Annotated in this window: 47 protein-coding genes and 1 pseudogene (1 of these 48 running past the window's edge); 22 read left to right on the forward strand and 26 right to left on the reverse strand. The window is 62.4% G+C overall.

Features of this window, described 5'->3' with window-relative positions; translation table 11 throughout:
• Positions 1-1,272 precede the first annotated feature (1,272 nt).
• Positions 1,273-2,856 (forward strand): hypothetical protein, encoded by a 1,584-nt coding sequence (locus ACK4HL_RS01730; RefSeq protein ID WP_409756128.1) that lies wholly within the window; start codon positions 1,273-1,275, stop codon positions 2,854-2,856.
• A gap of 603 nt (positions 2,857-3,459) precedes the next feature.
• On the opposite strand, the gene ACK4HL_RS01735 is transcribed toward ACK4HL_RS01730, so the two are convergent.
• The 4 genes from ACK4HL_RS01735 to ACK4HL_RS01750 all read right to left on the reverse strand — a co-directional run bounded on the left by ACK4HL_RS01735 (position 3,460) and on the right by ACK4HL_RS01750 (position 11,810).
• On the reverse strand, positions 3,460-5,406 hold the full coding sequence (locus ACK4HL_RS01735; RefSeq protein WP_409756130.1) for an ATP-binding protein: 1,947 nt from the start codon (positions 5,404-5,406) through the stop codon (positions 3,460-3,462).
• 215 nt (positions 5,407-5,621) lie between these two features.
• Complete coding sequence (locus tag ACK4HL_RS01740) at positions 5,622-6,776, reverse strand: FIST signal transduction protein (RefSeq protein WP_409756132.1); 1,155 nt, start codon at positions 6,774-6,776, stop codon at positions 5,622-5,624.
• A gap of 100 nt (positions 6,777-6,876) precedes the next feature.
• Entirely contained in the window at positions 6,877-11,325 is a 4,449-nt protein-coding gene (locus tag ACK4HL_RS01745; RefSeq protein WP_409756134.1) for an ATP-binding protein, read from the reverse strand.
• A gap of 122 nt (positions 11,326-11,447) precedes the next feature.
• A complete protein-coding gene (locus ACK4HL_RS01750; RefSeq protein WP_409756136.1) occupies positions 11,448-11,810 on the reverse strand; it encodes a response regulator in 363 nt (120 codons plus the stop codon).
• Positions 11,811-12,416: 606 nt separating this feature from the next.
• Between ACK4HL_RS01750 and ACK4HL_RS01755 the strand changes: the two genes are divergently transcribed.
• Positions 12,417-13,100, forward strand: coding sequence for an outer membrane protein (locus ACK4HL_RS01755; RefSeq protein WP_409756138.1), 684 nt, complete (start codon positions 12,417-12,419; stop codon positions 13,098-13,100).
• A gap of 314 nt (positions 13,101-13,414) precedes the next feature.
• Here the strand turns inward: ACK4HL_RS01755 and ACK4HL_RS01760 are convergent.
• The 13 genes and pseudogenes from ACK4HL_RS01760 to ACK4HL_RS01820 all read right to left on the reverse strand — a co-directional run.
• A pseudogene (locus ACK4HL_RS01760) lies at positions 13,415-13,704 on the reverse strand (integrase core domain-containing protein); the annotation flags it as partial.
• Positions 13,705-13,830: 126 nt separating this feature from the next.
• Positions 13,831-16,368 carry an EAL domain-containing protein gene (locus ACK4HL_RS01765; protein ID WP_409756140.1) on the reverse strand — a complete coding sequence of 846 codons (2,538 nt, stop codon included), beginning with the start codon at positions 16,366-16,368 and terminating at the stop codon, positions 13,831-13,833.
• 692 nt (positions 16,369-17,060) lie between these two features.
• Positions 17,061-18,209, reverse strand: coding sequence for a hypothetical protein (locus tag ACK4HL_RS01770; RefSeq protein WP_409756142.1), 1,149 nt, complete (start codon positions 18,207-18,209; stop codon positions 17,061-17,063).
• Between the two features lie 193 nt (positions 18,210-18,402).
• Positions 18,403-20,907 carry a DUF927 domain-containing protein gene (locus tag ACK4HL_RS01775; RefSeq protein ID WP_409756143.1) on the reverse strand — a complete coding sequence of 835 codons (2,505 nt, stop codon included), beginning with the start codon at positions 20,905-20,907 and terminating at the stop codon, positions 18,403-18,405.
• The gene (locus ACK4HL_RS01780) at positions 20,907-21,203 is read right to left on the reverse strand and encodes a hypothetical protein (RefSeq protein WP_409756145.1); all 297 of its coding nucleotides are present in this window, start codon (positions 21,201-21,203) and stop codon (positions 20,907-20,909) included. The genes ACK4HL_RS01775 and ACK4HL_RS01780 overlap by 1 nt, the downstream gene beginning before the upstream one ends.
• The gene (locus ACK4HL_RS01785) at positions 21,200-21,463 is read right to left on the reverse strand and encodes a hypothetical protein (RefSeq protein ID WP_409756147.1); all 264 of its coding nucleotides are present in this window, start codon (positions 21,461-21,463) and stop codon (positions 21,200-21,202) included. Before ACK4HL_RS01785 ends, ACK4HL_RS01780 begins: the two co-directional genes overlap by 4 nt.
• Positions 21,464-21,944: 481 nt before the next feature.
• Positions 21,945-23,183 (reverse strand): tyrosine-type recombinase/integrase, encoded by a 1,239-nt coding sequence (locus tag ACK4HL_RS01790; protein ID WP_409756149.1) that lies wholly within the window; start codon positions 23,181-23,183, stop codon positions 21,945-21,947.
• A gap of 429 nt (positions 23,184-23,612) precedes the next feature.
• Positions 23,613-23,936 (reverse strand): DUF2160 domain-containing protein, encoded by a 324-nt coding sequence (locus ACK4HL_RS01795; RefSeq protein WP_409756151.1) that lies wholly within the window; start codon positions 23,934-23,936, stop codon positions 23,613-23,615.
• Positions 23,937-23,949: 13 nt separating this feature from the next.
• Positions 23,950-24,747 (reverse strand): carbohydrate ABC transporter permease, encoded by a 798-nt coding sequence (locus tag ACK4HL_RS01800; protein ID WP_409756153.1) that lies wholly within the window; start codon positions 24,745-24,747, stop codon positions 23,950-23,952.
• A complete protein-coding gene (locus ACK4HL_RS01805; protein ID WP_409756155.1) occupies positions 24,747-25,610 on the reverse strand; it encodes a carbohydrate ABC transporter permease in 864 nt (287 codons plus the stop codon). The genes ACK4HL_RS01800 and ACK4HL_RS01805 overlap by 1 nt, the downstream gene beginning before the upstream one ends.
• The gene (locus tag ACK4HL_RS01810; RefSeq protein WP_409756157.1) at positions 25,607-26,680 is read right to left on the reverse strand and encodes an ABC transporter ATP-binding protein; all 1,074 of its coding nucleotides are present in this window, start codon (positions 26,678-26,680) and stop codon (positions 25,607-25,609) included. The genes ACK4HL_RS01805 and ACK4HL_RS01810 overlap by 4 nt, the downstream gene beginning before the upstream one ends.
• Positions 26,680-27,741, reverse strand: coding sequence for an ABC transporter ATP-binding protein (locus ACK4HL_RS01815; RefSeq protein WP_409756159.1), 1,062 nt, complete (start codon positions 27,739-27,741; stop codon positions 26,680-26,682). Before ACK4HL_RS01815 ends, ACK4HL_RS01810 begins: the two co-directional genes overlap by 1 nt.
• A 95-nt stretch (positions 27,742-27,836) precedes the next feature.
• Complete coding sequence (locus ACK4HL_RS01820; protein WP_409756161.1) at positions 27,837-29,573, reverse strand: ABC transporter substrate-binding protein; 1,737 nt, start codon at positions 29,571-29,573, stop codon at positions 27,837-27,839.
• Positions 29,574-29,778: 205 nt separating this feature from the next.
• Here ACK4HL_RS01820 and ACK4HL_RS01825 point away from each other — a divergent pair, with 205 nt between their 5' ends.
• The 3 genes from ACK4HL_RS01825 to glpK are packed head-to-tail and all read left to right on the forward strand — an operon-like array spanning position 29,779 to position 33,581.
• Entirely contained in the window at positions 29,779-30,582 is an 804-nt protein-coding gene (locus ACK4HL_RS01825; RefSeq protein WP_409756163.1) for a DeoR/GlpR family DNA-binding transcription regulator, read from the forward strand.
• Positions 30,579-32,093, forward strand: a complete 1,515-nt coding sequence (gene glpD, locus ACK4HL_RS01830) for a glycerol-3-phosphate dehydrogenase (RefSeq protein ID WP_409756165.1) — start codon at positions 30,579-30,581, stop codon at positions 32,091-32,093. The genes ACK4HL_RS01825 and glpD overlap by 4 nt, the downstream gene beginning before the upstream one ends.
• Positions 32,094-32,096: 3 nt before the next feature.
• Positions 32,097-33,581 (forward strand): glycerol kinase GlpK, encoded by a 1,485-nt coding sequence (gene glpK / locus ACK4HL_RS01835; protein ID WP_409756167.1) that lies wholly within the window; start codon positions 32,097-32,099, stop codon positions 33,579-33,581.
• Between the two features lie 3 nt (positions 33,582-33,584).
• Here the strand turns inward: glpK and ACK4HL_RS01840 are convergent, their stop codons facing one another.
• From ACK4HL_RS01840 to ACK4HL_RS01850, 3 genes are read right to left on the reverse strand one after another with little or no spacing between them, the layout of a single operon-like run.
• A complete protein-coding gene (locus ACK4HL_RS01840) occupies positions 33,585-34,340 on the reverse strand; it encodes an SDR family NAD(P)-dependent oxidoreductase (RefSeq protein ID WP_409756169.1) in 756 nt (251 codons plus the stop codon).
• A 2-nt stretch (positions 34,341-34,342) separates the two neighbouring features.
• Complete coding sequence (locus ACK4HL_RS01845) at positions 34,343-34,993, reverse strand: ChrR family anti-sigma-E factor (RefSeq protein WP_409756171.1); 651 nt, start codon at positions 34,991-34,993, stop codon at positions 34,343-34,345.
• Entirely contained in the window at positions 34,990-35,589 is a 600-nt protein-coding gene (locus ACK4HL_RS01850) for a sigma-70 family RNA polymerase sigma factor (RefSeq protein WP_409756173.1), read from the reverse strand. The genes ACK4HL_RS01845 and ACK4HL_RS01850 overlap by 4 nt, the downstream gene beginning before the upstream one ends.
• Before the next feature lie 106 nt (positions 35,590-35,695).
• Between ACK4HL_RS01850 and ACK4HL_RS01855 the strand changes: the two genes are divergently transcribed.
• Genes ACK4HL_RS01855 through ACK4HL_RS01870 form a run of 4 tightly spaced genes read left to right on the forward strand, consistent with a single transcriptional unit; the run spans position 35,696 to position 39,511 of the window.
• The gene (locus ACK4HL_RS01855) at positions 35,696-37,039 is read left to right on the forward strand and encodes an NAD(P)/FAD-dependent oxidoreductase (protein WP_409756175.1); all 1,344 of its coding nucleotides are present in this window, start codon (positions 35,696-35,698) and stop codon (positions 37,037-37,039) included.
• Positions 37,040-37,813, forward strand: a complete 774-nt coding sequence (locus ACK4HL_RS01860; RefSeq protein WP_409756177.1) for a DUF1365 domain-containing protein — start codon at positions 37,040-37,042, stop codon at positions 37,811-37,813.
• Complete coding sequence (locus ACK4HL_RS01865; protein WP_409756179.1) at positions 37,810-39,006, forward strand: class I SAM-dependent methyltransferase; 1,197 nt, start codon at positions 37,810-37,812, stop codon at positions 39,004-39,006. Before ACK4HL_RS01860 ends, ACK4HL_RS01865 begins: the two co-directional genes overlap by 4 nt.
• A 31-nt stretch (positions 39,007-39,037) precedes the next feature.
• A complete protein-coding gene (locus tag ACK4HL_RS01870; RefSeq protein ID WP_409756182.1) occupies positions 39,038-39,511 on the forward strand; it encodes a DUF3833 family protein in 474 nt (157 codons plus the stop codon).
• Here ACK4HL_RS01870 and ACK4HL_RS01875 read toward each other — a convergent pair.
• Both ACK4HL_RS01875 and ACK4HL_RS01880 read right to left on the reverse strand, forming a co-directional pair.
• On the reverse strand, positions 39,496-41,499 hold the full coding sequence (locus tag ACK4HL_RS01875) for an SGNH/GDSL hydrolase family protein (protein WP_409756184.1): 2,004 nt from the start codon (positions 41,497-41,499) through the stop codon (positions 39,496-39,498). The genes ACK4HL_RS01870 and ACK4HL_RS01875 overlap by 16 nt on opposite strands.
• Before the next feature lie 44 nt (positions 41,500-41,543).
• Entirely contained in the window at positions 41,544-42,329 is a 786-nt protein-coding gene (locus ACK4HL_RS01880; protein WP_409756186.1) for a DeoR/GlpR family DNA-binding transcription regulator, read from the reverse strand.
• 157 nt (positions 42,330-42,486) lie between these two features.
• Here ACK4HL_RS01880 and ACK4HL_RS01885 point away from each other — a divergent pair, with 157 nt between their 5' ends.
• The 6 genes from ACK4HL_RS01885 to rhaI all read left to right on the forward strand — a co-directional run bounded on the left by ACK4HL_RS01885 (position 42,487) and on the right by rhaI (position 50,553).
• Complete coding sequence (locus ACK4HL_RS01885) at positions 42,487-44,034, forward strand: sugar ABC transporter ATP-binding protein (RefSeq protein ID WP_409756188.1); 1,548 nt, start codon at positions 42,487-42,489, stop codon at positions 44,032-44,034.
• Positions 44,031-45,005, forward strand: a complete 975-nt coding sequence (locus ACK4HL_RS01890; RefSeq protein ID WP_409756190.1) for an ABC transporter permease — start codon at positions 44,031-44,033, stop codon at positions 45,003-45,005. Before ACK4HL_RS01885 ends, ACK4HL_RS01890 begins: the two co-directional genes overlap by 4 nt.
• Positions 45,002-45,946, forward strand: a complete 945-nt coding sequence (locus tag ACK4HL_RS01895) for an ABC transporter permease (protein WP_409756192.1) — start codon at positions 45,002-45,004, stop codon at positions 45,944-45,946. Before ACK4HL_RS01890 ends, ACK4HL_RS01895 begins: the two co-directional genes overlap by 4 nt.
• A gap of 68 nt (positions 45,947-46,014) precedes the next feature.
• A complete protein-coding gene (locus tag ACK4HL_RS01900) occupies positions 46,015-47,121 on the forward strand; it encodes a substrate-binding domain-containing protein (protein ID WP_409756194.1) in 1,107 nt (368 codons plus the stop codon).
• Between the two features lie 65 nt (positions 47,122-47,186).
• Positions 47,187-49,256 (forward strand): bifunctional rhamnulose-1-phosphate aldolase/short-chain dehydrogenase, encoded by a 2,070-nt coding sequence (locus ACK4HL_RS01905; RefSeq protein ID WP_409756196.1) that lies wholly within the window; start codon positions 47,187-47,189, stop codon positions 49,254-49,256.
• 1 nt (position 49,257) lies between these two features.
• Positions 49,258-50,553: an L-rhamnose catabolism isomerase gene (gene rhaI / locus ACK4HL_RS01910; RefSeq protein WP_409756198.1), complete on the forward strand. Its 1,296-nt coding sequence runs from the start codon at positions 49,258-49,260 to the stop codon at positions 50,551-50,553.
• Between the two features lie 9 nt (positions 50,554-50,562).
• On the opposite strand, the gene ACK4HL_RS01915 is transcribed toward rhaI, so the two are convergent.
• Positions 50,563-50,979, reverse strand: coding sequence for a MerR family transcriptional regulator (locus ACK4HL_RS01915; RefSeq protein WP_409756200.1), 417 nt, complete (start codon positions 50,977-50,979; stop codon positions 50,563-50,565).
• A gap of 340 nt (positions 50,980-51,319) precedes the next feature.
• Here ACK4HL_RS01915 and ACK4HL_RS01920 point away from each other — a divergent pair, with 340 nt between their 5' ends.
• Positions 51,320-52,006, forward strand: coding sequence for a response regulator transcription factor (locus ACK4HL_RS01920; protein ID WP_409756202.1), 687 nt, complete (start codon positions 51,320-51,322; stop codon positions 52,004-52,006).
• On the opposite strand, the gene fliI is transcribed toward ACK4HL_RS01920, so the two are convergent.
• The 3 genes from fliI to ACK4HL_RS01935 are packed head-to-tail and all read right to left on the reverse strand — an operon-like array spanning position 51,992 to position 54,847.
• Positions 51,992-53,302, reverse strand: coding sequence for a flagellar protein export ATPase FliI (gene fliI / locus ACK4HL_RS01925; protein WP_409756552.1), 1,311 nt, complete (start codon positions 53,300-53,302; stop codon positions 51,992-51,994). The genes ACK4HL_RS01920 and fliI overlap by 15 nt on opposite strands.
• A gap of 34 nt (positions 53,303-53,336) precedes the next feature.
• Entirely contained in the window at positions 53,337-54,065 is a 729-nt protein-coding gene (flgF, locus tag ACK4HL_RS01930; protein ID WP_409756204.1) for a flagellar basal-body rod protein FlgF, read from the reverse strand.
• The gene (locus ACK4HL_RS01935; RefSeq protein ID WP_409756206.1) at positions 54,065-54,847 is read right to left on the reverse strand and encodes a DUF1217 domain-containing protein; all 783 of its coding nucleotides are present in this window, start codon (positions 54,845-54,847) and stop codon (positions 54,065-54,067) included. Before ACK4HL_RS01935 ends, flgF begins: the two co-directional genes overlap by 1 nt.
• 139 nt (positions 54,848-54,986) lie before the next feature.
• Here ACK4HL_RS01935 and ACK4HL_RS01940 point away from each other — a divergent pair, with 139 nt between their 5' ends.
• From ACK4HL_RS01940 to ACK4HL_RS01965, 6 genes are all read left to right on the forward strand, one after another.
• Complete coding sequence (locus ACK4HL_RS01940) at positions 54,987-55,313, forward strand: motility-associated protein (protein WP_409756208.1); 327 nt, start codon at positions 54,987-54,989, stop codon at positions 55,311-55,313.
• Complete coding sequence (locus ACK4HL_RS01945; RefSeq protein WP_409756210.1) at positions 55,310-56,071, forward strand: flagellar biosynthetic protein FliR; 762 nt, start codon at positions 55,310-55,312, stop codon at positions 56,069-56,071. The genes ACK4HL_RS01940 and ACK4HL_RS01945 overlap by 4 nt, the downstream gene beginning before the upstream one ends.
• 125 nt (positions 56,072-56,196) lie before the next feature.
• On the forward strand, positions 56,197-56,466 hold the full coding sequence (locus ACK4HL_RS01950) for a hypothetical protein (RefSeq protein ID WP_409756212.1): 270 nt from the start codon (positions 56,197-56,199) through the stop codon (positions 56,464-56,466).
• A 36-nt stretch (positions 56,467-56,502) separates the two neighbouring features.
• Positions 56,503-56,988 carry a rod-binding protein gene (locus tag ACK4HL_RS01955; protein WP_409756214.1) on the forward strand — a complete coding sequence of 162 codons (486 nt, stop codon included), beginning with the start codon at positions 56,503-56,505 and terminating at the stop codon, positions 56,986-56,988.
• A 16-nt stretch (positions 56,989-57,004) separates the two neighbouring features.
• Positions 57,005-57,385 (forward strand): hypothetical protein, encoded by a 381-nt coding sequence (locus tag ACK4HL_RS01960; protein WP_409756216.1) that lies wholly within the window; start codon positions 57,005-57,007, stop codon positions 57,383-57,385.
• Positions 57,386-57,391: 6 nt separating this feature from the next.
• A protein-coding gene (locus tag ACK4HL_RS01965; RefSeq protein WP_409756218.1) for a hypothetical protein crosses the window boundary here: on the forward strand, positions 57,392-57,671 show its 5' portion. The gene runs 203 nt beyond the window's last position; the window shows 280 of its 483 coding nt (coding positions 1-280); it begins with the start codon at positions 57,392-57,394; its stop codon lies beyond the right edge, outside the window.

Here is a 57,671-nt window from a genome sequence, read left to right on the forward strand (position 1 = left end):
CTCCCGTAGGATCGCGATGATCTGCTCTTCGGTAAACCGGCTCTTCTTCATCGTCCAACTCCCCTTTTTGAGGCCGTCGGACTCTACTCATTTTTGGCTCAGTTTGCGGGGCTCACACCACTGACTATTTCTTATCGCAGGAGCCAATCGACTGCGGAAGCCAAGACCTGTCCTTCGGCGCCAATGAATTAGTTTTGCCCACTTCAATTCAAAACATATCAGTTTCGTACTTATCAAGAGTGGCAACATGCTCTCTGGTCTTGATCGGCCTGGGCCTGTTCCACATTTGAATTAGAATGGACAGATTAATTCGTTTTACGAGAGATGTTCTACCGCAGATCCGGACTTTGCCGGTGTAGAAAAGACCTCTATTCCAAACGTCAATGTCGCCTCGCCTGACGTGGGTTCTTCGAGGACTCTCCGGTCTCCAGCGGCACACTGACCGTGCATTTCAAGGCATGCGGCTCCCGCGGGATATCGCATCAAGCTTCAACGCCAGTTCGCTGTCGGCCGTTCGCGGCTCCTCTTTGATGGATTGGAGTTCTCCCCTACTAGTTTCCAGCTCCTCCGGGGTCGAACGGTGTTCTTCATTGATCAGTTGCAGCTCCTCGTTGATCTCCCTTGAGTTTCTCAATTGCCGCGTCGAACTCCTCGCGCATCGTCATGAGGCGCCACTGTGCGAGCTCCAACTCCTGCGTGAGTCGTTGTTCAGATTCGCCCGTGCCTTTTCGCGTCCTTTGCAGACATCACCTGGACCACTTCTTGGTGCGGAGACCTCTTGAAACGTAGCGGCACGGGAAGGCTCACCGCCCAAGCAACGCACTGCCATGCCCATTGCGTGGTGGCGCAGGCGTGTTCGTACTGGTCACGGCTTATTTAGAACACCGGACGGGGGGGCCATCATCTACCTCTCAAAAGAGGAAATCGAATATCCCGGTGTCGAATATGCCGGTGTCAAAGATTGGCCGGTCGGGACCGTTCTTCTCGGGTTCGATTCCGGGGCCAACAAGACGCAATTCGGGTTCTCCGGGTCATGGTCCGACTTCTGGTGGGTCGCAAATTCGAAAATACGGTGCTATACAATCGACCTTTTTTCGGGCTCAGCACGAACGCTGCTGTCTTGCTGTAGGCGATCTGGGTAGCATCGCGCAGCGCAAGCGTCGCTGAACACGCGTACCGGTTAAGTGATGAGTTTCAGGGGTATCTGAGTTCCACAACTTTTTCTGGCGCGATCAGCGCCTCGTCTGCCTACACTAGGAGAGTGGAGGGGTTATGACTGGAAACCATGAACCTAGGCGGTTTCGCTCCGTCTGGTTTGCACTGGGGCTTCTAGCGTGGTTACTGTCGTTTGGTTTGATTTCTCCCGGCAGCGCCCGCGCTCAGTCCGGAGACGAATACCGCCGCTGGGTGGACTGGTGTATTAGCATAGGCGGCACACCAAATGGCGATGCAAGCAACCCGGTGTGCACGCCGGGCGTCGGAGGGGGTGGCCAAGCTTGCTGCGATCCGCCTGCCGATCCATATGCGTATCTGCGGCCCTACTACACCCGCTTCAATCAGGTCCTCCAGGAACTGCAGCCCTATTCCAGCGTCGCCCGTAGTTTCACCGCCGCGGTCGAGGGTGATGAGGCGACGTTCTCGGGGCTGCTCAAGTCTCTCTACGATCCCCTCTTCGCCGAGTATCGGCAGATAGAGGATGCGGCCTATCTCTTCCGCCAGCAGGTCACCTATTTCAATGAACACATGGAAGCGTTGCGTCTCGAGGTGAACGCTCTTGAAACGACGACAGAGGAGAGGCGGCAAGCGATAAGCAAACTTGCCGCGCTGACTGAGAACCTCAAGGCAACCCTTGCCGCGGAACAGGCTATCTCGCATCAGCTGCGGGATCGGGGCCTTGCCCTCTACAATGATCAGCGCAGCAGCCAGCAGCTTGCCAGCCTGATCTTGATCTATGCGCCCTCGCCGCCGCTAACGCCAGCGGCCCTGGACGAGCGGCCGGCGGCGACAGCAATCAATGGGTGGAGTGACGACAGCCGGTCTGCCATGATCACTGCCCCATATGCTTCAGATGTTATTGCGCGTCCATGGCCACAGCGCGTCGTCGGCGGTCAAACCAGTTATGTTCTGGATCTTTCTGCCCCGCTCGATTCTAATATCGCCAACCTCGAGTTGTTGAAGGGGCAGCTGATCCAGGCAGTGCTGGACTATAATCACTATGCCCCGGAGGCAGACCGGCTGCGCGCCAGCTTCGAGCCCCTGTGGAACCGGAAGACGGAACTCCTCTATCAGCAGTCATCGGAGCAGTTCGCAGTCGTCGACACGGAAAACAATGTCTTAGCTCTCAACAACAACATCAGCGCCACCGCTGCTAACAAGGACGTCGCTGCGAAATTCCTTGCAGGCGAGATGATCGTCGCGCTGGCCAAGGATGTCGCCGTCGATAAGATGAAGGGCGCTGTCTCGGATCTGCTGGACGCAAACGGCCTGCCAAACGACCTTCCTACCATGTCTTCCGACGATCTCGTCGCCGCGGCCAAATCCGGGATCAGGATCGCCATTCCTAAATACAGCTTTCAGGAGCAATGGAACGCCTTTGTCGACATCCAGAAGCAGTCACTCGACCTTTTGAACCGCAATCAGGGGTATTTCGTTGAGGCCGCGAGGCTGTGCGCCGAGGCGTCGCCGGAGCAGATCGAGCGATTATCCGAGCGGGTCTTCTCCGATCTGAACTGGCAGGCCGCAGATCTCGTCAGACAGGTCGGATTCACAAACCTGCCAGAAGAGAAGTCCCTGTTCGAGGGGTTCATCGACAAATTCGTCGAGACATACAAGCCTCAGGACGACGAAGGAGATTAGGGTGCGTGTGGCCCGGGCTGCGAGTTACTGATATTCCGCCAAATAGCCAGCACTCTGCTTCCTGCTTTAGCGAAGGAATGATTACACCGTCTATAGAGCCTCCGGGCACGTGATCGCTGAGTAGCCGGCCGACAGGCCACGGGATACATGTGGCCCCATCAGTTATACACAGGTGCGGCGGGCCACAACTGCGACGGCCTATTAAAAGGCGCCATTCGGCCTAACAAACACGCTGAGTGGTACCTCGCCGTTTCGCACCAGGTGAGACCGAGGGATCAGGATGCGCCGTTAGCCGGAGAAGCATGTCGGTGCCGACGTGCAGCACGAGCGCCTTGCAGGAAACCAGCTGGCGGCGGACCTCGGCGCACGGGTCGACCGCGAGCAGCCGGACTGCTTCGTGCGACGGGTTCTCCACAGGGCAGACGGCGATTCGGATTCAAACGGCAGGATGGCTGGCGGCGAGATGAAGGTCAGTGGCAGGCCATGGTTCAGTGACGCATCACGCGCCGTGTCTACACAGAAAACAACCGCAAGCGGATCACCGCCTCCATGATGCCGCACCAGGGCTCGCGACATCAGTGAGAACCGCGGATGAAATGAGGCTCATAGACTGACCGAATGCGAATCAAGAACGGCGCGAACCTTTGCGGCGAGTGCATCAAAGGTAAACGGCTTGGGCAACAGATGGACACCCGGGTCCAATCGACCGTTGTGAATGATAGCATTTCGCGAGTAGCCCGTCGTGAACAACACCTTCAGCTCCGGTCTGAGGCGCAGCGCTTCCTCAGCTAAGCGCCGCCCATCCATGCCCTCGGGGAGCACGACGTCGGTGAAAAGCAAGTCGACGAGAACACCACGACCAAGGAGATCCAACGCCTCGGGTCCGTTAGAGGCCTCAAGAACGTGATAGCCGAGTTCCTTCAATACCCCGACGGAATAGCTCCTCAGATCTTCATGATCCTCGACAACCAGAACTGTCTCATCGCCTCCGACGCCCGCCACTATATCAGGCACGTACCGGTCCGGTGGGACCGGTGTTGCCAATCTTGGCAGATAAAGCTTCACCGACGAACCTTGCCCTAGTTCGGAATAGATCCGCACATGTCCATTGCTCTGGCGGATGAACCCGTAGACCTGACTTAAACCGAGGCCTGTGCCCAGGCCGACAGGTTTAGTCGTGAAAAACGGCTCAAAAGCGTGCTGGAGCGTGCCAGGATCCATGCCGACACCCGTATCCGTTATAGCGATCATGACATACTGGCCGGGGGCAACCGGTTCTGCGATGGCAGAAACATAATCCTCGTCAAGATAGGTATTGCCGGTCTCGATTGTGAGCCGGCCGCCCTCCGGCATTGCATCCCGGGCGTTGACAGCCAGGTTCAAAATTGCGTTCTCGAGTTCGTTCACATCCGCTTGGGCCGTCCATAGACCCGGCGCTGTGATGACCTCTAGGCGAACCTGCTCTCCGATCGTCCGTCCCAGCATATCCGACAAACCGGAAATGAGCCGATTGGCATCGATCGGCTTAGGATCCAGCGGTTGGCGTCGCGAAAAGGCGAGGAGACGCGCTGTGAGTTTGGCCGAGCGCTGGCTCGCGCGCTGTGCCATTTCGCATGAGCGCCGCAGTCGCGCCCTGAGGTTTTCATCGGGGATTGACGTAATCCCGCGCTCAACCTGACCCAATCCACCGATGATGACGGTGAGCATGTTATTAAAGTCGTGAGCGATGCCTCCAGCGAGCTGGCCGACGGCTTCCATCTTTTGTGACTGCCGCAATGTCTCTTGGGCCTCAGCGAGCCGCTTGTCAGCCTCTATGCGGTTGGTCACGTCATAGGCAAACTGGTACGCTCCGATGCGGCGTCCGCTCTTGTCGCGCAAGACACTGAACTTCATCTCGTAGTAGCGCTGATCGCAGCCTGGGTTGCCAAGCGGCATGGTGGTCCCGAATGCCTCGCCACTGAGCGCGCGATTCCAAAGAGCCGTGACGGCGCTCTCGTGCTCCGGTCGACCGGCAAGAACATCGAGCATGCTCATTCCCACCTGGGGTCTCCGACCGAAAACCCGCTCAAATTCGCTTGCCGCTGCCCGGTTCACAGCAAGACAGCGGAATTCGAGGTCTAACACCATGACCCATGTGTCAGTATTCTCCACAATCTCGGCGAGGAACCGACGCTCGTCCAGGGTCGATTCGACGCGCTGCTCCAGATCGCGGGTCAGCGCGGTCAGTTCGCTATTGAGCCGAGCCGCTTCACTGAGTGCATTATGCAATTGCTTCGCTTGCTCGGACAGGCGCCGACGTGCTTCATCCAGGCTGGCGGCAAGCGTGCTCGTCTGCTTGGCTGCCAATGCAGCTGCGGAAGCCGCGCCTTCAGCGGCAGTTACTTGATATTCGGACTGCAGGAGCCGCGCGATTGGGAGCAGCAGTTCTGACAATTCGCGGGCGCCGATATGCGGGCTTCCGCCAATAAGTGCGGTCACCGTGCCATCCGACGCTGATACGTAGGCGCGCGCGGTGTTTCGAGTCTGCCGGTCAGGAAAGTCAACCTCCATCGCGACCTCGCCGGGACAAGCACATGTTTCTAGGAAAGCACGCCAAGAAGGCCCTCCGGGTAAGGTGCGCGGAAAACCTGGGGCAGGTAGAAGTGCGCCCAAATCAGCGTCACGGATCAGGATAAGGAGAGCGTCCGCCCCCAAGCTTCGTGCTAGGGCATGAGCGGCACTCTGGCGCCCCTCCCTTTCGGCGAGCGCGTTTAAGAGGCGCTGATCTATGCCGGTAGCAAACAAACGACTGCCGTGCAGTTGTGAAATCCCTGGAACTGTCCCTCCGCCCGCGCTATTTGGCCGTGCGTGTTACAGCCCGTCAAATCCACGCTACCCAGCCGATCCCGTACTGCCGCCAATTCACGAGTGAACGCTTGGCCCAGGCGAAGTCGTGTGGCCACGCAGTCGAAGAAAAGTGCAGCTTGAGGTCTGTGGCCTCCAAGAGCCTGCAGCGCGGCGTCAGCCGCAGCCTCAGCTGCTTGCACGGTCGATTGTTGGTTGATACGCATGATTCTGACAATCGAGTCCTGCGGCACTTCAGCGGCGCACAGGAGCGCACCATCGTCCAGAATGGCGAGCGGCACACGAAGTTTGTGGCCATTTGCAGTATCGATACCGACGATGTTATGGAGGAAAAAAGCGATCGGTGCAGCAGGATCAAGAGTCTGGCAGGTCTCAGTGGCATAAGCTTGGAACACCTCTGCAGCAGGTAAGCCATTGAGGCTCACCAGCTTCATACCGTTCGCTTCGGTCACCCGAAATGCCTTTGACGCTGGCTTCCAGCCGTGGCTCACACCCACACCGATCGGCTTCTCCGAAATTATTTCGAGCGCTGCAACGGCGTCGCTTAGCACCTCCGTTCCGCAGAACACTACCGTCTTCCGGAAGTTGGCATTGTCGCCCGCGCCACCTCCAAAAAACTGGTACTGACCGGAAGTCAGCAACGTCAGTTCGTCCACCAATTGATCAGCATGACCAGCCAGCGCATCGGTCATGACAAGAGCGTTTCGGTAGCCTGGACGCATGTCTCGCACGCCAGTGAAACCGGCAACTAGCTCCTGAGCGGCTCCGGCCGGATCAATGCTAATGCGCCGTCCGCATCTAGCGCTCACGTGAATATCATCCCCGCCGAGCGCTAGCGCCGTAGCCCAGCCGTCCCCTTGTTCGTTATTTGCAAATTCACCAGCAGACGACGCTCCCACGATCACAGCGCCGGTCTGATCGTGCAGGCGCTTCAGCAAGCGTACGTGATCATAGCTCGGGGCGGCAAACAGGACAATTGCAGCCGGGGCAGCAATCTTCGATGTGAGCTCTTTCGCAAGATGATCTGCGGCTTGAATGGAATTGGTCTCACGGCTAATCGCGACAGCAGTCTGCATAATGTCTCCAGTGTGGCAGAACGGCACCCGTGCCGCCCTCTGTATGGACCTCGATATTCTACAATCGTGCATTTCTCCAAGGAAACATTCCAAACCTCCCTCACCGGAGCGGCTGGTCGAGTATATCCCTTACCCGTGAGGCGAGTTGCTCAAACGTAAAGGGTTTCGAAATCAGTTGGACACCTGGATCAAGCCGCCCCTGATGGACGATTGCATTCCGCGAATAGCCTGTCGTAAACAAGATTTTCAGATCCGGTCTCAACTCCTGGGCGGCATCAGCGAGAACGCGCCCACTCTTTCCCGGCAGTACCACATCCGTGAACAGGAGATCTATGCGTCGCCCAGAGCGTAGGATCTTCAGCGCTGCATCGGCTTCCGAGGCCTCAATGACGACATACCCGAGTTCTGATAGGATCATGGTGCTGTAAGCGCGGACGTCGTCATTGTCTTCGACCACGAGGATGACTTCGCCTTCCCTGCTTGTCAGGATGACGGGCTCTGCCGAAGCTGTAGCAGCCCCGACATCGCCCATATAGCGGGGAAAATACAGCTTGACGGTCGTCCCTTCGTTTTCCTCGCTGTAGATCGTGACGTGCCCGCCGGACTGCTTCACGAAGCCATACACCATACTCAGACCGAGCCCCGTCCCCCGCCCGCTTTCCTTAGTGGTGAAAAATGGCTCCAACACCCGCGCAAGAACCTCCATCGACATTCCCGTTCCGGTGTCACTGATGCTGATCATAACGTACTGGCCTGGGATGACCTCGGCGTCGATCGCGGCATAGCTTTCATCCAGTGCAGTATTGGCTGTTTCAATGGTTAGCTTTCCACCCTCAGGCATAGCATCTCGCGCATTTACTGCGAGATTTAATATCGCGCTCTCGAGTTGGTTCTGGTCCACTTCCACTGTCCACAACCGTGGAGACAGCACCCCTTCGAGCTCGATTTGCTCCCCCAGCGTTCTGTGCAAGAGCTCAGTCATCTCGCGGACAAGAACATTCAGCTCGAGAGGCTTAGGCTCGAGCGGCTGGCGCCTTGAGAACGCTAGTAGTCGACCGGTGAGACTTGCCGCCCTTTGAGCGCCTTGCAACGCCATCTCAGTCGCGCGGGCAATACGACTGTGGTCTCCAGGCGTGCTGCGTTTGATTGTATCAAGACCCCCTATGATAACCGTGAGGAGATTGTTGAAGTCGTGGGCAATGCCCCCGGTCAGTTGCCCGACGGCCTCCATTTTCTGAGCTTGACGGAGCGCGTCTTCGGCTGCAGTCCGACGTGCCACTTCCTGCAAAACGCGCTCCTCCAAAGTGGTGTTAAGCGCCTGTAGTTCAGCCTCAGCTCTGCGTCGCTGTTGAAGCTCGCGATCGGCGGCCTCGAAAAGACGCGCATTATCTAGCGCGACGGCGGCCTGGCTCGCCAGAGCGACAGCGCGGTCCTCATCTGTACTGTCGAAGATATCCCTCTTGGAGTGACCGAAAAACAGCCCCCCCAGAACCTCCTCGGTGCGGGAGCGCACTGGAACGGCAAGATAGCTACATACTGGAAGATGGCCCTTGGGCATTCCGTAATGGGGCGCGCTGAGCCCATACCGCGGATCCTTCGTTATGTCGCCGGAGCGAACGACCTCAGTGCCCATGAACGTCGGAGCGAATATTCGCGTATTGCGGGGCATCGGGAATCGGTCGAATGCCTCTCGGGGGGCACCTGACAAAGTGTAGAGCGTGTAACGTTCCCCCTTCTCGTCGACGACGTTGTAAAAGAATGCACCAAACTCAGCTCCAGTGACTTCGACTGCCGCATCGGTAATTGTTTGCACGAGCCTCGTTTGGTCCAAGTCCCCAGAGATCATAGTCGCGGCACGATTGAGGACTTCGAGCGCTCTGGCCTGCTCCTTCAAGGCTGCCATAGCGGCCTTCTCCCGCGTGACGTCGATCACCACGCCTACCATCCTTTTGCGACCTTCGGGGTCGGCTTCGACGTGCCCGCGCGCAACGACGATGCGTTCCTCTCCCGAGCCATTAACCCGATACTCCGCTTCGTAGGGCTCCCCCTTCTCGACGGACTCGCTGAGAACTGCCATGACCCGGTCAATGTCGCGCTTGTCGATGGCATGCAGAAAAGATTGGATCGGCAAACCTGCTTCGGCGTCCGCTTTAGCGACGCCAAATACTTCCGCCAATGGTCCCTGGATAGCGAGCCGATCCGTGTCTATGGTCCATTCAAATACGGCCACACGTCCGGTCGACAGAGCAAGCGACAAGCGATCCTGCGTCATCAGGTAGCGCTGCTCGCTCTGGAAAACGGCACGGTTTGCCTCCCGCCGAACTTCAGCCATCTGAATGTGCGACTGAACGCGGGCAATGAGTTCCCGTGCGGTAAACGGCTTAATCAGATAATCGTCTGCTCCAGCCTGCAATCCTTCAACTTTGGCCTCTTCGCCAGCGCGTGCGGATAGCATAAGCACCGGGATATCTGCTAGCGTGGGATCGTCCCGGACCCGCTTGAGTAAGCCGAAGCCGTCGAGCCGCGGCATCATGACGTCTGACAAGATGAGATCCGGCTTTCTCACCTGCGCGAGCGAGAGCGCGGCCATGCCGTCGGCTGCGGCATCGACGATATACCCATGGCCTTCCAGAAGGCGACGAACATAGGTGCGCATGTCCGCGTTGTCGTCTGCTAGCAGAATGCGCCTTTTGTCTGGTTGCATATCAACTCCCTGACTCTCAATAGCTCCCAGTCCGGGCGTGGTATGCTCACCTGCCGTTAGAAGTCCGGACGCAGCGTCAGGGAGCCAGCGCAATGCCTCCTCAACATACTCGTGCGCTCTCGTGATGCCTGTTTGCTCGGCAGCTTCGCTTCGCACACGCTCATACGGTAAATGCTGGTAACCGAAGAGGAGCGATACCGCGAAAGTGGTACCCGCACCTAGCGCGCTTTTCGCGCTGATCCGGCCTCCGTGCAACTTCACAAGTTCCTGAACGAGAGCCAAGCCAATACCACTTCCCTCGTAGCTCCGCCCTTGCACTCCTTCGATACGCTGAAAACGCTCGAAGAGCTTGGGCATTTCTTCGTCGGGAATACCGATGCCGGAGTCACGCACCTCGACTACTGCAGAACATCCATCAGGGGAGCTTGCGACCGACACCGTGATGCCGCCCTTCAACGTGAATTTGAAGGCGTTGGAGAGAAGATTGAGAAGAATTTTCTCGTACATGTCTCGATCGACGAAAACGGGTCGTGGCAAAGCCTGGCAATCCAGCGTCAGCACCAGCCCCGCTTTTTCGATAGCGGAGCGGAAGCTCGACGCGATGTCCGCGCTGAAGCTCGCAAGATCGGTGGGCTGGTATATCGCAAGGGTCCTCCCGGCTTCGATCCGGGAAAAGTCCAGAAGGCTGTTCACCAGCCTTAGAAGTCTTGTACCGTTCCGGTGAGCGAGTTCGGCCTGCCTGCGCAGCTCATCGGGCGCGGACTTGTCAGCCAGGAGCTCCTCGAGGGGGCCGAGCATCAGCGTGAGCGGCGTGCGAAACTCGTGGCTGACGTTTGAGAAGAATACAGTTTTAGCTCGGTTGAGCTCTGCCAGCGCCTCAGCTCGACGACGTTCGTCCTCATAGGCGTCGGCATTGGCAATAGCCGCCGCAATCTGGCCAGCCACCAGGCCCAGAAAACCCCTATAATTCTCGTCAACCAGCCGAAACGGGTTGAGTCCCACAATGAGAACACCGGGTCGCGCGGACTCGCGGGACGCAGGAATAGCGAGCATCGCCGCCTTCCTAGTGGCTACCTCCCATGCTCCCGCCGGAGGCGTTTCTCCAATAAGGCGCTCGATATCGTCGATCACAATCGGTTCGTGAACACAGAGCGCATCGCCCAGAGGCCAAGGGGAAGTGCTCCCCAGAGCCAGGGCCGCCGGTGCAACAGGATGACCGTCCCCAATACCAAAGGACGCGGCAAGAATCGCCTCCTCGCTGCTCGGTGGAATCATATAGAGCAATGCGAAGGTCAGATCGTGCGGGTCGGTTGCAAGCGCCGCTATCCCCCGCTGACAAGCCTCGCTCCAGGATCTCGCATCAGCCGTCTGTGCAGCTAGCTCGCGAAGTAGCCTTATTTGGCGCTCGCCAATGACCCGCTTAGTGTCGTCTGTATTCGCACAAATGATCCCACCCGGCCTACCTTCGTCATCCGGAATCGGACTGTACGAGAAGGTGTAGTAAGTTTCCTCCGGGTAGCCGTGACGCTCCATGATCAGGAGCTGCTCTTCAACGTATGTGCCTTCGACCCCCTCCAACGCCGTGCGAAGCATCGGTTCGATCTCCGGCCAAATTTCCTTCCAAACCTCCGCAGTGGGCCTGCCCAACGCCCAGGGATGCTTTCCACCAATGATCGACTTGTAGGGATCGTTATAGAGATAGATCAGGTCAGCTCCCCAGCCGATCCATATCGGCTGGCGCGATGTCAGCATGATCCGCACAGCAGTCTTCAAGCTTTGCGGCCAGCTCGCAGGAGTACCGAGGGAACTGCTGAGCCAATCGTAATCACGGATGAGAGCGCCCATTTCGCCCCCACCCGCAAGGAAGTTGGGGGCGCCGGCTAATGGCGTGTCAGTGTCGTTCGATCTTGGTCGCTGCATGGTGGCTCTTCGGCGCGATACGTCCACTCTGATAAATCCGAGCTTCTTTATCGACGCGCCAACGCGGCCATGAGCGCCGCCGAAAGTTCGTGAATTTGAAACGGCTTTGATGCGACCGGTCGATTTCGAAATACTTCTGGCAAATCTGCGCGTCCAAATCCGCTGGCAAACGCGAACGGAATGTTTTGCTCCGAGAGGAGTTCAGCGACGGGGAACACTTGCTTCCCTTGCAAACTGACATCGAGGATCGCGATTGCGAAGCCTCCCTCGCGCGCCCTAGCCAAAGCTTCTGGCAAGTTTCTCGCTCGCGCCGCGACGATACAGCCTAGATCAGCCAACATATCTTCCAGAGCCAACGCCACCAGACAGTCATCTTCGACCAGGAGAACACGTGATCCTCGCAGCCCCATGAGATTCCCCCTCTCACGTCCATTCGTGCACAGACGTACATTCTCGCCGGCAGCCTGAGCGAAGCAAACGGAGAAATTCGCAAGTTGTTCCCCGACGCTCAAATGCCAATATGACTTGCCCCGTTAGGTTTGCACGGCGTCATTGGCGGTCGCCATACGGCGGTTGAGAAGCTGGACGTCGGAGAGGAATAATAGCAAAGACCCTCTCTTCCGCCGCCAAGGGCATTGGAAGAGAGGGGGAGAGAGTGCCATTGCAGGTGCAGTTTTCTCCGCACTCAGATTAGCCTGAAACTGTTACTGCCCACAATCCCAAACATTCGCCAGCAAGGACGTTCAAGAGGGGACGAAGCCTCGCCACCCGGAACGTGGGCGAGAACACTCCGTCCCTCGAGATCAACTGAGTTCGGATATCCTGGGGTTGATCTACCAAAAGATGCATGGCTACTGAAACTCTCGCAAGAGTGGCGCCGGCATCGCAAGGCGGCTAAAATACTGTGTCGTTCTTGTGACACCGGAATAAAGATTCAGGCAAGAATGTGTTTTGTCGTTGCTGCGGCGAACCTTGTGACCATAGTAGCTGCACAGGGGTTTGCAGAGGAGATTCGCATGAAAAGGCTTTTGTTAGCGAGCACAGTTCTGGCCGTGCTGGCGACTGCACCGACCGCCAAGGCGGCTGATGTGGAATATGCTCCGGAATCGGACTGGACCGGTGCGTACCTGGGCGCGGTGATTGGCTACGGTTCTTTGAACTGGACGGTTGAGGACTACGATGGTGATCTGGACTCGCCCGCTGATGACGAAGCGACCGGCATGATGGGCGGCGTCACCATCGGCTACAACTATCAGCTGGACAGCGTCGTGCTGGGCGTGGAAGCAGATTATAGCATCGCCAGCCTTTCTGGGGATATCGGCGGCTGCCAGTGCGGCGACTTTGACAGCGACTGGCCGCTCCAGCTTGAGATGGACGCCTTCGCTACGGTTCGTGGCCGCCTCGGTTACGCCATTGGCGATTTCATGATCTTCGGCGCTGGTGGTCTGGCATATGCCTCGACCGAGTTGTCTATTCCTGATGAGGACGGCGCCGAGTATGATTATGAGTCCTACGGCTGGACGCTGGGAGCCGGACTTGAATACAAGGCAACCGAAAACATGAGCATCAAGGCCGAGTACCTTTATGCTAACTTTGACGAAGATTTCAATCTGGATGATGTCGAAGATGGCGATGACGGTGACTCGTTCAGCCTTGATGACATGCATGTCGTCCGGGGTGGCGTGAATATCTCGTTCTGACGATATCTAGGGGCCGAGAAGTAAAAGGGGGCAGCGACTGCCCCCTTTTTTGGGGCGGAAGCATTTTAAGGGGGCGGACTTTTGGTAATCTGTCGCGCCCGGCCTCCGTTTCGATTGAGACTGATGCTGACTAGCCTGGAAGTGGACAACCATTTGCCGATTTCGGATAAAACACCGGGGTTGAGTGGGAGCGCAGTAGTACTCTTCTTTTTCTGAACGAGATCACCCTGCCCCTGAAATTCCATTTAGCAGCTTCTAGAGTCTCGACCTGTTATGGTGAAATCTGTGGCGCAAGCCGCAGGCGTCGGTTAAGCCAGTGACGAATGTGGCCTCGTGTTGTTGTAGTCCTCGACCCACTCGTCGACAGCCTCCCGGGCCTGGTAGTGGGTGAAGAACAGCGTCTCGGTCAGGAATTCGTCATGCATCTTGCCATTGAAGCTTTCGACGTAACCGTTCGGCATGGGCTTGCCCGGCATTGCCAGTGAATGCGCTGGTCCTTTGCCCGGGCGACGATCGCATGCGAGGTGTGCTCGGTTCCGTTATCGCTGACGATCATACCCGGCCTGGCCCTCCGCTCGAAAAGAGCCGTGAGTTCCCTGGCGACCGGAGGGTCTGTCATCTGACGTACAGTTCGCGAGGCCGAACGAAGCATCTGACAGGGGAATTAAAGCCCACACGCGCAAGGCTTTTACTCGTGGGCTTAAGTGAACACGAAGCTGTATCCTACAGCTCATCCGGCTCGTGTATCGTATCTACGTTCGAATTCGAGGCTCCGAGGTCTGCCAAAGTAGAACCCCTGCGCCTGATCGCATCCGAGGCGGCGAAGTATCCTTGCTTGCTCCTCAGTCTCGACCCCCTCAGCCACCGTCGTGATCTGCAGGCTTCGGCCAAGGGAGATTGCCGCATGAATGATCTTTAATTCACGCGTGGTCGTACCGAGCCCCGATACAAACGACTGATCAATCTTGAGCTTGTCGACGGGAAGGTGCTGCAACCTGCTGAGGCTAGAGTAGCCCGTTCCAAAGTCATCGAGAGACAAGGTTACGCCCAGCGCATGTAGCTCGTTAAGGACTTGGATGTTCTTGTCCGAGTTTTCGAGAATCAAGCTCTCGGTAATCTCGATCTCCAGTCGCGCTGGTGGCAGACCGCTGCCCGCGAGCGCCCGCTGCACAGACTTCACCACGCCACAAGATGTGAACTGCGCTGCCGAGACATTGACAGCGACCTTGTAATCTCTTGGCCAGGCTGATGCCTCAGCGCAGGCTTTCTGCATCACCCAGTCGGAGATTGGTTCAACAAGGCCTGTTTCCTCCGCGACCGAGATGAACTCAGCCGGCGCCACGCACCCACGACGCGGGTGATTCCAGCGCAACAACGCTTCAAACGCGATGGTGCTTCCCGACTTGAGATCGACGATGGGCTGATAGTGAATCTCGAACTCCTGCCTCTCAAGCGCTCGGCGGAGATCGTGCTCGAGCTCACGACGTGCAACAAGGTGCAAGTACATCTGGGGCTCGAAAAATCGAAACGTGTTTCGCCCCTCCCCCTTTGCGCGGTAAAGCGCCAAGTCCGCGTTGCGGAGAAGAGTGTTAGCGTCCTGGCCGTCCATGGGTGCCAAGGTGATGCCGATGCTCAGGCCTGTCGCAATGCTGTGGCCAGCGCACTGAAGAGGCGCTGCGGCCCGCGCAAGAAGTCGTGCGGCCACGTCCGACATGTGCTCCCGGTCACCAGCTCCTGGAACGACGACGGCGAACTCATCGCCGCCAAGCCGAGCCAGTAATGCGCCCTGCCCCAGTTCTGACCTCAGCCGCTCGGCCATACCCACAATGAGTTGGTCACCCACCTCGTGCCCGAACGTGTCATTGATCACCTTGAAGTTGTCGAAGTCGATCAGCATCACACCGGCCTCGGGGCGGTCGCCGACGAGGCATTCCTCAAGTCTGATCTGTAGAAGCCTGCGGTTCGGAAGCTGGGTCAGGGCGTCGTGGTGGGCGAGATAGGTGATCGTCTCCTCGTGCTGTCGTTGCTGGGTGACGTCGATGGCGGCAGTAATGGCGCACACACGGCCTCTATAGCGAATCTCTCTGGAGTAGATCGATGCTGTGAAGCAGGTGCCATCAGCCTTGCGATGAATCCAGTCCTCCGCCACCTGGTCTGGTCGCTCCTCCGTTGCCAGCCGCTCCTTGAGCTTCTGGTGCTCCTGGGGTGGGCGAATATCGTACAAGTTCATCGACAGGAACTGGTCGCGGCTGTAGCCGTACTGCCGAAGTGCGGCATCGTTGACGGCCAGAAACTGTTGTGTCGGGTACTCGTAAACCCACATGGGCAGTGGATTGTGGTCGAAGAGGAGCTTGAAGGACTCTTCGCGCAGCTTCGCCTCGGTAACGTCCATAGAGATGCCGGACCGCCGCGGCCCCCCTTCGCCTCCCTGAATGATGCGACTGTCCACGGCTAGCCACTTACGAATCCCTTTCCCGGACACAATCTCCACCTCGGCGGAGAAGGGTGCGCGATTCTCGTCCGCCTGAGCGAGACCGTCGGAGAACCACTGGGGAAAGCGCAGTCTTTCCAGAACATCGCTGCGGGACGCCATGCTGGTCCTGTCGAGATCCAGAACATTGGAGAGCTCGCTGCTCCACACGACCTCGCCTGACTCCAGTTCGTATTCCCATGCTCCAAGCTTCGCCTGCCGCGCAGCAAGTTCAAAAAGCCTGTTTTGCCTCTCAAGTTGCTGCGCGTGGTCGCGAAGAGCGGCAGCAACTTCCTCCTGTTTTTTGGCATGGACTTTCGCTTCAAGTTGCGACCGGTGAGAGCGCAGCAGACTTTCAACCAGAACGGCATACATCCTGAAGGATGCAACCTCGTCGCTCGACAATGTCCGCGGTAAGCAATCCGCCATGCACAAGGCACCGAGCGGGACGCCAGGCGTGATGCTGATCGGGTAGCCGGCATAGAACCGGATCCCAGGCTCGCCGACTACGAGGGGGTTCGACGCAAATCGCTCGTCACGGGTTGCGTCAGGAACGACGAGTACGCCGGTGCTGCGGATCGCATGATTGCAGAACGACACGGTGCGCGGAGTTTCGCTACAGCCGAGGCCCACTTCCGACTTGAACCACTGCCGGTCGGCGTCGAGAAAGCTCACTGCGCACATCGGAACACCGAAGTGCTGTGCTACGAGCCTGGTGACTGCATCGAATTCAATGGAGGGCTCCGTATCGAGTATTTGAACCTCGTACAAAGCAGCGAGGCGCTCGGCTTCAGTCACGTTCACAATTGCACCTGAATTCTTCACTACTCGGTTGGGGGGATCCTAAGCTGCTGCGCCTTAACGAAACGCTGCAGGTGGAAGGGACGCAGTGCTCGCGCACATCGTGCGAAAACAGTCGTTGCAACAGGCGGGTGCCGGAGGAGTGCCCGCCGACCGAGAGGTGCGGCACTTCTAGAGACCTTAGAGGTGAGGGGTCGTGATCTTCGGTGACCTGAGCATAACTCGAAACCGTCGGCACCGACTTGACGCGGATTCGGTGCGCCGCTGTGCTCCGGTAGAGCCGGTTACACCGGTTACAGGGGTTACAGTGCTGATTCAATTGTCCTTTTTGGCTCCGGTTGGCGCCTGGCTACGGCTGGTGACATTGGCTACGCCATTGCGCCGAGCCCCTTAGCCGTTGAGTTCAGCCTTTGTGGGCCTCCACAGCTGCGCAGCTAGCGATCTGACCCGGTCAGGGAGATGGCGGAAGTCGACCATCGGCCGACGATCCGATCGGTCCGGCAGCGACCGGATCAGGCCGGCCACGGCGTCGGCCGAGATCGCGACCTGAGACGTGTCCAGGTCACCCGTGGTGACGGTCAACGAAAAAACCGGGGAAATCCATCCCCGGTTTGGTCTTGGTGGCTTCTGGCGGGCCGGAACCCTTTCGAGGGCGGTTACGTGGACCTGGCTTGGCCATGGCCGCGGCCTCAGGCCACCTTCTTCCTTCCGGCGGCGGGCGGGTTGACGACTTTAGACTGCTCCAGGAGGGCGTCGAGCTCGCCCGCGCGGGTGGCGGCGATCACCGCGTCGATGACCTCGGGCAGCTTCTCGCGCGCACCCACGACGATGCCGGACTTGCCTTTCTCGAACTCCAGGGGCCGCAGGCCGTACTTGAGCAGGAGGACCGTCTGACCCTTCTCGTCGGTGCCCCACCAGGGCCGGATCTGCAGCCGGTGGTCGACCTGGACGCGTTGGCCGTCGACCAGCTTCCAGCGCTTGACGGTACGCGCGAAGGCGGGATCGGCGAACAGGGCCTTCTGGTCCTCCAGCCGTGCCACGAGCTGCATCCGGCGGGCCTGGACGGGCGAGTTGCGGGCCTTCGAGACGGCGGCGAAGGCGAGGGACTTCAGGATGGACATGCGGGGTTCTCCATGACGAAACAACTCTGATTTTATTCCTATTTCCTTGGAATGTAAATGGAATGCCTCTCGCCGGGCCTTTGGCCACGCGTCATGAGGGGGGCGATAGTCCTCTTCGGCACCGAGCTTGAGGGAACTGATGAGGCCTACGAAGTTCACGGTTTCCATCCCCTCCGACATTATCGGAGAGATCGCGCCACAACGGATCTCGACCGTTGCAGCAGGAGACCACCAAGCGTGCTGCTCGGGATCGAGGTTCATCGCGAAGGCACGCACGCGCTCATAGGTTTCGCGAGTGAGCGCCACGAGGAAGGTCCAGCTCGGTTCGCCCTGGACGTCCTCCTCTCGCACACCCACGACCCTGTTCGAGATCCCGAGGATGAACTCGACACGGGCGCGCGCCTGCAGCCACTCGGTCACGTCGGCGTAATTGGGGATGTCGAGCACGTAACTCGACCGGGACGCGACCAGCTTGCCGAGCATCCCCGCCTGGCTCACGACGGAATCGACCCGGCGCATCGGACGGAGGGCGCCGACGGTGAGGCGAACCGAACAGCCGGGCCAGAACGGGCGGTCGTCGGGCTCCAAACCGAAGAGCTGCTCCATGTTCCGGGCGCGGAGCTTCGCGTCAGCGAGCGCCTTGGCCTCCGTCTTCGCCCTCCGCCGCCTCTCGCGCTCTTCCGTGGCGGCAGGCCTCATCCGGTACTTCTGGGGCATTGTCAAACTCCCTGTTAGGTCATTTGGGTCTAAAGGCGACACGTCGAGGCAGAGCCTCGCTGGTCACTTGAACAACTTCAGCCTCTCGCTCTGCTCGGGCTTGAGACCGGTGGGGCCCCCGAGGGCAACGTTGCCAGTACCCGCCTGACGGCCGGCGTCGGGGTTCAAAGGCGCCGGGCCAGGATCCTCATCATCATCGAGACCGTGCTCGAAGATCTTGGAATTGACCTCGTAGAAACGTATTCGTTTGCCCGTGCCCGGGATGTAACGCTGGCGCTTTTCTACCCGGTTGCTCGTTGAGCATGCCCTTGCCTGAAAGGATGTCGCGAACCCTCTTATAGTCGAGGCCCCTGCACACTTCCCTTCGGAAGACCTCTGGATAGATGCAGTAGGCATCATCCTTGCCGAATTCGCTGACGCGGTAGCCCGCGCGGTCACGGATGAGGGGCTTCTTCTCTTCCCCATCGTCGTCTCGCAACGTGAGATGCTCAAACCTCGAGTGACCGAACTGCTCGATGAAGTAGCGAACCTGCTCGACAGCGATGCGTTCCTCGTGGGCTTCGGTGCCGCCCCGCACCTCGAGCCAGGCGTTGAAGCAGACGGCGGCCGCCCTCGAGGCCTCACCCTCCTCCCACGGCAGCACACCGAAGTGGATGGCCAGCTCGCCCGCGGCGGCAACAAGACCGAAGTGTTTGGCGACACGCCCAACCTGAGGATCGGCGGCTGCGGGGCAGTGGCTGGCGAAAAACGCTTCGCGGCATCGGGAGACGAACGCGACCGCATTGCCGCGATCGGCGACGAGTCTCTCGAGGAATGCGACGCCGGCTTGGCCGTGGTGCTCGGCGCAGGCGACTTTCAGGTGCCGGGCAAGCACATCGGCCGACGGGACATCGTGCAGCGTCTCGAACAGGCCCAGCCCCTGCCCCGCATCGGCGGGAAGGTCGATCAGACGGACTTCCTGGCCCGCCTTCGAGTGACTGGTGCGGGTGCCCTCGATGATCTTGTCCGCGATGGAAATCTCGCCGGTCGAGAGGACGGTCGAGCGCCATTGCTTCGGGGGGCGCGGATCGCCGGTCCTGCCCGACCGCAGCTTTCCGTTTTCGTTGGCCAGCATGTAGACGACTTCGCCGACCTCGCGGGCTGAACACTGGCCGATCTCGTCCAGGATGAGCAGCGTGTCGCTGCGCGAAGCGGCGATGCCCTCGAGCCCGTTGGCGGTAGCGCGCCAGCTACCGATGAACTGCTGGCCGCCCCAAACCGAAGCGGCAAGCCGAACGGCCGTCGTCTTGCCGATCGACGACGGCCCGCGAAGGTGGAAGCCGCAGGAGTCCGAGTGGGTCGGCCCGAGGAGCGGCCCGACGAAGGCAACGCTCAAGGAAAAGGCGAGGCGGGAGTTACCAGCGGCGTACCGGGCGACGTGCTGCTGCCATGCCTCCAACGAACCTGACGCCGCATAGGGATGGGCGATGGTCACCTGGCCCTGATAGAGGATGGGCTCGGCCTTCACGCTGGGAACTATGGTGCGGTGGGGAAGGACGAAGGCGTCCTCGAGCCAGCCCGTCTCCTTCACCGTGACGGCGAAGGACTTGGGGCGGACGCCGGAGAGATACTCCTGCAAGGCCGCCTGCGCCCATTTCCCGCTCTCGAGCGCCAGGCCGAGTGAGAAGAGCTGACGACGGCAGTCGATTCCGTCATCGGCGAGCATCGAGCGCGGCATGACCCAGTCCTTTTCCCTCCCGTCGGCGTCGGTGATGCGGAGCAGGAGGCCCCAGTCCTTCCGGTCGGGATTCCGGGTGTGCGCTACGACTTCCAGGCGCGAGCAGAGCGGCACCCAGAAGCCTTCAGGGTCCTGCTTGGTCTTGAGGAGATACTCGACTCCCCACGGCTGGAGGCGAAATTTGCCGGCAATTACGACGGCTTCTGCGATCTCTGGCTGGTAGTCCTGCAGGAGGTCGCCCGTGTCGATGTGCTCCTTCAGTGACTCAGGGGTCCAGCCCTCGTCGAGCGCATCGGCCAGGTCCCAGCCTTCGGGGATCGGCGACGAGCGCAGCACCTTCTCGCCGTCACGCCAGATGTAACCGGCGATGTCTCCCGGCTTGAGGTGCAGGACTTTCTCGGCGCCCGCCTCCTTCAACAGAGCGGCCACGCTGTCACCGTAGCGACGCCCGGCATCGTCGTGATCGGTGGCGATGACGACGGTACGTCCCGCCAGCGGCGAGAAATCCGTCTTGCCCGGCGCGAGTGCGCCCATCATGGTGGTGGTGGCCACCATCTGCGGGAAGAGCTGCGCGGCGGCCTCGCACGCCTTCTCGCCCTCGGTGACGATGACGGTGGCGTCCGGACGGGCGGGGATCTGGGGCAGGCCAAAGAGCGGCCGCGGCGCGGGGATGCTCTTGGCGCGCCAGCCGCGCGACCCGTCGCCCAGCTCGCAGTAGGTCACCGGTCGGACTTCTTTCCGAACGGCGCCGTCTTCTCCCGGCAGGTCCCAGCGGTAGACGTAGCACAAGACCCGGCCTTGTGCGTCGTGATAGGGCCAGAACCTGTGGGGCTCGCCCCATCTCCTGTGCACGAAATCCAGGGGCGGCGCGTCGTCCGGTACGGGAATGATCGGCAGCGGCTTCGTCCTCGCGGACGGAGCTTCGGCGCGGGCCTTCTCGATCTCCTCCTGGCTGAAGGGGGCGAAGCGGGGATCGTCCATCAGCTCAGTCCCAGCATGTGGGCCAGAGCCCGAGCCGCCTCGACCCGCGTCTTGGCGGTGACGTAGGCGACGAAGCCGATCACGTCCCGGCCGCGCACGTTGGGTAGGGCGAAGTCGGCCCAATGACCCGTCCTCAAGTTGATCTTGAAGCTGCCCTCGTGCCGATCCGGGCGATGGGGGTTCAAAGCGTACCATTCGTCTCCCTCGCGGTACCCGTCGGGAAGAAGCCTGGTGACCAACGCCGGCAGCACGGCCAGTGCAGCGGCGTTGATCTTGTCGAAGTCGAGCCGGCTCACGTCTCCGGCTCCTCGTCCTTGTCCGAGGTGCTCCGGCGCAGTCGACCGAGGCGCTTCAGGGCCCACGTGTCGAGTTCCTCCGTCGGGTAGAGCGGCACGCGGCCCACCTTCTGGAAAGCGGGGCCGCCGCCTACCGAGGCGTACTTCGCCAGCGTCGCGGGCGCCACGTCGAGGCCGTAGACGACCCGCAGGTAGAGGGAAGCCTCCCAGCGGCGGAGGCGCGGCTTCCAGCCGTCTCGGGGATTGGAGGGATTAATCATAATGTCGTGTTCCTCGAATGGGGTTAAACCTCGCCATTCGGATCAGCTGCATGCCGACCCGCTTGACGTCGATTGACCTCATTCCGAGGGGACCATCCGGCAGCCACCTGGTCGCGCTACGGACGGATTTGCCTCAACCCCTGCTCCCCAGAGGGGAGCAGCTGATCGAAGCTACGACAGGGCATTCCGCCTCGCCGGACTCAGGTCCCACCGCATTGTCGACCGCCCAAGGGTGGCAAGCGATGTGGGGCCTCTGTTCGGGAACGCTGTTCACCGAGCACCACGCCTTGCGATAGACCTAAAGGGCCCTTGGAAAAGGCAGTGGCGGCAAGGATATCGGTGCGTCGGCAGACAAGTTCAAGGGCTCTCCCCGAGGTCGCGGAAAGAATTTTCCGCTCGCGAACTGCCTTAGCCGGCACCCGGTGTGCTCCACTGCAGTGTCGGTTCTGCTTTGGGAAAAAATCTCGGCAGTAGGTTGAAATCACTGACCGGCATACTCCCGTGGGGATGGGGAGAGAGCAACTTGCCCGTTGAGCGCCAGCCGGATCCGTTGGGCAACGGCGTCGGCTGCCGACACGAGGGCGGCATCCGGAACGTGGGAATAGCGAGCCGTAATGCCACCGCGAGAGTGGCCGAGGAGTCCAGCTATGGTGAGCTCGGAGTAGCTCATCCCCGCGGCGACTGAGGCAAAGGTGTGCCTCAGGACATGTGGACTGATCGGCTCAATGCCTGCAGATCTGCAAAGCCTCCCGAGGACCTTCGGTAAGCCAACGAAGTGTCCTTCACCCCTGACCGCCGGAAACACCCAGCCGTTGCGATGCTCGACGGACGCAATAACGGAAAGGGCTGGGGCTCCAATGGGCCGCACCTGGTAACCACTCTTGGAATCCTGGAGCCTTAAGCATTTAGCAGAGGCATCCACCCATTCGACAGGTAGAGCCAGCGCTTCCATTCGGCGACAGCCAGTCATCAAGAGAAATTCGACCGCAGCGAGGCCTGAGGCGTTGCCCTCCACTTCGCGAGCGTTACGGATGGCAGCTCCCAGACGGGCGATCTCGCCAAACGAGAGGAACCTCGTGACCTTTCCCTCGGGCGGTTTCTTCACACCACGCGCAACGTTCTCCGTCACCAACTTCAGCTGCCGTGCATATTCGAGAATGCTTCCGAGCATTCCCACAGTTCGGCCAGCCGCGGCTTTACCGCCAGTAGTCCTTCCACCACGGCCTGCCCTCGGTGCTCCCGTCTTTCCCGCGATGATGTCGGATTGCATTCGAAGGACGTCTTCGGCTGTAAGGCTAGCGACTCGGTGATGGCCGATAAGGGGTTTCACGTGGCGCTCGATTCTGCTCACATCCATCTTGTGTGTCGAGACCTTTACGCGGTGCCGGGAATACTCGAGATAGCGGTCGCAGAGTTCGGCTACGGTAATTGAGGACCGTACCTTACGGCGCTCAGCGGACGGATCACCGCCCCTGAGCTTCTCTGACAAACGAAGCCTGGCCAGGTCACGGGCCTCGTCAGGGGTCAGAGCGCCAACTCTTCCGAGCGTGAGCTTCCGCTGCCTTCCTTCGGCGTTCCGGTAAAAAACGAAATAGGAGCCGACACCGGACGGCATAAGGCGGAGCCCGAAGCCCTTTATCTCGGAATCCCATACCTGCAGTTCACGGCCATCCGGTGGGGGCCGTAAACCATCGACAAGCCGCTTAGTGATCTTTGGCACGTGAGTACCGTCGCGCGGAAGCAAGGTGGAAGCAGTTGGACGACAGCGCCGGAGAAACTCGGAAACAGCCAGTAATCGATACTTGGCAGTAAAATATTGAGATGATTGGCTTTTGTCAATGAGCGGAATGTCGAGCCATTGCTGGAGATCGAGAGAACCCATTATTGCCAAGGTTAGGGTCGCGCGTTCGATTCGCGTCGCCCGCTCCAATCTTATCGCAAAATCGAACTGCCGATTGCCGGGAGGGCTGCTTACTGCACCGCACCCGATGCGGAGCCTCCTTGACCATGGCTCTCGTCCTCGTCCGGCGGGCCTCGGCCTTGCTCGCCGGTCTCAGCCTCACCTCTCTCGCGGACGAACGGGGCCGGCGCAGGTGCAGTGGATGATCTGCGGCGGCCCAGTCGCCGCCAGCACTCGAGGTGCCAGGTCTCAGGCCCAGCGGAACACCAGGAAACCCCAGACCAGCGACAGGATGACCGCGCCCCACAGCGGCGTGCCATAGAGGCCGAGCCAGGCGAGGAAGATGAAGGCGCTGCCGAGATGGGTCATGAAGAGGCGGTCGCCGCGGGTGGTGTCCAGGCGGAAGATGCCGCGCCGGGGAGACCCGCCCGGCGAGAAATACTCCCACACCCCCATCGCCGCGATCGACCCGAAGACATAGAGGAAGAACGCGATGGTGACGCGATTCCACGCCATCCAGCTTCCCAGCGGCTGCTGCCACCAGTCGGCGGAGAACATCATCGGCGCTTCCATGCCCCGCTCCTTCTCACACGCGGCCGAGGGCGAAGCCCTTGGCGATATAGTTGCGGACGAAATAGATGACGATGGCACCAGGTATGAGCGTGAGGACGCCCGCGGCAGCGAGGAGGCCCAGTTCATATCCCGACGTGCTCGCCGTCTTTGTCATGGCGGCGACGATCGGCTTTGCCGCCACCGAAGTGAGATTCTTCGCCAGCAGCATTTCCACCCACGAGAACATGAAGCAGAAGAAGGCTGCAACGCCGATGCCGGCGGATATGGTCGGCAGGAAGATCCTGACGAAGAAGGCCGGGAAGGAATAGCCATCGACATAGGCCGTCTCGTCGAGTTCCTTCGGCACGCCTGACATGAAGCCTTCCAGGATCCAAACGGCGAGCGGAATGTTGAAGAGCGTGTGGGCGAGTGCCACCGCCCAGGGCGTGTCGAACAGGCCCACCGCCGAGTAGAGATTGACGAAGGGCAGCACAAAGACGGCAGGCGGCGCCATGCGGTTCGAGAGCAGCCAGAAGAACAGATGCTTGTCGCCCAGGAAGCGGTAGCGCGAGAAGGCATAGGCGGCGGGCAGTGCCACGACCACCGAGAGAACCGTGTTGATCAGGACGTAGGTGATCGAATTGAGGTAGGCATTGTACCAGGAGGGATCGGTGAAGATCGTCCGGTAGCTGTCCAGCGTGAACTCGCGCGGGAACGCGCTGAAGCCGCCGAGGATCTCGTTCGTCGTCTTGAACGACATGTTGAGCAGCCAGTAGATCGGCAGCATCAGGAAGACGATGTAGAGCGTCACGACAAGGTAGCGCTTGCGCATCACTTCGCCTCCCCGCGCATCATGAGCGTGTAGAAAAGCCAGCTCAGGAACAGGATGATGAGGAAGTAGATGATGGAGAAGGCAGCGGCGGGACCGAGATCGAACCCGCCGATGGCCTTCTGCACGAGATCGATCGAAAGGAACTTCGTCGTGCTGCCGGGGCCCCCACCGGTGAGCACGATGACCTCGGTGTAGATCATGAAGGAATCCATGAAGCGGAGGAGGATCGCGATCGTCAGCACGTGCTTGAGCTTGGGTAGCTGGATGTAGCGGAACACCGCCCAGGGCTTGGCCCCGTCCACCTTCGCGGCCTGGTAATAGGCATCGGGGATCGCCACGAGCCCAGCATAGCACAGCAGCACGACGAGCGACGTCCAGTGCCAGACGTCCATCAGCACCACCGTGAACCAGGCCGAAACCGGCTGTCGCGTATAATTGTAAGGAATTCCCAGAGCATTGATGGCCTTTCCAAGAAGGCCGATGTCGGGAAGCGCCATGATGTTCCACATGGAGCCCACGACGTTCCACGGAACGAGGAGCGGCAGCGCCATGAGCACGAGGCACACCGAAACCCACGGCCCCTTTCGGGGCATGGAGAGGGCTATCGCGAGGCCCAGCGGCACCTCGATGAAGAGGATCAGCAGCGTGAACACGATCTGCCGCCGGAGCGAGTCGTGGAACTGGTCGTCATGCAGGATCTGCTGGAACCAGGTGGTGCCGGACCAGAAGAACTCGTTGTTGCCGAAGGTCTCCTGCACGGAATAGTTGACGACCGTCATCAGCGGCAGGAGCGCGTTGAATGCGACCATCGCGAAGACGGGAAGGACGAGCCACCATGCGCGGTTGTCGGCAATCTTGTTCATCGCCGCGCCCCCGCCATCCAGCCGTCTTCATAGATCTGCGCGTGCGCCTTGTCGAAGGCGAGGAAGGTGCGGCCCTCCGGCACGGTTTCGCCCTCCTTCAGGAGAAGCTTGACCAGGTGGCCATGGCTGCGTGTCTCGACGATCCGGTATCGCCCTGCGTCCGACACACGCACCACCTCGGCGGCAATGCCGGATGAGGCGATCGACACGAATTCCGGACGCACGCCCAATTCCGTCCGGCCCCTGCCGGTCGCTGCCTCGCCATTGCCGACGTCCACCGCCTCGCCGCCGAACACCGCCTTGCCGCCCTTGACCTCGCAGGGAATGACGTTCATGCCCGGCGAGCCGATGAAATGGCCGACGAAAGTGTGCTGCGGCCGCTCGAACAATTCGATCGGCGTTCCTGCCTGAACCACTTCGCCCAGGTTCATGACCACCACCTGGTCGGCGAAAGTCAGGGCCTCCGTCTGATCATGGGTCACGTATATCATCGTGCGTTTCGTCTTGAGATGCAGCTCCTTGAGCTTTGATCGCAACTGCCACTTGAGATGCGGATCGATCACGGTGAGTGGCTCGTCGAACATGATGACGTTCACATCCGGGCGCACCAGGCCGCGCCCCAGCGAGATCTTCTGTTTTCCATCCGCCGTGAGGCCCGAGGCGCGGTTGGAGAGGGTCCTCGTGAGTTCCAGCATCTCCGCGATCTCGCTGACCCGCGCCTTGATCTCGGCTTCGGGAACGCCCCTGTTCCTGAGCGGGAATGCGAGATTGTCGTAGACCGTCATGGTGTCGTAGATGACGGGGAACTGGAAAACCTGCGCGATGTTGCGCTCTTCCGGAGTGGCGCGAGAGACGTCGCGCCCGTCGAAGCTGATCGTGCCCTCGGTGGGCGTGAGCAAGCCCGAGATCAGGTTGAGGAGCGTGGTCTTTCCGCAGCCTGACGGGCCGAGCAGCGCATAGGCGCCGCCGTCCTGCCAGGTGAGAGACAGTCGCTTCAGCGCATAGTCCTCCTCGCCGCGCGGCTGGGCGAGGTAGGAATGGCGGAGATTCTCGAGGCGGATCTCGGCCATCAGGACACCCGCTCGCCGGACGGCCCGAAGAAAAGCGCCCGGCTGACCTCGACATGGAGCTTCGCCTGGGTCCCCACTTCGAAGGGATGGATCCCATGCGACTGCGAAACCCAGGTCGAACCGCCGACGTCGAGATGGATCACGCTCTCGGAGCCTGACAGTTCCGTCACCAGAACGCGGCCTTCGATCTCTCCGGACTCGGCTGCGCTCGGCAGCGGCGTGACGTGATGGGGCCTGACGCCGAGCGTGTAGACCCCGTCCGGCAGACCGGCCGCCGCCCCGGCGGGCCACCTCCGGCCGCCGAACACCGTAAGGCTGCTGCCCCGCTTCTCCACCACCGCCGTGTTGATGGGGGGATCGGAAAAAACCTGCGCCGTCAGGATGTCCTTCGGCGCGCGATAGATTGCGGAGGTGGGACCGAACTGAGTCACCCGGCCTTCATGCAGCGTCGCTGTGTGGCCGCCGAAGAGCAACGCCTCCGTGGGTTCGGTCGTCGCGTAGACGACGATGGCGTTGCGGCCGGCAAAAAGCTTCGGCAGTTCGTCTCGCAATTCCTCGCGCAGCTTGTAGTCCAGATTGGCGAGCGGCTCGTCGAGAAGTATGAGATCGGAATCCTTTACGATGGCGCGTGCAATGGCGGTGCGCTGCTGCTGGCCGCCGGAGAGCTCCGAGGGCCTCCGCTTCAGCATCGGAACGAGGCGCAGAAGTTCCGCCGCGGCCATCACGCGCCGCTCGATCTCGGCCCTGGCCATGCCGGCGACCCGGAGCGGCGAGGCAATGTTGTCGTAGACGCTGAGGTTCGGGTAGTTGATGAACTGCTGATAGACCATCGAGACGTTGCGCTTCTGCACCGCAAGCCCGGTGACGTCCTTGCCACGGAACCTGATCGTCCCCGTACTCGGCTTCTGGATGCCGGCCATGAGTTGCATCAGCGTCGTCTTGCCGGCCAGCGTGGTGCCGAGCAGCACGTTGAACGAACCCTCCGGCAGCACGAGCGACGTGGGATGGATGTGTGTTTCACCACCCACGCGCTTGGCAATGTCGATGAGTTCGAGGGCCATGTCTCTCCGGGATGGCAGGTGGCGGCTTTGCCTTTGAGCGGCATGAAGATCTTGAAAGGCGCGGGGGGCAGATGCCCCCCGCGCCCCGTGCTGGTTTACTGCTGCCAGCGCTTGACGATTTCCTCATAGGCGACGGTCTGGCCGGGCTCCTTCTCGTTCTCGAGTTTGGCCTTCGGGCCATCGGCCTTGCCGAGCCATTCGGACGGATCCTTGGGCTCCGAGAGGCGCGGGCCACAGCCGCCATAGGTGTTGTTCGCCTTGTCGGCCGCTTCCATGCGCGCCATCACCTGCTCCATTTCGCTGGCGAGGCGATCCATGGCTTCCTGCGGCGTGAAGGCGCCGGAGTTCACGTCACCGATCTGCTGCCACCAGAGCTGCGCGAGCTTCGGATAATCCGGCACGTTGATGCCGGTCGGCGACCAGCGGACGCGGTCAGGCGAACGGTAGAACTCGACGAGGCCGCCGAGCTTCGGCGCACGTTCCGTGAAGGACTCGTGGCGCACCGTGCTGTCACGCGCGAAGGTGAGGCCGACGTGGCTCTTCTTCACGTCGACGGTCTTCGACGTCACGAACTGCGCATAGAGCCAGGCGGCCTTGGCGCGGTCTTCGGGAGTGGACTTCAGGATGGTCCATGAGCCCACGTCCTGGTAGCCGACCTTCTGGCCTTCCTTCCAGTAGGGGCCATGCGGCGAGGGGGCCATGCGCCAGAGCGGGTTGCCCTGATCGTCGACCGTGTTGTTGCCTTCCGCCTTCGGCGCCACCATGGAAGCGGTGAAGGCCGTGTACCAGAAGATCTGCTGGGCCACGTTGCCCTGGGCGAGAGCCGGCAGCGACTGGTAGAAGTCGTAGTCGGCAGCGCCGGGAGGCGCGTATTTCCGCAGCCACTCGTCCCACTTGGCGATGGCATAAACGGAGGCCGGGCCGTTCGTCTCGCCGCCGCGCGAGACGGAAGCGCCCGAGGGGTTGCACGAGCCCTTCTCCATGCGGATGCCCCATTCGTCGATGGGGATGCCGTTGGGCTCGCCCTGGCTGCCGGCGCCCGCCATGGAAAGCCATGCATCGGTCATGCGCCAGCCGAGATCGGGTGCGCGCTTGCCATAGTCCATGTGACCGTAGATCTTGACGCCGTCGATCTCCTTCACGTCGTTGGTGAAGAAGTCGGCGATGTCCTCGTAGGCCGACCAGTTGACCGGCACGCCCAAGTCATAGCCATACTTGGCCTTGAATTTCTCCTGGAGGTCGGCGCGGTCGAACCAGTCCTTGCGGAACCAGTAGAGATTGGCGAACTGCTGGTCCGGCAGCTGATAGAGCTTGCCGTCCGGGCCCGTGGTGAAGGACTTGCCCATGAAGTCGTCGAGGTCGAGCGTGGGGCTGGTCACGTCCTTCCAGTTTCCGCCCATCATGTCGGTGAGATTGTAGGTCTGCTGCAGGCGGGAATGCGTGCCGATCAGGTCGGAGTCATTGACGTAGCCGTCATAGAGATTGCGGTTCGTCTGCATTTGCGTCTGGACCGCCTGCACCACCTCGCCCTCGCCGAGGATCTGGTGATTCACCTTGATGCCGGTGATCTCCTCGAAGGCCTTGGTCAGCACCTTCGATTCATAGTCGTGCGTCGGAATGCCTTCCGAGAGCACGTTGATCTCCATGCCCTTGAACGGCTCCGCCGCCTTGATGAACCACTCCATTTCCTTGGCCTGATCGTCCTTGGAGAGGGTCGAGGGCTGGAACTCCGAATCGATCCACCTCTTCGCCGCTTCGATGTCGGCGAAGCTGGGACTCGACACGGCCATCATCGCCAGGGCTGCCGCCGAGGCAAGGAACTTCAATCTCATCTTTGGTCCTCCCTACTTTAGGGCGCCTCTTGCATGGCACCTCGCATAAACTATCATACGAAAAAAAACGAACGTCAATCCGGCAAATTCCGAACCTGTTGTGCACTGCAATATTGCGAAAAACGAAAAAAAGTGAAATCATGGCTTTCGTGCCGCCGTTGCGTCACGGTCGTTCTGTCGAAGCCGCTGAAAACATGGAGAAACCATGCAGGGCCTGAGCCCGCGCCAGCAACAGATCCTCACTCTCGCGCGCCAGATGGGCAGCGTGACGGTGGACGATCTCGCACTGCGCTTCGATGTGACGCCCCAGACCATCCGCAAGGATCTGAACGAACTCTGCGACGGCCGCCTTCTCGCCCGCACCCATGGCGGCGCCATGCTGAGTTCCGGCGTCGAGAACGTCGCCTATGAGGCGCGGCGTAAGATGGCGGCGCTGGAGAAGGTGGTGATCGGCCGTCACGCGGCGAGCCTCATCCCAAACAACTGCTCGCTGTTCATGAACATCGGCACCACCACGGAGGAGGTGGCGCGCGCCCTGGTGCACCACGAGGGCCTGCTGGTGATCACCAACAACATTCACGTCGCGACGATCCTCATGCCGAGTCCCAAGATCGACGTGATCCTCGCCGGCGGCATGCTGCGCAAGACCGATGGCGGAATCGTCGGCGAAGCGGCGGTGGACTTCATCACCCAGTTCAAGGTCGATCATGCGGTGATCGGCGCCTCGGCCATCGACGACGACGGCGCGATGCTCGATTTCGACTATCGCGAGGTCAGGGTCGCGAAGGCCATCATGAAGAACGCGCGCAACGTGATGCTGGTGGCGGACGCGATGAAGTTCACCCGCACCGCCCCGGTCCGCATCGGGCACCTGTCCGACATCGATGTCTTCGTCACCGACCGCAACCCGCCCGAGCCGGTGATCGCGCTGTGCAGGGAAAGCGGCGTCAGACTCGAGATTGCCGACGGTTTGCCTGGAAACGACAATGCGATGGATGCTGCCGAATGACCTATGACCTCTTCATCATCGGCGGCGGCGTGAATGGCTGCGGCATCGCGCGCGATGCCGCAGGGCGCGGTCTCAGCGTCTTCCTCGCCGAGCAGGGTGACCTCGCCTCCGGCACCTCGAGCGCCTCCACCAAGCTCATCCATGGCGGGCTCCGCTATCTCGAACATTACGAGTTCCGCCTCGTGCGCGAGGCGCTCATCGAGCGCGAGGTCCTGCTCAGGGCTGCACCCCACATCATATGGCCGCTGCGCTTCGTGTTGCCCCACCACAAGGGGCTGAGGCCCTGGCCCGTCCTGCGCCTCGGCCTCTTCCTCTACGATCACCTCGGCGGCCGCAGGATCCTGCCCGGAACGCGCAGTGTCGATCTGCGCAGGGACGTCACGGGCGAACCGCTGAAGCCGGACTTCACCCGCGGCTACGAGTATTCGGATTGCTGGGTCGAGGATTCGCGCCTCGTGGTTCTCAACGCGCGCGACGCCCAGGCGAAGGGCGCTGTCATCCGTACACGGACGAAATGCTCCTCCGCCCGGCGGGTGGAGGGCGGATGGGAGCTGACGGTCACCGGTGATGGCGGTATCGAAGAGAAGGTGCGCGCGAGGGTGCTCGTCAATGCGGCAGGCCCCTGGGTGAGCCAGGTTCTCGGCAGCGTCGTGGGCCGCAACGACCCCGACAGGATCCGCATGGTGAAGGGCAGCCATCTCGTCGTCGAGAGGCTTTACGATCATGACCGCTGCTACATCTTCCAGAATGCCGATGGCCGCATCTGTTTCGCCATTCCCTACGAGCAGGATTACACGCTGATCGGCACCACCGACGAGGATCACAAGGGTGAGCCCGGCAAGCCCGAGATCTCCGAAGCGGAGACGGACTACCTGCTCGCCGCGGTGAGCGAGTATTTCCGCAAGCCGGTGACGCGCGACATGGTCCGCTGGGCCTATTCCGGCATCCGCCCCCTCTATGACGACGGCGCCTCCAAGGCGCAGGAGGCGACGCGCGACTACGTGCTGAAGCTCGACCACCCGGAAGGCGGGGCTCCGCTCCTCTCCGTCTTCGGCGGCAAGATCACGACCTTCCGCAAGCTCGCGGAGTCCGCTCTGGAAAAGGTTGCGGCCTTCTTCCCGCAGATGGGCAAGCCCTGGACGGCATCCGCCGCGCTTCCCGGCGGCGATTTCGCCTATGCCGAGGTCGAGCAGCGGATTTCCGTGCTCTCCCGCGACTATCCGTTTCTCGACCAGCGCAACCTGCGCCGCCTGTTCCGGGCCTATGGCACGGATGCGGAGAGGATTCTGGCAGGCGCACGTTCCGCCGCCGATCTCGGCCGCAGCTTCGGCCCCCTGAGCGAGCGCGAGGTCGATTGGCTGAGGGAGCGGGAGTGGGCGCGCACGGCGGAAGACATTCTGTGGCGACGCTCGAAACTCGGCCTCCACCTCAACGACCAGGAACAGGATGCGCTTCGGGCCCACATGGCGCCATCGCCCGAAGCCAAGGAGATGAAGCGCGCAGGGGGCTAGAACATGCCGGATCTGATTCTCGCCATAGACCAGGGCACCACCTCCTCGCGGGCGATCCTTTTCGACAGGAAGCTCAAGCCGCTCGGCGTGGGCCAGAAGGAGTTTCACCAGTTCTATCCGAAGTCCGGCTGGGTCGAGCATGACCCCGAGGAGATCTGGTCCTCGGTTCTCGCAGTCTCGCGGGCAGCGCTTCGCAAGGCGAAGGCCCGGGCGCAGTCGGTCAGGGCAATCGGCATCACCAACCAGCGAGAGACGGTGGTGATCTGGAGCCGGAAGACGGGAAAGCCAATCCACAAGGCCATCGTCTGGCAGGACCGTCGCACCGCCGCGCTGTGCGCCGAATTGAAGCAGGAGGGCTACGAGCGACAGTTCACGGAGAAGACGGGGCTGCTGCTCGACCCCTATTTCTCGGGCACCAAGATCCGCTGGCTGCTCGATCATGTGAAGGGCGCGCGGGAAAAGGCGGAAAGGGGCGAACTCGCCTTCGGCACCATCGACACGTTCCTCGTCTGGCGGCTCACCGGCGGGAAGGTCCACGCCACCGACGCCACCAACGCCTCCCGCACGCTCCTCTACAACATCCACACGGGCGAATGGGACGATGCCCTCCTGCGCATCCTGAACGTTCCGCGAAGCCTTCTCCCGGAGGTGAAGGACTGTGCCGCCGATTTCGGCGTGACCGAACCGGGCTTCTTCGGCGCCGCCATCCCGATCCGCGGGGTCGCAGGAGACCAGCAGGCGGCTACCGTCGGCCAGGCCTGTTTCGAACCCGGCATGATGAAATCCACTTACGGCACCGGCTGCTTCGCGCTTCTCAACACCGGCGAGAAGGCCGTCGCGTCGGAGAACCGGCTCCTCACCACCGTCGCCTACCAGCTCGACGGCAAGCGCACCTATGCCCTCGAGGGCGCGATCTTCATCGCGGGGGCCGCCGTCCAATGGCTGAGGGACGGGCTCAAGCTCGTGAAGACCGCGAAGGAAACCGGAGCGCTCGCCAGGGCGGCGGATCCGAACCAGCATGTCTATCTCGTACCCGCCTTCGTCGGCTTGGGAGCGCCTTACTGGAACGCCGATGCGCGCGGCGCCATTTTCGGCCTGACGCGCGCCACGACCGAGAAGGAACTGGCCCAGGCCGCCCTCGAGGCCGTGTGCTTCCAGACGCGCGACCTGCTCGAGGCCATGCAGAGGGACATGGGCGGAAAACCGCGCACCATCCTGCGCGTCGATGGCGGCATGACCGCCTCCGACTGGACCATGCAGCGCCTGTCCGACATGCTGGACGCGCCGGTGGACCGCCCCGCCGTGCTGGAGACGACGGCGGTTGGCGCCGCCTACCTGGCGGGGCTCGGCGCCGGTCTCCTGCCCCGGCCTTCGCAATTCGCCAGGAGCTGGAAACGCGACGCCCGCTTCACGCCGAAGATGAAGGCCGATCTGCGCGAGATGAAGTACCAGGGCTGGAAGGAGGCGGTGCGCAAGCTCCTCGCCTGAACGTCACCGCTCCTTCAGCACCGCGCGCGAGATGAGCCGGAAGAACATCGGATAGGGCAGGAGTCGCACGGCCTTGAGGATCGCCACGAAACGCCGGGGATAGGCCACCTCGAACCGCCCTGCGGCCAGTCCATCGATGCTTCGCCGCGCCGCCTCTTCAGGCTTCATCAGGAAGGGCATGGCGAAATCGTTCTGCGCGGTGAGCGGCGTCTCCACGAAACCCGGGTTGATGACGCTGACCCTGATGCCCCTCTGCTTCATTTCCGGGTAAAGGCTTTCGGCGAGGCTGATCAGCGCCGCCTTGCTCGGTCCGTAGGCGGCGGCCTTCGGCAGCCCCATGTAGCCCGCCACCGAAGCGATCCAGGAGAGGTGCCCTGATCCGCGCGCCGCCATGCGGGGCGCCAGGCCGGCCACGCAATTCACCACACCCATGTAGTTGGTGGTCATCATGTGGGAGAATTCCGCCGGATCGAGTTCGTCCAGGCTCACCGGCCTATAGGTGCCTGCCCCGAGCACCGCGAGATCGATGGGTCCGAGTTTTGACTCGATATTCTCGACCGCCCGGCGGCACGCATCGCCATCCGTCACATCGAGCGGAACGGCCATCACCCCTTGCCCAAGGTGCTGCAGCTTGTCGGCGGAACGGGCCGAGGCCGCCACCTTCACGCCGGCCGCCGCGAGTTGCAGCGCGATCTCCCTGCCGATCCCCGTCGAGGCGCCCGTCACCCACGCCGTCTTCCAGGGCAGCGGCCCGGCCAAGGTCAGATGCCGACGAAGGGCTGCATCAGCCGCGCGGCGAAGGACTTGAAGCGCGTCGGCCGCTCGGTGGCGACGAGGCAGATGCAGTCGCCATCGGCCTCCACCACCGGCTGGTGCTCGATCTCCTCGTCGAGGTCGGCGACGTCGCCCGCGCCGAAGCGGCCCAGATGGTCACGGTAGGCACCCTTCAGCACCAGCGTGATTTCCTCCCCGCCGTGGCCGTGCTCAGGCATGGCGCGGCCCGCACCGATGCGCAGCAGCTTCAGCTGCCCCTTCGCTCCGGTGGGCAGCTTGACGTCGAAGATCGCCACTCCGGGCGCCTTCCGCTTCCACCCGATCTCGTCGAGACGCTGCGACGGGAGAAGCCTGGCGAGTGGCACGGGCAATTCTGGCTTCGGCCCCGGAACGGGCAGCCGGTGCAGCCCCGCCTGGTCGAGAGCCGCCATGGTGCGTGCCCGGCAACCGGCGGAGATCGCCGTGTCGGCCATCCGGTCGAAGAGCTCGCCGCCAAGCCCTTCCGCGGCCCGCACGGCGCCGCGGCAGGCGGGGCAGAGCGCAATGTGCGAGGCCGCCACCACGGTGAAGGCTTCATCCAGGGTGCCCGCCGCATAGGCCAGCAGCGTGCTGGCGTCGAGGTGATGGGTCGGTGTCACAGTCCAGTCTCCAGCATACGGCGCAGGTGGCCATAGGCCAGACGCATGCGCGATTTCACGGTTCCGAGCGGAATCGCCAGCTTCGACGCGATCTCGCTCTGCGGCATGTCCTCCACGAAGGACAGGATCAGGATCTGCCGCTGCTCCTCGGGGATGTGCTGCAGCGCCTTCGCCACCAGCCCGTCCTCCTGCTTGCGGCCGAGGAGCTCCTCGCCCTCCGGCGCCTCCGAGGGCTCGTCGTAGTCGCCGAGTTCCGTCATGGGCATGTGCACGTCGCGCCGGATGCGGTCGATCCGCAGATTCCGCGCGATGGTGAACACCCATGTCGTCACCGAGCCCTTGGAAGGCTCGTAGAGCGCCGCCTTTGTCCACACGGCGATCATCGCCTCCTGCACCAGGTCCTCGGCGAGCTCCGCCGAGGCGTTCTTGCGCATCATGAAGCTCTTGAGGCGCGGCGCGAAGTGATCGAAAAGCTCGGCGAAAGCCTGCCGGTCACGGTTCTGCGCCACTCTCCCGATCAATGTTCGAAACCGCGCCTCGAGGCGCTGCTTCTCACGGTCCTGTTGCCTGTCTGCCGATTCCATGACGGCGAGCATAGCATGTTTCCCCTGTTCCGCCGGGTCTACGCCGCCGCCAACGCGCCGGATCAATGATCCGGTGTTGCAGGCAAGGCGTAACGGATGGCAGACAGGAGCCAACGTCGTGAAATCTCGCCATATTGCTGTCGTCGGATCGGGCATTTCGGGTCTGTCCGCGGCCTGGCTTCTCTCGCAGAAGCACCGGGTCACCCTCATCGAGGCGGATAACCGCCCGGGCGGGCACTCCAACACCGTCGATTGCGAGGTGAACGGGGTGGAGGTGTCGGTCGATACCGGCTTCATCGTGTACAATCCGCCGGCCTATCCCAATCTCACGGCGCTGTTCCGGCACCTGGGCGTTCCGACGGCGCCCTCGAACATGAGTTTTTCCGTCTCGATGGGGAATGGCGCTTATGAATATGCGGGCTCCGGCATCGCGCAGCTGGTGGGCCAGGCCCGCAATCTCGTAAGCCCGGGCCACTGGCGGCTGATCCGCGACATTCCCCGCTTCTTCAGCACCGCGATGGCCAGGCTGCCGCACCTCGGCGAGACGGTGACGATCGGCCAGTTCCTCGAGGCGGAAGGCTATTCGCGGCATTTCATGGACCGCCACCTGCTCCCCATGGCAGGGGCCATCTGGTCCGCCGCACCCGGCGACATGCGCGACTATCCCGCCCGCGCCTTCCTCTCCTTCTTCCACAATCACGGGCTTCTGAAGATCACGGGGCGGCCCCTTTGGCGGACGGTCAAGGGAGGGTCGCGCGAATACGTCTCGCGCCTGATCCGCGACGGCGCCTTCGAAACCAGGCTCAGGACACCGGTTGCCGCGATTCGCCGGCACGCCGCGGGCGTGACGGTGCATGCTGCCTCAGGCGAAGAAAGAAGCTATGACGACGTGGTGATCGCCACCCACGCCGACCAGGCCCTCGCCATGCTCGCCGACGCCTCGCCGGAGGAGCGTCGCCTCCTCTCTGCCTTCCGTTACTCCCGCAACCGCGCCATTCTTCACCGTGACGAAAGACTGATGCCCAGGCGGCGCAGGCTGTGGTCGAGCTGGAATTACATGTCCGAACTGCCGCCCCATTCCGGCACCACCAGCGCCGTCACCTACTGGATGAACCGGCTGCAGCCGATCCCCGTCCAGGCGCCGCTCTTCGTCAGCCTCAATCCGCTGATCGGGCCCGGCGCCGACAAGATTCTGGCGGAGTTCGACTATGCCCATCCGATCTTCGATCCCGCGGCACTTGCGGCCCAAGATGAGCTCTGGCTCCTGCAGGGCGTGCGCCGGACCTGGTTCTGCGGCGCCCACTTCGGCGCAGGATTTCACGAGGATGGCATCCAGTCCGGGCTCGCGGTGGCGGAAGCATTGGGCGGCGTGCGGCGGCCATGGTCCGTCGCTAATGAATCCGGCCGCATCCGCCTGGCGCCGGAGCATGCGGGACGCACCATCCAGGAGGCTGCCGAATAGATGCCGGAAACCTGTCTATACAGGGGTGAGGTGGTGCACCGTCGGCTCACGCCCGTTCGCCACGGGCTGCGCTATCGCGTCTTCAATGTCTTCCTTGACGTCGACCGGCTGCCGGAAACCGCCGCTGGCCTCCGCCTCTTCAGCTACAATCGTTTCAACTTGTTCTCCGTGATGGACCGCAACCACGGCCCGGGTGACGGCACGACGATCCGGGAGCACGCCTGGGCCCTGATTCGCGGTGCGGCGGGCGGCCAACGCGTGAGTCGCATCTTCATGTTCTGTTATCCGAGCGTGCTCGGCTATGTCTTCAATCCCCTCACCGTCTATTACGGTTTCGACGGCGAGGACCGCCTGCGGGTGATGGCCTACGAGGTGAACAACACTTTCGGCGGAAGACACAGCTATGTCGTTCCCGTCGGTGAAGCACCGGTACAGAAGGCGCCGAAGCGCTTCTTCGTTTCGCCGTTCAATCGGGTGGAAGGCCAGTACACCTTCCACTTCACCGCGCCGGACGTACGCATGGCGCTGGGAATCGGACTGAGTGTCGATTCGAAACCAATTCTTAAGGCCTATGTCAGCGGCCTGCGTCAGCCGCTCTCCGACGCCAACCTGATGCGCTCGTTCTTGTCGATTCCGCTCCTCACCTTCAAGGTCATGGCCGGCATTCACCTGCAGGCGCTGGCCCTATGGCGGAAGGGGCTGAAGCTCAATCCGCGGCCGAAAACCACCAGTCCAACCATCGATTACATGCCAGAGGTCGCCTCCAAGCCATGACATCCGAAACATTGCCGGGCCGCGAGGGCCTCCTCGGGGAAATGATTTCCGCTGTCGGCCGCAACCTCCTGCCGCGTGATCTCGCGGGCTCTGTCGCCCTCACCCTCCCCTCCGGCCGCCAGCACCGGCTCGGACGGCCGAGGCTCGGCCTTGGCTGCGACCTGCAGCTCCGCAATTATCGTCCCGTCTGGAATGCCATGCGCCGCGGCGCTTTGGGATTCGCCGAGAGCTACATGGCGGGTGACGCCGACAGCAGCGACCTGACCGCGCTTTTCCGCTTCTATCTCCAGAACCGCGCTCGGCTCGACCGGGCGGGAAGCGCCGTCTTCAAGAAGAGCCTCGCCGACAGACTTTTTCATCTCCTCCGCGCCAACACCAAGGCAGGGGCAAGGCGGAACATCAGCGCGCACTACGACCTCGGCAACGACTTCTATGAACTCTGGCTGGATCCGACCATGAGCTATTCCGCAGCGCTCTTCGGCCCGGATGCCACGACCCTCGAGGCGGCGCAGATCGCCAAATATGGTCTCGTTCTCGATGCACTGGAGCTCCCCGGCAAGTCCAGCATTCTCGAAATCGGTTGCGGATGGGGAGGATTCGCCGAGGTGGCGGCCCGCCGCGGCCATGCCGTGACCGGCCTCACGATCTCGCGGGAGCAGCATGAATACGCCCGGCAGAGGCTCGGACCCGGAGCCGAGATCCGCTTTCAGGATTACCGCGATACCGCGGAGAGCTTCGACGCCATCGCCTCGATCGAGATGATCGAGGCGGTCGGCGAGGCGCATTGGCCCACCTATTTCCGCGTGCTGCATGACCGGCTGAAGCCCGGCGGGACCGCCGCTGTGCAGGCCATCACCATCGACGAGCGGCTGTTCGAAGGCTATAGGCGCAAGGCCGATTTCATTCAGCGCTACGTGTTTCCTGGCGGCATGCTTCCCACCACGTCGATCATGGCCGAACAGGCCCGCAGTGCAGGGCTGAGCTTCGAAACCGTGCGCTGCTTCGGCCATGACTATGCCCGCACCCTCGCCCTGTGGCGCGACCGCTTCGAGGCGTCCTGGCCCGCCATCGCGCGGCTCGGCTTCGACGAGAACTTCCGCCGGCGCTGGCGCTATTATCTCTGCTATTGCGAGGCCGGTTTCCTCGAAGGCACGATCGACGTCGGCGTCTACCGCTTCCGGCGGACCACGTGATCGGACTGGGAAAAGTCGCCGTAATCCGCGCATGCTCAAACGCAATGAAACCGCCGCCTTCGATCTGCTGTCCTATTTCGAGGGAACCACCACCGCCGTCGGCGTCTTCGAAGATCGCCGAGGCAGGATCAAACGCCGCTTCGCGGTCGAGTTGACAGGCCGCGCCAGAGGCTCGGCACTCGTCCTCGATGAACGCTTCCTGTTCGACGACGGCGAGCGCCAGACGCGCGTCTGGACTCTGACACGTGGCACTGGCGAGGGATTCGCCGGCCGCTGCGAGGATTCAACTGGTGAGGCACGCGGCCGCTTCCTCAAGGGCTGCGCGACGCTCGAGTCAGAACTCCTGGTGCGCGTCGGCAGCCGCAAGCTGGCGCTGCGCTTCGATGACGTCTTCTACGATGCCGGGGCAGGGGCGGTGCTCAACCGCTCCACGGTGAGCAAGTGGGGCATCCGGCTCGGTCAGGTGCTGATCCTGTTTCGCAAGCCTGCTCAGGGTTCGCCGTAAAGCAGCTCGTAGAGGATCGGGCGGAGCGTCAGCATCAGGCTGTCCGCCATCGCGGCATGGCCTTCGGCTGAGGGGTGGAGCGCGCCGGTCGTTTCCGAGAAGACCGCCGCCGAGGCCTTTTCGTCGATCTTTCCGAAGCGGTCCGTCACCTTCTGGTTCACCACCATGTAGGCGTCGTTGAACGTCCGTACCCAGCGCTGCCTCAGAGCATAGGGAAAATTTTCCGTGGCCGGGTTGTAAGGCCGCCAGCGTCCCTCTTCCGCCGAGAAGTTGGGCTGGCAAGTCTGTGTATCGCGATCGGCCGAGCCGAAGCATGGGATCATCAGCTGCTCGGCGGGGTCCGAGATGCGGCGCAGGTTGCGTGCGCAGAAGCCATGACCCTCGAACATGCGGTCGGCATAGATCCGCCCCGCGAAGGTCCAGCCATGGTCGCCGGCGAGGTCGCGCATGCGCTTGTGGAGAATTGAGAACTGCTGGCGCACCGCCTTGAGGCGCGAGTTGCGTGCCGTGAGCCAGGAGGAAAACATGTCCAGTGACTGGTTCGCGGCATAGCGGTCCTCCGCCTCGGCATCCGACGGCGCAGCCTGGCAGATGCCGCCGGTCTCATCGGTGACGAGATCGGGATAGGCGGTGAGCACGATGCGCGAGGGATCGAACACGCCATCGGCCGCCGAAGCGGCGGGAACCGTTGCCTCCAGCGCGGCGGCAAGCCGGGCATAGGCATCGGGAAGGATGTCGCGCATGCGCCGCGTGAACTCGTCCGCGCTCACGGTGGCGCCGAAGAAGCTCGCGATGCTGGCCGAGGCATTGTCGCGCAGCGAGGCCCATGCGACGATGTTGGAAAAGCCGATGTCGTTGCCGCCCACCGACAGGAAGACGAAATCCAGCGGCCGGCGGAATGTGTTCCCGGGGCAGGCGGGAACGCCCCGCTTGAACTCCGGCCGCTCCCGGCAGAGTTCGCGCATCAGCCGGTAGAGCTGCGAATCCCTCTCGCCGCCGGATAGCGGACGCGCGGGAGCCTGTCCGGCCCTTTCGCCGCTGGCAATGCGCTCGACATAGGTCTGGGGCCCGAGGATGCCGTCCACGATGCCGGCGCCGGAACAGGAATAGTCGAGGAAGGTGACGGACGCCTGCGGGTTCTCGACCGCGATCTGCAGCGCAGCCCGGAGCTGCTGGCCATAGAGCGAGCGGTGGCAGAGCGGATCGGTCCACACCGCGCCGCCATATCCATCGTTGCGCTTGCGCTGCGGATAGAGGCTGCGGTAGCGCCGCACCTCCGAGAACGTCACCGGAATGTTGGGATTGCCCTCGCCGGAAGCGAAGCTGTCCCCGAGCCCCGCGATCAGGAGGTCCTTCACCCGCGCCTCGGTGATGATCGGCGGCTCGCCCACCACGTTGACCGAAATTTCCGCTCCACCCGGCCAGGGGAGTTCGATGCCCCGCCCGCTCACCCGCTCCGCGCAGGAGGATTCCGCCACAAGCTTCCCGCCGATCCGCCATTCGCAGACTGCCGTCGCAGGCACCGCTGCCCCCTGGCCCGCGATCCACATCTCGATCTGGTGGTTTTCCGGCGTGACATAGGAATCGATGCCGCCGCACGCCGTGTGGCTGCGCTTTTCGCTGTCGTAGCAGAGCCCCTCATGCCCCCGGGCCGCCCAGCCGCGCCAGTCGAAGTTCTTCCGCAGGATGTTGCTGAAGGCGATGTAGCGGTCGTTGAGGACGTGCTCGGACCCGATGACCGAGGTGCGGGCAACGAAGGAATCGCGCTCGTCCGAGGCCATGTCCTGGTTGTCGACGTGAAGGAGATACTGCCGCCAGGCATTCTCGTGCAGCCTGAAGAATTCCGCGTCCTTGAACATCCGGAAGCGGTTGACGACCTGCCACTCGATCCTGAACTGGCTCGTTCCGAGCGTCTGGGCGACGGCGGGCGGAACGGGGAGGGCGAGGAGCGCTGGGAGGAGAGCGAGGAGGAGAAGCAGTCTCTGCATGGCATCGGGTTATAGCCAGAAACCCGGCCAAGTTTTGACGGAGCTCAGGAAATTTCACCTGACGGGCGCGCGATGATGACGCGGATTCCGGCGTCGGTGAGCATCCTGTGATTGGCATCGGTCAGGCCGTCATCGGTGATCAGCGTGCCGATGCGCGTGAGCGGCATGATGGGGTTGCGCGCGCGCATGCCGAACTTGCGGCTGTCGGCCAGAACGATCACCTCGTCCGCGCGCTGCAGCAAGAGCTCCGTCTCGCGCACGACGAGTGGATGGGATTCCTGCATCCCGGTGGGCGTGATCGCCTGCGCCCCGAGGAAGAATTTCGAAGCGTAGAACTCGGGTGGTCCGGCCTGTGGTGAGAAAACGATCCCAGGCTCACGATAGAGGTCTCCACCCGCGAGCGTCAGGTGGCAGCTGCCGTTCTGCCACAGTGTGGCCGCGAGCGGCATCGAGTTGGTGTAGATCCTCACGTTGCGGTTGGCGAGCAGCAGCGCGAAGAGATAGCAGGTGGACCCGCCGTGGATGATGAGCGCATCGCCGTCCTTCACCAGCGCCGCGGCTTCCTGCGCGATCGCCTTCTTGGCCGAGACCCCGAGCATCTGGTTCTCGGTGAAGGGCCGCGCCGTGACGCGGTCGAGGGGGCCGCCCGTCTCGGCCGCTGCAATGCCGCCGAACACCTTGCGCACCGCGCCGGCGGCATGCAGCTTGGCGATGTCGCGGCGGATGGTGGCGGGCGAAGCATTCACCACCGCCTCGAGATCCCGCACCGAGGCGAAAGGGCGGTCGCGCAGCATGTCCAGCATGCGCTTGTGGCGCTCGCGCTCGCTCATCGCCGGTTGCACCCTGTGTGAGTGAAGTTGATCATTTGTGCATTGCAGAAATCACCAGATGCTCACCAACTAACTCACTTGACGCTTTTTGATCACGGATGTTTATTATTGCTCATTGCCCGTGCACTGTAAACAGGCCGGGAATGGGAGCGGAGCCATGGCAAGCGGAACAGCGAAGAGCGCTGCGGCGGAGGCGGCTGGCCCCTCCATCGAACTCCGCGCCGTCTCCAAATCCTTTGCCGGGGTCAGGGTTCTGAACGCCGTGAGCTTCGACATCCGCCCGGGCGAGGTGCATGCGCTGATGGGCGAGAACGGTGCTGGCAAATCCACCCTCATCAAGATCATGGCCGGGCTCCACCAGGCAGACGAGGGGGAAATCCTGGTCAATGGCCGCCCCGTGCGCTTCGCCTCGCCGCGCGACGCGCATGTGGCGGGGATCGCCACCGTGCACCAGGAGCTGCTGCTCTTCCCGGAACTCACCGTGGCCGAGAACATCTTCCTCGGCCAGACACCCAAGACGGCGCTCCGCACCATCGACTGGCAGCGAATGCGATGCCGGGCGCGCGAGCTGCTCGACGCTCTCGACAGCGGCGACCTCGACATCGACCAGAAGGTGGCGAACCTGTCTGTCGGCAATCGCCAGCGGATCGAGATCGCCCGGGCGCTGGCACAGGATGCCCGGGTTTTGATCATGGACGAGCCAACGGCGGCGCTCGCCGAGCATGACGTACAGCGGCTGATGGCCATCGTGCGCAATCTCTGCGCCAGGGGCGTCTCCATCGTCTATGTCAGCCACCGAATGCCCGAAATCTTCGCCCTCGCCGACCGGGTAAGCGTGCTGCGCGACGGCAATCACGTGGCGACGAAACAGGTTTCCGAGGTGGACGAGGCGCAGCTCGTCTCGATGATGGTCGGCCGCGCCATCGACAGGCTCTACCCGGCGAAGCAGGGGAAGGATGGGGATGTCATCCTTGAACTGAGGGACGTCTCCTGCAGGAATGTGGTGCGCGGCGTCTCGCTGAAGCTCCGGCAGGGCGAGATCCTCGGCCTCGCAGGCCTCGTGGGCTCGGGCCGCACCGAGACGGCGCTCACCGTCTTCGGCATCACGCCTGCCACTGCGGGCCAGATCCTTGTCGATGGCAAGCCCGTCTCCATCGCGAGCCCGGAGGCTGCGCGCGACTTGGGGATCGCCTATGTGCCGGAGGACCGGGGCAACCAGGGCCTGATTCGCGCCCAGTCGATCGAAGAGAACATTGCCCTCGCCAACCTGAAGCGGCTGATGCGCGGCATTTTCGTGGACGCCTCGCGCGTCACGGCGGAAGCACTCGGCGCCATCAAGCGCTTCGGCATCCGCGCGCAGGGACCCGCTCAGCCGGTCCGCCAGCTTTCGGGCGGCAACCAGCAGAAGGTGGTCCTGGGCAAGTGGCTCGCCACCAACCCGCGCATCCTCATCATGGACGAGCCGACGCGCGGCATCGACGTCGGCGCCAAGGCGGAGATCCACCTCCTCATGCGCAGGCTCGCCGGCGAGGGCATGGCCATCCTGATGATCTCGAGCGAACTTCCCGAAGTGCTTGGCATGAGCGACCGCGTGCTGGTGATGAACGCGGGCCGCATCGTCGCGGAGTTCGAAAGGCCCGCGGCAACGCCGGAGGCCGTCGGCGCCGCCATGACCCGCAGCGAGACGCGGAAGCAGGCGGCATGACCGCACTCGCGGCCTCTCCCGGGCGCTCCGGCCTGCAGCGCTTCCTCGGCGGCTACGGCCAGGAGATCGTGGTCTTCCTCTCGATCATCGCGCTCTTCATCGTGGTGGGTGCCATAAACCCGCGCTTTCTTTCCGACACCAACATCAATTCGATCTTCGCCGGCAACGCCTATATCGCCATCGCAGCCATCGGTATGTCGATGATCATCGTCGCCGGCCACATCGACGTCTCGGTGGGCGCCCTGATCGGCGTCATCGCGACCATCGCAGGCACGCTCGCCGTCTCGGGCTACCCGGTGTGGGTCGCCTGGAGCGTTCCTGTCCTTTTTGCGGTGGCCGTGAACGCGGGCGTGGGAGCGCTCGTCGCCTACACGCGCATCCCTTCGATCGTGGTGACGCTCGGCATGCTGTCGATCCTGAAGGGCGGGCTCATCAGCATCACGGCGGGCGAGTGGATCTCCAACATGCCGCCCGAATTCATGATCGCGCAGATGCGGCCCTTCGGCATTCCTTCCGCGGTCTATTTCATGGTGGTGCTGACCATCCTCGCCGCCCTGTTCATGCGCTACACCGACTTCGGGCGCTCGATCTACGCCGTCGGCGGCAACATCGAGGCAGCACGCGCCGCCGGCATCGGCGCCGAGCGCACCGTGGTGGGCGTCTTCGCGCTGCACGGCTTCTTCGCCGGCGTCGCCGGCATCCTGTTCGCCACGCAATTGCAGGTGATCCAGTCCACCGTGCCGCCGAACCTGGAGCTCACCGTCATCACGGCCTCCGTCATCGGCGGCGTCTCGATCCTCGGTGGCACGGGCACGGTGATCGGATCGACCCTCGCCGCGATTCTGTTCGCCTGCATCGGCTCGGCGCTGATCTTCCTCAACGTCTCCGCCTACTGGCTCCGCGCAGTGCTGGGCCTCATGATCCTCGCCACGGTGCTGGCCGACATGGCGCGCCGCCGGAGGGCGAAATGACCGCCGCCAAACTCCTCCGGCACGAGACGATCCTTGCGGTGCTCACCGTCATCGCACTTGCCGTGCTCGCCTCGCTGTCCGACCGGTTCTTCACGCCCGAGAACCTGCTGAACCAGGGCCGGCTGATGGCCGAGGTCGGCCTCGTGGCGCTCGCCATGACCTTCGTGATCGTGACGGGCGGCATCGACCTGTCGGTGGGCTCGATCCTCGGCCTCACGGCCATCCTGCTGGGCGTGTTCTGGAAGAACCTGAGTTTGCCGCTTCCCGCCGCCATCATGCTGGCGCTCGCCTGCGGCACCTTCGCCGGATGGATCAACGGCTTCATCATCACCCGCTTCGGCGTGCCACCGCTGATCGCGACGCTGGCGACCATGGCGCTTTACCGCGGCCTCGCGGAGGGAATCAGCGAGGCGCGCTCGGTGCGGGGCTATCCCGAGTGGTTCTTCTTCTTCGGCCAGGGCGAGGTGCTTGGCGTCCCCTTCCAGCTCTGGGTTCTCGGGCTCGCGACCCTGCTCGCCGCCGTGATCCTGGGCATGACGCCCTTCGGGCGCGCCACCTATGCGACGGGCGCCAACGAGACCGCGGCGCGATTCTCGGGCATTCGCGTGAACGCGACCAAGCTCTGGATCTACACCGCGGCAGGTTTTTGCGCAGCGCTCGCCGCAGTGATCTTCGTCTCGCGCGTGACGACGACACGATCGGACATGGGCACGGGCCTCGAACTCGACGTGATCACCGGGGTCGTTCTCGGCGGTACCTCGATCTTCGGCGGGCGCGGCACCATCATCGGGACGGTGCTTGGGCTGATCCTGATCCAGGCGCTGAAGAACGGCCTGGCGCTTTCGGGGGTGAAGGGCGACGGCACCATCGTCGTCATCGGTCTGGTCCTGATCGGTGCGATCCTGGTAGGCGCGCTGTTCGACAGAAACAGAGGCGGCTGACTTCGGGAGGATGTCTTCGCCGGCTCACCCGCCTGTGAGCACGAAGACCTAACATGGGAGTGAACGACATGAAGAAACTGACCTTCGCCGCCCTCCTGGGGTTTGGCCTCATGAGCGGATCGGCGCTGGCGCAATCGGCCTGGACGGGCGGCGACGACCAGCCCACGAGCCCGCTCGCCTGCGACGGCACGCCAGCCGCCGCCGCCGCCAAGCCCTACGACGGCGGCGTTCCGACGAACCCGCCAGCCCGCAAGGGCAAGAAGATCACGGTCGTCGACGTGCCGAAGCTGATTGGCATCGGTTACTTCAACGCCACCTCCAAGGGCATCGCCGATGCCGCGGCGGAGCTCGGCAACGTCGACGCCAAGACTGACGGCCCGACCAAAGCCAACATCGACGAGCAGATCACCTTCATCGACAACTACATCACCTCGGGCGTCGACGGCATCCTGTTCGCCGCCAACGATCCGGTGGCGATCGCGCCCGTCCTGAAGAAGGCGCTGGAGAAGGGCATCAACGTTGTGGGTTACGATGCCAACTCGACGCCGGACGCCCGCCAGTGGTTCGTGAACCAGGCCGAATTCAACGGCATCGCCAAGTCGCTCGTCGATTCCATGGCCGCCGAGATCGGCGGCGAAGGCGGAATCGCCATCGTCACCTCGACCTTCACCACGCCGAACCAGGCGCGCTGGATCGCCGAGATGGCGGCCTATGCCGAGAAGTGCCATCCGAAGCTGAAGTGGCTCGAGACGGTCGAGGCCCAGGAGGACAACAACCTGTCCTTCAACCAGGCGACCACTCTTATCAACAAGTATGGCGACGAACTGAAGGGCATCTTCGGCATGACCTCCGTGGCAACGCCTGCTTCGGCAGAGGCCGTGACCCAAGCCAACAAGTGCGGCTCCATCGCGGTCGTTGGGCTTGCAACACCCAACGCCATGAAGCCCTATGTGGAGAAGGGCTGCGTCAAGTCGGTCGTGCTGTGGAATCCGGTGGACCTCGGCTATGCCGCAATGCAGGTGCTGCGCGCAGTGGCCGACGGCACGCTGCAGCCCGGAGCCACCTCGGTGAAGGCGGGCAAGCTCGGCGATCTCCAGGTCATCAACGGCTCGGAAATCCTGCTGGGCGCGCCCTATGTCTTCAACAAGGACAATATCGGCCAGTTCGACTTCTGATCATCCCAACTGCGGGCGCGCCGGGCAGATTCGGCGCGCCCCTTCGTTTTGAAAGTGAGAGCTCCATGAGCAATTCCGTGACCGTTCCCTCCCTCTGGGACGATGCCAAGGCCGCCACGCTGGACGAGCCCGGCCTCCTCCTCTATCGATCCAACCTGCTGGGCGCGGACCTGCGCATCACCAATTTCGGCGGCGGCAACACCTCCGCCAAGGTGGTGATGAAGGACCCGCTGACGGGTGCCCCCGTGACGGTGTTGTGGGTGAAGGGCTCGGGCGGCGACATCGGATCCATGAAGCTGGACGGCTTCGCCACGCTCTACATGGACAAGCTCGAATCCCTCAAGACGCTCTATAGGGGCCTCGACCAGGAAGACGAGATGGTGCACGCGCTGAACCACTGCATCTTCGACCTGAACCCGCGCGCCCCGTCGATCGACACCTGCCTCCACGGCTATGTGCCCTACCCCCACGTGGATCACGTTCATTCCGACGCAGTGATCGCCATCGCGGCCTCCGCCGATTCCGAGAAGCTGACGAAGGAAATCTTCGGCGACGAGATGGGCTATCTCCCCTGGCAGCGCCCCGGCATCGACCTCGGCATCAAGCTCGGCGAGATGGCGAGGAACAACCCGCAGTTCGTGGGCGTGGTGCTGGGGAGCCACGGTCTCTTCACCTGGGGGAAGACGTCGAAGCAGTGCTACGACACCACGCTGCGCATCATCAACAAGGCCGCCCACTGGCTGGAGCGGAACCGCGCAAAGCCGGCCTTCCGTGGCTCGAAGGTCGAAGCTCTGCCCGAGAGGGAGCGCCGTGCGGCAGCGCTCCGGCTGCTGCCCGAGATCCGCGGCCGAATCTCGAAGCACGAACGCAAGATCGGCCACTTCGTCGATTCGCCCGAAGTGCTCGAATTCGTGAACTCGAACATGCTGGAAGAGCTGGCACCGCTCGGCACCTCTTGCCCGGATCATTTCCTGCGTACCAAGATCAGGCCACTGATCGTGCCGCATGATGCGGACGGCGCGGCTCTCGACACGCTGATCGAGGGCTACCGCGCCGGTTACGCGGCCTATTACGAACGCTGCAGGCATGCTGATTCGCCGGCAATCCGCGATCCCAATGCGGTGATCTACCTGGTGCCGCGCGTCGGCATGCTGTCCTTCGCCAAGGACAAGGCCACGGCGCGCATCGCGGCGGAGTTCTATGTGAACGCCATCAACGTGATGCGCGGCGCTTCCGGCGTTTCGGCCTACAAGGGCCTGCCGGAGCAGGAGGCCTTCAACATCGAATACTGGCTGCTCGAAGAGGCAAAACTCGCCCGCATGCCAAAGCCCAAGAGCCTTGCCGGCAGGGTCGCCTTCATCACCGGCGGCGCAGGTGGCATCGGTTCCGCCATCGCCTCCAAGTTCCTGTCCGAGGGAGCATGTGTCGTCCTCGCCGACATCGACCAGGCCTCGCTCGACGAGGTGACCTCGGGCTTCGCCAAGATCTATGGCAGGGATAACGTGCGCGGCGTGAAGATGGACGTGACGTCCGAGGAGGCCGTGACCGCCGCCATGAACGAGACGGCGCTGGCCTTCGGCGGCGTGGACATTGTCGTCAACAATGCCGGAATCACCATCTCGGCGCCGGTCGAGGACACCACGCTCGATCTGTGGAACAGGAACCAGGCGGTCATGGGCACGGGATATTTCCTCGTCGGGCGTGAAGGCTACCGCCTGCTGAAGCGGCAGAATCTGGGCGGCTCCATGGTGTTCATCTGTTCGAAGAATGCCGTCGCGGCCTCCCCCGGAGCTTCGGCCTATTGCGCGGTGAAGGCGGCGGAGCTTCACCTGGCCCGCTGCATGGCGCTCGAGGGCGCGCCCTACGGCATACGCGTCAATGTGGTGAATCCGGACGCGGTGCTCAGGGGCTCCAAGATCTGGCAGGGACCCTGGCGCCAGCAGCGCGCCGCCTCCCTCAAGATCACCGAGGACGAGCTCGAGGAACATTACCGCAAGCGCTCGCTGTTGCAGCGCTCCGTCTTTCCGGAAGACATCGCCGAGGGCGTCTATTTCTTCGCATCCGATCTCTCCAGCAAGTCCACCGGCAACTTCCTCAACGTTGATGCCGGCAATGCCGCATCCTTCACAAGGTGACATGATGAGTTTTGCGATCTCTGCTGATGTGATCGGCACGGCGAACGCGAGGCTCGAGGAGGCACTGGCCGAGGATTACGATGCCCTCGGCCGGCAGCTCGCGCGGCGCGGCATCCCGATCGAGGAAGTGACGGAGCGGGCGATGGGCTTCGCGGTTGCCGTTCCCACATGGGGCGTTGGAACAGGCGGCACCCGGTTCGCGCGCTTTCCGGGCCCCGGGGAGCCGCGCCACATTCACGACAAGCTGGAGGATTGCGGCGTCATCAACCAGCTAACGCGCGCCACACCCACCGTCTCGCCGCATTTTCCCTGGGACAAGGTGAGCGACTACAATGCGCTGAGGCAGGAGGCCGCCTCCCATGAGCTGGGCTTCGATGCCGTCAACTCCAACACCTTCCAGGACCAGAAGGCGCAGCCCCTCTCCTACAAGTTCGGCTCCCTCACCCATGTCGATGCGGGCACGCGCAGGCAGGCGGTGGAACACAATCTCGAATGCATCGAGATCGGACGGCAGCTCGGCTCGACCGCGCTCACCGTCTGGATTGCCGATGGCTCCAACTTTCCTGGCCAGTTGAACCTCAATGCCGCCTTCGACCGCTACGTCGAATCGCTCCGGCTGATCTACGATGCACTGCCCCGAGACTGGCTCGTCTTTCTCGAGCACAAGCTCTATGAGCCGGCCTTTTACTCGACCGTGATTTCTGACTGGGGATCGAGTTTCATGGCGGCCCTGGAGCTCGGCCCCAAGGCACGCTGTCTCGTCGACCTCGGCCACCATGCGCCGAACACGAACATCGAGCAGATCGTGGCGCGGCTGATTCGGGCAGGGAAGCTCGCTGGCTTTCACTTCAACGATTCGAAGTACGGCGATGACGACCTTGATTCGGGCTCCATCGACCCTTTCCGCCTGTTTCTCGTCTTCAACGAGCTGGTGGACGCGGAATTGCGCAAGGCCGAGGGCTTCGCCCCAGCCTACATGATCGACCAGTCCCACAATGTGACCGACCCCATCGAGAGCCTGATGGCCTCCGCCGTCGAGATTCAGCGCGCCTTCGTGCAGGCCTCCCTCGTCGATCGCGCTGCCCTGGATGCCGCGCAGGAAATCAGCGACGTAATGGGAGGCCACCGCCTCATCAAGCAGGCCTTCATCACCGATGTCTCGCCCATCCTGGCCGAGGCACGACGCCGCAAGGGTGGTGCGATCGACCCCCTCTCGCTCTACCGCGAGAGCGGCTACCGGGCGGCGAAGACGAGAGAACGCCCGCCGGTCGAATCCACATCGGCGGGTATCGTCTGACGAGACGTCTCAGGCCACCAGGCTCTCGAGTGCCGAGGAGGTCTTCTCGATCTGCTGGCTCAGTTCCTGCTGGCGGCTGCGGAGCGTATCCAGATGCTGGCGCAGCAGGCTTACCGCCTTGTCGCTCGCGAGGACGTCCTCCTCGGGGGCCAGCACATCGAGAATGTCGCGGATCTGGGCGATGGGAACACCGAGCCGGCGCAGCGTCAGCACGTTCCTGAGACGCCGGACGTCGCTCGCCAGATAGGTGCGGAACCGCCCATGGCGGGGAGGTGAGATGAGGTCCGCCCGCTCGTAGAAACGGATCGTCTTGGGATCGGCACCGGTGAGTTTTGCCAGTTCCCCTATGAACAGGAAGCCGTCCTGCGGCGCGACGTCTCCATTCGGTTCGGGCGCAAGGCCCTCCTGAAGATGACTCTCGGTCATGTGATTCTCCCCCTCTGCGGTACATTTCTTGTAGGTGACTCGCGCATAAGGTGCAACCCTCGTATTTACTCGCATAACGGGCATCGCTACATATTGACCAATGTTCACCCGCTTGCACCAAGTGTAAGTCTATAGCCATCATGTATAAACCGGACGAAACTGGAATGGATTGGCCAAACTTAATGCCATGCACGCTGCTTTATTGAATGTAACGAAGTATAAGCTATTGAAAAACAACGACATTAACTGAGTATTAACTATATCTTCTTGAAACTGCTCTCCGTCAACTCGAAGAAACGCCGGCCAGTCCGGCGCCTCAGACACGGAAAGCAGACTGCACATGATTATTCTCGTCGATGACCGTACCGATGTGACCGACGCCTACCGCGCCAGCCTTGGCCGCGAGGGCGTCTCCGCGGCAAGCTTCAGGCCCGTCGATTTCGACAGCTGGTTTCATTCGACGAGCGGCCCGGACCTCGCCGCGGTGGAGGCTTTCATTCTCGGCGACTTCGACCGCCGCGAAACCGTGACTCGCGCCATCAAGACCCGCTCCGGAGCACCGGCCATCGCACTGAATGATTCGAGCGGGCTTGAATCGACCTTGAAGCTCTTCGCAGCGGGAGCCGACGACGTCCTCCGCAAGCCGATCCATGCGCGGGAAATCATCGCCCGGATCGGCGCAATCCGCCGGCGAATCACCTCGGAGTCCAAGCCGACCGACCTCGGCGATCTTCGCGTCTTCAATGACGGACGCGATCCCGAAGTGGCTGGACAGGTGATGGCCCTGCCGCGCCGCGAGCGGAGAATTCTCGAGTACCTGGTCGCACACAGGAACCGCCGCGTCACCCGCAACCAGATCTTCAATGCCGTTTACGGCCTGTTCGACGAGGACGTCGAGGAGAGCGTCGTCGAATCTCACATCAGCAAGCTTCGCAAGAAGCTGCGCCAGGCCCTCGGCTATGACCCGATCGATACCAAGCGCTACCTCGGTTACCAGATCGTCACGCGAAACTCAGAGGCTGGCTGAGAGACCCGTTGCAATGTCGCGGAAGGCATCCGGAGAGGGCGGATCGGAAGCCGACTGCGCCAGAGTCTTGTAAAGCTTCGGCACGACCTCGACGGCGCGGTCGAGTTCGGGATCCGCGCCCGGGACATAGCCTCCGAGCGCCCTCAGGTCGCGCGTGTCCTCGAAGCGCGCAACCAGGCGCCGGAGTTCCCGTACCGCTTTTGCCTGGTCCTCCGTCCACACCCGCTGTGCCAGACGCGACAGCGACGCGAGGAGGTCGACGGCCGGATAGCGGCCCTGCTCGGCAATCGCGCGATTGAGCACGACATGCCCGTCGAGCGTGCCTCGCACCGCATCGGCCACTGGATCGTTGTGGTCGTCGCCATCGATCAGCACGGCGTAGATTCCGGTGATGGTCCCCTGATCCTGCCCTCCGGGGCCCGCCCGCTCGAGAAGTCGTGGAAGATCGCTGAAGACGGAGGGCGGGTAGCCGCGCGCCACCGGCGGCTCGCCCGCAGAGAGCGCCACCTCGCGGCAGGCATGCGCATAACGTGTGACCGAATCCATGACGAGCAGCACGTTCTGGCGCTGGTCACGGAAGTGCTCGGCCAGTGCGGTTGCGAGCTGCGGCGCCAGCCGACGCATCATCGCACTCTCGTCTCCCGTCGCCACGATGGTAATGGCCTGCCGCGCAGCCTCGCCCAACGTATGCTCCACGAACTCACGCACCTCCCGGCCGCGCTCTCCCACCAGCGCCACGACGACACAATCGAACGCACGCGCCCGCGCCAGCATGGAAAGCAGCGTCGACTTGCCGACGCCGGAGCCGGCGAAGACGCCGAGCCTCTGGCCAAGGCAGACCGGAGTGAAGGCGTCGATCACCCGCACACCCGTGACGATGCCGCTCGCGACGATGCGCCGCGACATGGCGCGTGGCGGCGCAGCCGTGACGCCGATTGCGCGATCGCCCTGGCGGAGCGGCTCTCCACCATCCGCAGGGCGGGCCAGCGCATCGAGTATGCGGCCGCGCCAGCTCTCATGCGGGCGATAGAGGAGTTCTCCCCGCGGATAGGCGACGTCGGAGAGCGCCACGCCGGCACGAGCGTCAAACGGCTTGAGATACGCGAGAACGTGGTCGAGCCGGATCACCTCGGCGAGCTGAGGCGCCTCCGCGCCCGCGATCTCCACGAGAGAGCCCAGCCGCAGCCACCGTGAAAGGCCGGCGACTTCGATGGATGATGGGCCCACGGCGCGCACTTCGCCCACTGGCCTGGCAAAGGGGAGTTCGCAAGCCGCCTCGTTGAGCCGTCCGGCCATCGCAGCGAGCGGGAACCCCTTCGCAGCCATCGGTTCAGCCCTGGCGGGCGCCGAGCGCCTGAATCGTGTCGCGCAGCGACCCGTCGCGTTGTTCGAGGCTCGCACTGACGGCCTCGAACGCGCGCTGCACTTCGATGAGCCGCGTCATCTCGAGAATGGCATTGACGTTCGAGCCCTCGACGAAGCCCTGTACCACACCGTTCCCGGTGAAACTCTCGACAGGTTCCGGCGGAAGCCGGGGAATGACGGCGGCATTCTCATAGCGGGAATAGCCCTTGCGGAGGTCCAACTCATAGAGGCCGAGAGTGCCGATGGCCCGGCCATCCTGCCTCACGGTGCCGTCTCTCGCGATCTCGATCGGGCCGCCCTGGGGGTTGGCGGTCAGCGGTGCTCCTCCGGCATCCAGCACCGGGTGGCCGTTGAGCGAGACGAGGTCGCCCGTGGGCAGCATCTGCATCCGGCCGTCTCTCGTGTAGGCGGTTCCCTGCGGCGTTTCGATCGCCAGGAAGGCGGGGCCCTGCACCGCCACATCCAGCGGATTTCCAGTATTCGTGAATTCACCGCTCCGCGAATCGAGATGAGAGCCACCTGCGAATGCAAAACTCGTGGCAAATGGATTGGTTTTCGAAACGATGGTCGAGAAGCTGGCTGCCTCGGCCCGGAAACCGGCGGTACCCGCATTCGCGACGTTGTTGGCGATGGAGTCCAGCCTGCGGGAGAGCGCCAGCAATCCAGAGAGCCCCACGGGTGAGTTCATATCCATCAGCGACTGCCTCCTTTCAGGAGCTGCATGCTGAGCAGGAGCGCATTGTCGAATCTGGCGAGCAGCGGCTGGCCAAGACCCACCTGCGGCACTGCCTGTGACGCGGCTCCGTTCTGAGCCTGCCACCGTGCGGCAAATCGGGTGAGAAACGCATCAAGCTTTGTTGAATCCTTGAAATCCGCGACGTCGATCCGTGAGCTGATGAATGCCGCCTGTCTGTCGACGTCGATGTTGGAATAGGCAGCCGGGAGGCCTAGTGCCGTCTGCACGACTTTATAGAGCGCTGCATCGCCCATCAGACCATAGATGCTGCCGACGCTTGCAACCTTGCGCTGGAAATAGAGTGCGAGCCGCACCCCTTCGTCGGTCTGCCCGGCCTCGCTTTCGAGCTCGACCCTGAGATAGCGGTTGACGGTGCCCTGCTGTGCCCGGTCGAATGCTGTGGCCGAACCGCCGTAGCGTGCGAAGTTGAATGCCTCGGCGAATTCGCGAAAGCGTGGGTCCGCCAATTGCAGGGCGAAGCTCTGCGGGCCGTCGATTCCCTCGGCCAACACCTTGCGCATGAAGGCCTTGGCATAGATCATGTCCTTCAGGCCGAAGGCCGTCATTGCGTAGTTGAAGAGACGGTCGTTCTTCAGGAACTCGTCAGCCGATTTCACGCTGCGGATGCTGCCGAGGAAATATGCCGTCTCCCGCTGTACGTCAGGGCGTTCGGACAGGAGACCGAGCTTGCGATCGATGTTTCGCGCGATTTGCTGATATGTTGCGACGGTTCCGGTCATCGGTCTGGCCTTGAGTGGCTCCGAGCCTGACAGGAGCGACTTGCCCGGGGCTTGATCGCGCATGGACAACAGGCCCGCGCAAGCCGTGCTGCATAGCCAGTGAGAGCGGCATCTGCCGCAAAGGAAGGAAACTGCACCCATGACCTTCGTCATCGGCATGGTCATCGTCTTCGGGTGCCTGCTTGGCGGTTTCGCAGCCATGGGCGGGCACATCGACGTTCTCTGGCAGCCATGGGAATACGTCATCATTCTCGGGTCCGCGATGATTGAACAATTTGCCTCCGAGCTCACGGCTGCAGTGAGAACGCTCCTGGACCGTGGTCAGCAGTTTGCCCTCGTCACCGCCCCCGAGGCGCGCCCCTACGTGCGAATGATCGTGGACCGTTTGTTTCCGGCCCTGCCGGTGCTTTCCCACATCGAGATCGCGAAGGGTGTACGCCTCGAAGTCATCGCCTCGTTGTCATGACGGATCAGTTGAACGAAAACTTCTTCACTCTCTTCCTTTTGTTCTGCAGGACAGGAGGCTGCTTTCTCTTCGCTCCCGGCCTGTCCAGCCCGAGGCTGCCCGTTCAGGTGCGCGTACTCACCGCACTGGCTATCGCCATGGCACTCTTTCCGCTTCTCGCAGAGGAGTTGGCGCGAGCCATTGCCGTAGTGGAGCCTGGCCAGGCCTGGCTGCTCATCATCGGCGAGACGGGGACCGGCTCCGCAATTGGGCTCATGGCGCGTCTCTTCCTTCTGGCGCTTCAGTTTGGCGCGACTGCTGCCTCGAATTTCATCGGGCTTTCGGGCATTCCTGGCGTTCCCCTCGAGGAGACTGATACCGGATCACCTCTCGCAACCCTTGTGTCATCTGCGGCGGTCTTGCTGATCCTCACCCTCGGACTTCATCTCGACATGCTGCGCGCCCTTATCGACAGCTATGATGTAATCCGTCCGGAGGCTGGCTTTCCGGTTGAGGCACTGACCCGCGGCGTTCTCGCGGTTCTCAGCGAGACGACCCTTCTGGCGCTGCGGCTGGCGGCTCCGTTCCTCGTCTATGGCGTCACCGTCAATTTTGCGCTTGGAGTTGCCAACAGGTTTGCCCAGCAGCTATCGGTCTATCACGCCACCACTGGTACCGTCATCCTGGGGGGGTTTCTGCTGCTCCACGTCGTGTGGCTCGACTGGATCATGCTGCTCGTGGACTCCTATCGCACATGGCTCGGGGAGGGCGGGTTTTGACGGGCGATGCGCGACGTCTCCAGCGGCTTGCGGCAGCACAGGGAGAACTCGCAATGGCCCTCGAGGCCAGGCTGCTCCGAAGTGATCGGAAAATCGAAGCGCTTGTTGTCGAAAGAGAAGACATCTTGCGCGCGCTGAACTGCGGGCTGGCGCCAAGCGTTCCGTTTGGCGGGACAGGCTTGCGCTGGATTATCGCAATCGAGAACGAGATCGGCAATGCGAGATCCGCCCGCGAGGAGTTGCAGGGCAAACTTCTTTCCGCACGGGCGCGGGAGAATGCCCTCGCTGGCAAGGCGCTTCGCATACGCGAAGCGCTCGAGCGCAAGGTGGAGGAGGCACGTGCACTTGAGGCCGTCGTTATTCTGACACGAAAGCCTGCCGCAAGCCCCTCGTGATGAGCTATGCCGGACCATTCCTCCGGAGGCGCTGCAATGGCCGTGACGATCTCTTCCGACCTGGTGCTCGATGTCATGAGAAACGCCGACCCCGCGCGCAAGGCCGAAGCGATATCAAGGCTCCAGTCATTCGGAGGCGTCTTCAGCAACGGCAGGGATTTCGCCGGCCTGCTTCAATGCATGGACCAGCCGGCAGGTGTCGGTACGTCTGGTGGGTCTGCCATGCACCAGCGGGCTGAGAGCACGAATTCGCTGGCCGCCTATGCCGGGTTCGAACGGATGGTCCTTCGCAACCTTTTCGAGTCGCTGCTGCCCGCAGTGGACTCTGGCGCATATGGCGCGGGCCCCTCCGCAGGTGTGTGGAGATCGATGGCTGCAGAACAGTTTGCTACCACCTATGCAGAGGCTGGCGGACTTGGCATTGCCGACGCCCTCTCGCGTGAACGGATAGGAACGGAAATGGCACAGGTAGAACAGTGGCCTTATTTCAAGCTCGATGCAATTTCGTCATTTGCCGGCTGAGAAAGGGAAGAGACGGATGAAATCGCCTCTTTCGCCAATCGGCTCCAGGCAGGAAACGCCTCTTGCGGCGGCCCTGTTGAAGCTCATCGATATCGTCGAGGAGGAGAACGGCATTCTGCAGCGGCATGGCATCGTCCTTCATGCCGGTTTCACCGATCGGAAGAACCACGCCTTGAGGGAACTTATGGCGGCGCGGCGTTGCGAGTCGTCTCCTGCGGCCGTGGCTTCATCGCGACCGCTCCTGCGCCATCTCTCCGAGTCCCTTCGCCGCAATGCGGCGCTGCTCAAGCTTCACATCACGGCGCTCGGCGACATCAGCGACATCATCATAGGCAGCATGCGCGACGCCGAGTCGGATGGCACCTATTCGCGCAGCCGCTCCCGCCCGAAGCTCTGAAGCACAATGCTCAAACTCGTGGCGGTCGGAATCTGGATGATACTCGTCACGGCCGGGGCAACCTTCGGGTCGGTCTATCTTGCGACCGCCCCTGATGGTGAAACGCCGACTGATAGTGCCGATCAGGGTGTGGAAGAACTCAAGTCCGAAATGACAAGCATTCCCGTCGTCCGTGGTGGGGAGATTGCTGGCTACCTCATCCTCCAGCTGTCCTTCGCTTCCGACCGGCGGCTTCTCGAAGAGAAGAAACTCGATCCCATGCCCTTCATGAAGGACGCGGCGTTCC

This window comes from Aestuariivirga sp. (assembly GCF_046294715.1).
Taxonomy (GTDB): Bacteria; Pseudomonadota; Alphaproteobacteria; order Rhizobiales; family Aestuariivirgaceae; genus Aestuariivirga.

Bases quoted from the DNA above. Each gene is read 5' to 3' on its own strand.
- ACK4HL_RS01810 (WP_409756157.1), bottom strand. From the start codon at position 26,680: ATGGCCGAGATCCGCCTCGAGAATCTCCGCCATTCCTACCTCGCCCAG.
- ACK4HL_RS01905 (WP_409756196.1), top strand. From the start codon at position 47,187: ATGAGCAATTCCGTGACCGTTCCCTCCCTCTGGGACGATGCCAAGGCC.
- ACK4HL_RS01960 (WP_409756216.1), top strand. From the start codon at position 57,005: ATGAAATCGCCTCTTTCGCCAATCGGCTCCAGGCAGGAAACGCCTCTT.
- ACK4HL_RS01890 (WP_409756190.1), top strand. From the start codon at position 44,031: ATGACCGCACTCGCGGCCTCTCCCGGGCGCTCCGGCCTGCAGCGCTTC.
- flgF (WP_409756204.1), bottom strand. From the start codon at position 54,065: ATGGATATGAACTCACCCGTGGGGCTCTCTGGATTGCTGGCGCTCTCC.
- ACK4HL_RS01770 (WP_409756142.1), bottom strand. From the start codon at position 18,209: ATGCCCCAGAAGTACCGGATGAGGCCTGCCGCCACGGAAGAGCGCGAG.
- ACK4HL_RS01885 (WP_409756188.1), top strand. From the start codon at position 42,487: ATGGCAAGCGGAACAGCGAAGAGCGCTGCGGCGGAGGCGGCTGGCCCC.
- ACK4HL_RS01795 (WP_409756151.1), bottom strand. From the start codon at position 23,936: ATGGAAGCGCCGATGATGTTCTCCGCCGACTGGTGGCAGCAGCCGCTG.
- ACK4HL_RS01755 (WP_409756138.1), top strand. From the start codon at position 12,417: ATGAAAAGGCTTTTGTTAGCGAGCACAGTTCTGGCCGTGCTGGCGACT.
- ACK4HL_RS01945 (WP_409756210.1), top strand. From the start codon at position 55,310: ATGACGGATCAGTTGAACGAAAACTTCTTCACTCTCTTCCTTTTGTTC.
- ACK4HL_RS01820 (WP_409756161.1), bottom strand. From the start codon at position 29,573: ATGAGATTGAAGTTCCTTGCCTCGGCGGCAGCCCTGGCGATGATGGCC.
- ACK4HL_RS01955 (WP_409756214.1), top strand. From the start codon at position 56,503: ATGGCCGTGACGATCTCTTCCGACCTGGTGCTCGATGTCATGAGAAAC.
- ACK4HL_RS01785 (WP_409756147.1), bottom strand. From the start codon at position 21,463: ATGATTAATCCCTCCAATCCCCGAGACGGCTGGAAGCCGCGCCTCCGC.
- ACK4HL_RS01775 (WP_409756143.1), bottom strand. From the start codon at position 20,907: ATGGACGATCCCCGCTTCGCCCCCTTCAGCCAGGAGGAGATCGAGAAG.
- ACK4HL_RS01750 (WP_409756136.1), bottom strand. From the start codon at position 11,810: ATGGGGCTGCGAGGATCACGTGTTCTCCTGGTCGAAGATGACTGTCTG.
- glpK (WP_409756167.1), top strand. From the start codon at position 32,097: ATGCCGGATCTGATTCTCGCCATAGACCAGGGCACCACCTCCTCGCGG.
- ACK4HL_RS01745 (WP_409756134.1), bottom strand. From the start codon at position 11,325: ATGGGCGCTCTCATCCGTGATTACGATTGGCTCAGCAGTTCCCTCGGT.
- ACK4HL_RS01935 (WP_409756206.1), bottom strand. From the start codon at position 54,847: ATGACCGGAACCGTCGCAACATATCAGCAAATCGCGCGAAACATCGAT.
- ACK4HL_RS01805 (WP_409756155.1), bottom strand. From the start codon at position 25,610: ATGAACAAGATTGCCGACAACCGCGCATGGTGGCTCGTCCTTCCCGTC.
- ACK4HL_RS01920 (WP_409756202.1), top strand. From the start codon at position 51,320: ATGATTATTCTCGTCGATGACCGTACCGATGTGACCGACGCCTACCGC.
- ACK4HL_RS01730 (WP_409756128.1), top strand. From the start codon at position 1,273: ATGACTGGAAACCATGAACCTAGGCGGTTTCGCTCCGTCTGGTTTGCA.
- glpD (WP_409756165.1), top strand. From the start codon at position 30,579: ATGACCTATGACCTCTTCATCATCGGCGGCGGCGTGAATGGCTGCGGC.
- ACK4HL_RS01900 (WP_409756194.1), top strand. From the start codon at position 46,015: ATGAAGAAACTGACCTTCGCCGCCCTCCTGGGGTTTGGCCTCATGAGC.
- ACK4HL_RS01865 (WP_409756179.1), top strand. From the start codon at position 37,810: ATGACATCCGAAACATTGCCGGGCCGCGAGGGCCTCCTCGGGGAAATG.
- rhaI (WP_409756198.1), top strand. From the start codon at position 49,258: ATGATGAGTTTTGCGATCTCTGCTGATGTGATCGGCACGGCGAACGCG.
- ACK4HL_RS01740 (WP_409756132.1), bottom strand. From the start codon at position 6,776: ATGCAGACTGCTGTCGCGATTAGCCGTGAGACCAATTCCATTCAAGCC.
- ACK4HL_RS01735 (WP_409756130.1), bottom strand. From the start codon at position 5,406: ATGGAGGTTGACTTTCCTGACCGGCAGACTCGAAACACCGCGCGCGCC.
- ACK4HL_RS01825 (WP_409756163.1), top strand. From the start codon at position 29,779: ATGCAGGGCCTGAGCCCGCGCCAGCAACAGATCCTCACTCTCGCGCGC.
- fliI (WP_409756552.1), bottom strand. From the start codon at position 53,302: ATGGCCGGACGGCTCAACGAGGCGGCTTGCGAACTCCCCTTTGCCAGG.
- ACK4HL_RS01940 (WP_409756208.1), top strand. From the start codon at position 54,987: ATGACCTTCGTCATCGGCATGGTCATCGTCTTCGGGTGCCTGCTTGGC.
- ACK4HL_RS01800 (WP_409756153.1), bottom strand. From the start codon at position 24,747: ATGCGCAAGCGCTACCTTGTCGTGACGCTCTACATCGTCTTCCTGATG.
- ACK4HL_RS01915 (WP_409756200.1), bottom strand. From the start codon at position 50,979: ATGACCGAGAGTCATCTTCAGGAGGGCCTTGCGCCCGAACCGAATGGA.
- ACK4HL_RS01875 (WP_409756184.1), bottom strand. From the start codon at position 41,499: ATGCAGAGACTGCTTCTCCTCCTCGCTCTCCTCCCAGCGCTCCTCGCC.
- ACK4HL_RS01860 (WP_409756177.1), top strand. From the start codon at position 37,040: ATGCCGGAAACCTGTCTATACAGGGGTGAGGTGGTGCACCGTCGGCTC.
- ACK4HL_RS01815 (WP_409756159.1), bottom strand. From the start codon at position 27,741: ATGGCCCTCGAACTCATCGACATTGCCAAGCGCGTGGGTGGTGAAACA.
- ACK4HL_RS01870 (WP_409756182.1), top strand. From the start codon at position 39,038: ATGCTCAAACGCAATGAAACCGCCGCCTTCGATCTGCTGTCCTATTTC.
- ACK4HL_RS01895 (WP_409756192.1), top strand. From the start codon at position 45,002: ATGACCGCCGCCAAACTCCTCCGGCACGAGACGATCCTTGCGGTGCTC.
- ACK4HL_RS01880 (WP_409756186.1), bottom strand. From the start codon at position 42,329: ATGAGCGAGCGCGAGCGCCACAAGCGCATGCTGGACATGCTGCGCGAC.
- ACK4HL_RS01850 (WP_409756173.1), bottom strand. From the start codon at position 35,589: ATGCTCGCCGTCATGGAATCGGCAGACAGGCAACAGGACCGTGAGAAG.